The organism is Pseudomonas sp. 05N36 (assembly GCF_056397385.1).
In genome coordinates this window covers 284,439-342,109 of the sequence record NZ_JBFTNH010000001.1, presented here as the reverse complement: position 1 = coordinate 342,109, position 57,671 = coordinate 284,439, and the positions used below count along the sequence as shown (strand labels likewise).

Here is a 57,671-nt window from a genome sequence, read left to right as displayed (position 1 = left end):
ATTGGCTTCGCGGATGACGCTGAGGGCCAGGGCCGGGCTGCCTTGCATTAATTCGGCAATATCGCGCAACGAGCTGCGATTGTCGGCGATAGCCTTGCAGACGCGGTCATGGCTGGTTCGCGGCACGGGCAAGGTTGCGCCATCGAGCAGCTTGACCCAGCCTTCGAGTGTGGTCGGTCTAGCAGTTGGAACGGTCGTTTCATTAGCCATGGTTGGGCGCGATCATCGTCTGCATTAAACACGCCCGGAGCGGGCCAAATTAGCTTTTCGCCTTAACTGGCTATAGTCTGGCGCAGTTTTGCCGATAAGTAGAAGAAGAGATTTTTTAACTTCCGAATATGACCTTGAACCCGACTTAAGTAAGTACCTTCTACCTATGGCTAAAATTATCGGCATCATCGTCGTATTCGCGAGCGTGCTCGGCGGATACGTGCTCTCCCACGGCAAGATTGCCGCCCTGATCCAGCCTTTCGAGGTGATGATCATCGGCGGTGCGGCGCTGGGTGCGTTCCTGCAGGCCAACCCCGGCCACATGACGAAACATGTGCTCAAGAAATCCTTGGGCATGTTCAGTTCGCGCTTCAATCACACCTTCTACCTGGAGGTGCTGGGCCTGATCTACGAGATCCTCAACAAGAGCCGTCGCGAAGGCATGATGGCCATTGAAGGCGATATCGAAGACGCTGCTGCCAGCCCGATTTTCGCCAAATACCCGGCGGTTCTCAAAGACGACCGCATGACCGCGTTCATCTGCGATTACTTGCGCATCATGTCGTCCGGCAACATGGCGCCGCATGAGCTTGAGGGCCTGTTCGACATGGAGCTGTTCAGCCTCAAGGAAGACCTCGAACACCCGTCGCATGCGGTCAACGGTATCGCGGATGCCATGCCCGGCTTCGGTATCGTCGCGGCGGTACTGGGTATCGTGGTGACCATGGCCTCGCTGGGTGAGGGCGATCAGAAGTCCATCGGTCTGCACGTCGGTGCCGCACTGGTCGGTACCTTCTTCGGTATTCTCGCGGCCTACGGTTTCTTCGGTCCGTTGGCGCACTCCCTGGCTCACGATGCCAAGGAAGAGCTGAACATCTACGAAGCCATCAAGGCCTCGTTGGTGGCTTCGGCTTCCGGCATGCCGCCATCGCTGGCGGTGGAGTTCGGGCGCAAGGTTCTGTACCCGGCACACCGTCCGAGCTTCGCTGACCTGGAACAAGCGGTGCGCGGTCGTTAAGTCATGGAGAATAATCAGCCGATAATCATCAAGCGCGTCAAGCGCTACGCTGGCGGGCATCACGGGGGCGCGTGGAAAATCGCCTTCGCTGACTTCGCGACAGCGATGATGGCGTTCTTCCTGGTGCTGTGGCTGTTATCTACCGCCACACCGGAACAGAAGATCGCCATTGCCGGTTACTTCAAGGACCCGATCGGCTTCTCTGAAAGCGGTACGCCGTTCATTATCGACCTGGGCGGCACGCCGGTGCTGGCGCCGGACAAGACCCTCAATCCCGAGGTCAAGTCCCAGCCGCAACCGGACAAGGTCACCGTCGATACCGAACAGGTCGAAAAAATGGCCGAGGAAGTCGAGAAGGAACGCCTTGAACTGTTGCTCCAAGAATTGCAGAACAAGGTCGAAGAGAACCCGCAGTTGCAGAAGTTCAAGGACCAGATTCTTTTCGACATCACTCCAGATGGCTTGCGCATCCAGATCATCGATTCCGAAAATCGGCCGATGTTCGACTCGGGCAGCGCTCGCTTGAAGCCGTACTTCGAAGACATTTTGCTGGCCATGGCCGACACCATCAAAGCGGTGCCGAACAAGATCAGCATCGGCGGTCACACCGACGCCAAGCCTTATGCAGGCACCGGCGATTTCGGCAACTGGGAGCTGTCGGCCAACCGTGCCAACGCGGCTCGCCGTGCGCTGGTCGCGGGTAGCTATCCGGATCAGCAAGTGGCGCGGGTGGTGGGCTACGCTTCGTCGGCATTGTTCGATCGCAAGAACCCTTTCAACCCGGTCAACCGCCGCATCGACATCATCGTGCTGACCAAGAAGGCCCAGCGTGCCATCGAGGGTGAACAAGGCGCGGAACCGGCACCAACACCGACACCGGGGCAGGGCGCTCCGGGTGAAGTGCCTGCCGTCCCTGCCGATCCGAATGCCTTGCCGGCGGACAAGGAACCGCTGCCGGCGCATGAGCTTCGGGAGCGCTTGAACCTGTTCGACGCTCCGGCACCGAAAGCCGGCGACCCGGCCAAACCGGCCGGGCCACCCAAGTAGTGATCCAATAAAAAGCCGCGACGATCGCGGCTTTTTATTGTCTGTCGGTGCGCCAGTGAGCGGTCAGCAGCCTTCAGTGTCGGGGCTGCTGAGCGCTCTGGTTAATAACTGGTTTCAGGCAAGCTGGCGATGATCGAGCGGTAGCTGTTCATGCGCTGCTGTTGCACGCGGCCTTCTTCCAGTGCCTTGAGCAGGGCGCAACCGGGTTCGCGGTCGTGCTTGCAGTCGCGGAAGCGACAGGTGCCGATCAGGTCGTTGAACTCGATGAAACCGGCTTCGACGTCGGCACGGCTGACGTGGCCCAGGCCGAATTCCCGAATACCCGGGGAGTCGATCAGCTCACCGCCGCCGGGGAAGTGGAACAACCGCGCGGTGGTGGTGGTGTGAGTGCCCTGGCCGGACAGCTCGGACAACGGGCCGACACGGGTTTCGACTTCCGGCAGCAGGCTGTTGACCAGCGAGGACTTGCCGACGCCGGACTGACCAACGAACACACTGATGTGCCCGTCCAGTTGCTTCTGCAACTGCTCCATGCCGTTGCCGTGGTGTGCCGAGACTTCCAGCACCGGGTAACCCAGCGTGCGGTAGACCGCCAGCAAGGCATTCAGCGCCGGGGCATTCTGCTCGTCGATCAGGTCGAACTTGTTGAGCAGCAGCAGCGGGCGAATGCCGGCGTGTTCGGCGGCGACCAGGTAACGGTCGATCAGGTTGGCGTGAGGCTCGGGCAGCGGGGCGAAGACAATCACGATCATGTCGACATTGGCCGCTACCGGCTTGAGCTGACCACGGCTGTCGGGACGGCACAGTTCGGTTTTACGCGGCAATTGCGCGACGATCACGCCGATGCCCTGGTTGCCGGCGCGCCAGACCACCTGGTCGCCGGTCACCAGCGCAGGCAGGTTGGCCCGCAAATGGCAGCGGAACACCTGGCCGGCGAGTTCGCCGTCGCGGGCTTCGACCTCGACCTGAACGCCGAAGTGAGCGATCACCAGGCCCGTCTGCTCGGGGCCAAGGTCGCCGCCCTCGAGCGCTTCGACGGCGGAGGATTCGCGTTTGGCGGCGCGGGCAGCGCGCTCGCCTTGAATCTTTTCGATGCGCCAGTTTTGACGACGATTGAGTTGGCGTTTGGCCATGGGTGTTCCGTGTGGATAATGCAGCGATTAGGTAAAACGGCCGCGAGTTTAGCACGCCCCGAGAGTCCTCTAGGCTAAACTGCATGCCTACGCCGAGGAGCTGACACATGCAAAACCCGCAGAACCTGATTTGGATCGATCTGGAAATGACCGGTCTGAACCCTGACACCGACGTCATCATCGAGATGGCCACCATTGTCACCGACAGCAATCTCAACACCCTGGCCGAGGGCCCGGTGATCGCCATTCACCACAGCGACGAGATCCTGGCGGGCATGGACGAGTGGAATACCCGTCAACACGGTGGTTCCGGCCTGACCCAGCGGGTGAGCGACAGCCGCATCAGTATGGCCGAAGCAGAAGCCCAGACCATCGCCTTCCTGGAAAAGTGGGTGCCGAAGGGCACATCGCCGATCTGCGGCAACAGCATCTGCCAGGACCGGCGCTTCCTTTATACGCACATGAAGGCGCTGGAAAGCTACTTCCACTACCGCAACCTCGACGTCTCGACCTTGAAGGAGCTGGCCGCACGCTGGGCTCCGGAAGTGCGCGACAGCTTCAAGAAGGGCAGCACGCACCTGGCGCTGGACGACATCCGCGAATCGATCGCCGAGCTGCAGCACTACCGTCAGCATTTCATCAAGTTCTGATCCTGCGGCGCCAGTTCCGGCTCCATCGCGAGCAGGCTCGCTCCCACACTGGATTGCGTTGTTCCTGTGGGAGCGAGCCTGCTCGCGATGGTGTCCGCCCAGCCGCTGGGGATGGAGCGGAGGTAGATTCTACTGCGCCCTCTTTTGGTGCCCCGGCGATCTGAGTAGACTGCGCGCCTTCCCGTAAGGACCGCCGCCATGTTGTTGATGCTCTACCTGATTGCCATTACCGCTGAAGCCATGACTGGCGCGTTGTCTGCCGGTCGGCGTGGCATGGACTGGTTTGGTGTGGTGCTGATCGCCTGCGTGACGGCGCTGGGCGGTGGTTCGGTGCGTGACGTGCTGCTCGGGCACTACCCGCTGACCTGGGTCAAACACCCGGAATACCTGGTGTTGACCTCGGCTGCGGCAATGCTCACGGTCTTTACCGCACGCTGGATGCGCCATCTGCGTTCGCTGTTCCTGGTGCTCGACGCCGTGGGGTTGGTGGCGTTTACCCTGATCGGCTGCATGACCGCGCTGGAAATGGGTCACGGCATGCTGGTGGCGTCGGTCAGCGGAGTGATCACCGGGGTGTTCGGCGGTATCTTGCGCGACATCTTCTGCAACGACATCCCGCTGATCTTCCGGCGCGAGCTCTATGCCAGCGTCTCGTTCGCTGCCGCGTGGTGCTACATGTTCTGCCTTTACCTGCAATTACCTGGCGAACAGGCGATCTTGATCACCTTGTTTGGCGGCTTCCTGTTGCGCCTGCTGGCGATTCGTTTCCACTGGGACATGCCCAAGTTCGTCTACAACGACGAGCAATAAACCCGGTTGTAGCGATGATCACCCGTAGCGCCTTGGTTCTATTGTTTGGCGCGATGTTCGTGTTGTTTCAACGCCCACGCCACATGCTCGCGCACCAGCTCTGACGGATAGTCCGCCCGCGCTTTCAGGGCTTCCAGCACTGGAATCGTTGAAGGCGCATTGCCAAGTCCGACGGCCAGGTTACGCAGCCAGCGCTCATAACCGGCGCGGCGCAGCGGCGAGCCTTCGGTGCTGCTCAGGAATTTCTCTTCATCCCACATGAACAATTCCGCCAGCTCGGCGTTGTCGAGGTTGTGCCGCGGTTTGAAGTCGCTTTCGCCGGACGGACGGGCGAAGCGGTTCCACGGGCAGACGATCTGGCAGTCATCACAACCGAACACCCGATTGCCGATCAGCGACCGCAAGTCTTCGGGGATCGCCGTTTTCAGTTCGATGGTCAGGTACGAAATGCAGCGGCGGGCGTCCAGCACATAGGGGCCGACAAAGGCCTTGGTCGGGCAGATGTCCAGGCACGCCGTGCAGCGCCCGCAGTGTTCGGTGCTGTGAGGCGGGTCTACCGGCAGCGGCAGGTCGACGAACAGTTCGCTCAAAAAGAAGTAACTGCCGGCCTTGCGGTTCAGCACCAGGGTGTTTTTGCCGATCCAGCCGAGGCCGGCTTGTTCGGCGATGGCTTTTTCCAGCACCGGGGCGCTGTCGACGAAAGCCCTGTAGCCGAAGGGGCCGATGACCTGCTGGATCTTCTCGGCCAATTGCTGCACGCGCTTGCGGATCAGCTTGTGATAGTCGCGGCCCAGGGCATAGCGCGAGACGTAGGCTTTTTCCGGTTGGCCCAGGCGCTTGGCCATTTCCGTGTCGCCCGGCAGGTAGTCCATGCGCAGTGAAACCACCCGCAACGTGCCCGGCACCAGCTCTTCCGGGTGCGAGCGTTTGCTGCCGTGGGCACCCATGTAGTCCATCTCGCCGTGGTAGCCGGCTTCGAGCCAGCGTTCCAGGTGTTGTTCATGCTCAGCCAGGTCCAGACCACTGATGCCGACTTGTTGAAAGCCCAGCTCGCGGCCCCAGTCCTTGATCGATTGGGCGAGAGCAGGAAGATCTGTGGTAATTGCAGGCATGAGACAGGGGAAACCGGAGCTGAGGTGCGTATAATTCTGCCAGACATCGGAGCCTGAAGACGCATGCCGCAGACAAAACACCATTTACCCGACGCGCTGTACAGCGCCGCACAGGTCCGGGCACTCGACGCGCGGCTGATTGCGGCCGGGACAACCGGCTTTGAATTGATGCATCGGGCTGCTCGTGCCACATGGCGGGCGATGGTCCGGCACTGGCCGACGGCCACTGAGCTCAGCGTGTTGGCGGGTCACGGTAATAACGCCGGGGACGGTTATCTGGTGGCGGTGTTGGCGTTGCGAGCCGGTTGGCAGGTGCGAGTGCTGGCGGTGGTTGAACCGTCGCGCTTGCAGGGCGATGCCGCGCTGGCGTATGCCGAAGCGCTGGCCGCCGGGGTTGTCGTCGAGGCCTGGTCACCTGCCATCGAGCTGCGTGGGGTGGTGCTGGATGCGCTGCTGGGCACCGGTCTGAGCGGTGAGGTGCGTGAACCTTATGTCGCCGCGATCGAGGCGATCAATGCCTGTGGCCTGCCCGTTGCGGCGGTGGATATCCCGTCCGGTCTGTGCGCCGATACCGGGCGAGTCCTCGGGGTTGCGGTTCAGGCCGACCTCACCGTGACGTACATCGGCCTCAAGCTTGGGCTGTTCACCGGCGATGCGGCGGATCAGGTGGGGGAGTTGCAGTTCAACGATCTGCAAGCCGACCCGCAGATCGTTGCTGAAAGCACCGTCAGTGCTTATCGCCTGAATCCAGACAACCTGCCGCGCCTGGCAACTCGGGCACCGAGCGCTCACAAAGGCCGATTCGGTCACGTCCTGCTGATCGGTGGCGATCGGGGTTTCGGCGGCGCCATTCTCTTGAGCGCCCAAAGTGCCCTGCGCAGCGGCGCGGGCATGGTGTCTCTGGCGACCCGCAGTGAACATGTACCGGCCGCATTGGCGCGGGTGCCCGAAGTCATGGTGCTGGGCGTTCATTCGGCCAACCAACTGATGGACCCGCTCGGCCAGGCCAGTGTGCTGGTGGTCGGACCGGGTCTCGGCAAGGACGCATGGGGTCGCAGTTTGTTGTCGGCAGCGGCGAATACCCCGTTGCCGCAGGTGTGGGACGCCGATGCGCTGAATCTGCTGAGCCTGGGCGATGTGCGTCTGCCGAACGATTGTGTGATCACTCCGCATCCGGGGGAGGCGGCGCGGTTATTGGGGATTTCCACGGCCGAGGTTCAAGCTGATCGCCCTGCCGCGGCCCATGCATTGAGCAAAAAATACACAACCACCGTCATTCTCAAAGGGGCCGGCAGCCTGATTGCCAGTCCTGATGGTCGTTTGGCGCTGTGTCATCAAGGCCACCCGGCCATGGCTGCCGCGGGTCTGGGGGATGTGCTGGCCGGACTGGTCGGCGCCTTGCTGGCCCAAGGCCTGAGCGCGTTCGATGCGGCGTGCCTGGCGGTCTGGCTGCACGCCAACGCTGGCGAACGTGAAGGTAAATATGGCCGTGGGCTGGCGGCCAGTGATCTGATTCCCGCCATTCGTCAGTTGCTGGAGGAGCAAGCACCGTGTCTGAAGTAACCCTGTATCTGGCCAATGAAGACGCCATGGTCGCGTTGGGCAACCGTATCGCTCAAGTGACCAAAGGGCACGGCATCATCTTTCTGGACGGTGACCTTGGGGCGGGTAAAACCACCCTGTCGCGGGGCATTATTCGCGGTTTGGGGCATGTTGGCGCAGTAAAAAGTCCGACCTTTACCTTGGTTGAGCCCTACGAGATCGGCGACATTCGCGCCTTCCATTTTGACCTGTATCGACTGGTCGATCCGGAGGAGCTGGAGTTTCTTGGCATTCGTGACTACCTCGAAGACGATGCACTGTGTCTGATCKAGTGGCCCCAGAAGGGTGCAGGCTTTTTGCCAAAGCCCGACCTGACCATTACCATTAGCCCGCATGACAGCGGGCGTTCGCTGAATCTGTCGCCCCAGGGTTTGCGTGGCGAGTCTTGGTGTGCCGCTTTGGCATTGGAATTCAAATAAATGATGGGGTTAGGTATGCGCTTTCGCGCGTTGGTTGCTGTCGTAGGAATGCTGCTTACGGCACTGGCCGTCGACGCTGTGGCCGCGACAAAGGTCAACAGTGTTCGCTTGTGGCGGGCACCGGATAACACCCGACTGGTGTTTGACCTGTCCGGCCCGGTCCAGCACAGCGTCTTTACCCTGACGTCCCCGGATCGTCTGGTGATCGACATCAATGGCGCCGTCCTTGGCGCGCCGCTGAAGGTCTCTACCGCCAATACCCCGATTACCGACATGCGTTCGGCTCAGCGCACGCCGACCGACCTGCGGGTGGTCATCGACCTGAAAAAAGCTGTCACCCCGAAGAGCTTCGTGCTGGCGCCGAATGCGCAGTACGGTAATCGCCTGGTGGTCGACCTGTTCGACAACGCCACCGATGCCACGCCACCGCCTGCGCCGACCCCGGCTCCAACCGTTGCCACCGTGCCTGCGGTGCCGGTGGCTCCCGTTGAGCCGGCAATCAAGCTGCCGCCTGCACCGGCCGGCAAGCGCGACATCATCGTGGTCATCGATGCCGGTCACGGCGGCGAAGACCCGGGCGCTTCCGGTTCCCGTGGCCAGCACGAAAAAGACGTGGTGCTGGCCATCGCCCGCGAACTGCAGCGCCAGGTCAACGGCATGAAAGGCTTCCGGGCCGAGCTGACCCGTACCGGCGACTACTTCATTCCATTGCGTGGCCGTACCGAGATCGCCCGCAAGAAGGGCGCCGACCTGTTCGTCTCGATCCACGCCGACGCGGCACCCTCCGCTGCAGCGTTCGGCGCTTCGGTATTTGCCTTGTCCGAGCGCGGCGCAACGTCCGAGACCGCCCGTTGGCTGGCCGACAGCGAAAACCGTTCCGACCTGATCGGCGGTGCCGGCAACGTCAGCCTCGACGACAAGGACAAGATGCTTGCTGGCGTACTGCTCGACCTGTCGATGACCGCCTCGCTGACCTCCAGCCTGAACGTCGGCCAGAAGGTCTTGAGCAACATTGGCCGGGTCACCTCGTTGCACAAGCAGCGCGTCGAGCAGGCCGGATTCATGGTGCTGAAGTCGCCTGACATTCCGTCGATCCTGGTGGAAACCGGGTTTATCTCCAACGCCAACGAAGCCTCGAAACTGGCTGCGTCTGGTCACCAGCAAGCGCTGGCCCGTTCGATCAGCGCGGGTGTGCGCCAGTTCTTCCAGCAGAACCCGCCACCGGGCACCTACATCGCCTGGCTGCGTGATTCCGGCAAAATTGCCCAGGGGCCGCGTGACCACACGGTGCGTCCGGGTGAAACCCTGGCGATGATCGCGGTGCGTTATCAGGTTTCGCCGGCGACTCTGCGCAGCGCCAACGGCCTGCAATCCGACGAACTGAAAATCGGCCAGCACCTGAACATCCCGGGCACCGAATTGGCGGCCAAGGAATGAACGACGCCGTGAACACCGCAGCGCGTATCGAGCTGCTCAGCCCGCGACTGGCGAACCAGATTGCCGCCGGTGAGGTGGTCGAGCGCCCGGCTTCGGTGATCAAGGAGCTGCTGGAAAACAGCCTCGACTCCGGCGCCAAACGGATCGACGTCGATGTCGAGCAGGGCGGCGTCAAGCTGCTGCGGGTTCGCGACGATGGCAGCGGCATCTCCTCCGATGATTTGCCGCTGGCGCTGGCGCGACATGCCACCAGCAAGATTCGCAATCTCGAAGACCTCGAGCAGGTGATGAGCCTCGGGTTTCGGGGGGAGGCGCTCGCGTCGATCAGCTCCGTGGCGCGCCTGACCCTGACGTCCCGCACCCGAGGTGCCGATCAGGCCTGGCAGGTCGAGACCGAAGGCCGGGACATGGCGCCTCGCGTCCAGCCAGCGGCCCACCCGGTGGGGACTTCGGTTGAAGTGCGCGACCTGTTCTTCAACACCCCGGCGCGGCGCAAATTCCTCAAGACCGAAAAAACCGAATTCGATCACCTGCAAGAAGTGATCAAGCGTCTGGCGCTGGCGCGCTTCGACGTGGCGTTCCATCTGCGCCATAACGGCAAGACCATCCTCAGCCTGCACGAAGCCCATGACGACGCGGCTCGCGCCCGGCGTGTGGCGGCGATCTGCGGCGCGGGTTTCCTGGAGCAGGCGCTGCCCATCGAGATCGAGCGCAATGGCCTTCATCTGTGGGGCTGGGTCGGGTTGCCGACCTTTAACCGTAGCCAGGCGGACTTGCAGTATTTCTTTGTGAATGGCCGTGCGGTGCGCGACAAACTGGTGGCCCATGCGGTGCGCCAGGCCTATCGCGACGTGCTGTTCAACGGTCGGCATCCGACGTTCGTGCTGTTTTTCGAAGTCGATCCGGCGGGTGTCGACGTCAACGTGCACCCGACCAAACACGAAGTGCGCTTCCGTGACGGGCGCATGGTCCACGACTTCCTCTATGGCACCTTGCACCGCGCCTTGGGTGACGTGCGTCCGGAAGATCATTTGGCTGCACCTGTCGCGACGGCCGTGGTCAGGCCGACCGGCATCGAAGCCGGCGAGTTCGGCCCTCAGGGTGAAATGCGTCTGGCGGCCAATGCGTTGCTGGAGCAGCCGCAGGCTCAACCGACCTTTAATACGACGGCGGGCTCGGGTGCCGGCGCCGGTTATCAGTATCAATACACGCCGCGTCCGCAGTCGGGCGTGCCGGTGGCCGAAGCGCAGGCTGCCTATCGCGAGTTTTTTGCGCCATTGCCTGAGGCCAATGCCACGGCGCTGCCTGATGGTCAGGGTGACATCCCGCCGTTGGGGTATGCACTGGCACAACTCAAAGGCATCTATATCCTTTCGGAAAACGCCCAAGGGTTGGTGCTGGTGGACATGCACGCTGCGCATGAGCGGATCATGTATGAACGCCTGAAAGTCGCGATGGCCAGCGAAGGCCTGAGTGGCCAACCGCTGCTGGTGCCGGAGTCGATTGCCGTCAGCCAGCGTGAAGCCGATTGCGCCGAAGAGCACGTCAGCTGGTTCCAGCGCCTCGGTTTTGAACTGCAGCGTCTGGGCCCGGAAACCCTGGCGATCCGGCAGATTCCGGCGTTGCTCAAACAGGCCGAGGCCAATCGTCTGGTTCACGACGTGCTGGCGGACCTGATGGAATACGGCACCAGCGACCGGATTCAGGCACACCTGAACGAACTGCTCGGGACCATGGCCTGCCATGGCGCTGTTCGCGCCAACCGGCGCCTGGCCTTGCCGGAAATGAACGGTCTGCTGCGGGACATGGAAAACACCGAGCGCAGCGGTCAATGCAACCATGGCCGACCGACCTGGACCCAATTGGGCCTGGACGATCTGGACAAACTGTTCTTGCGCGGTCGTTGATGAGCCAGCTCCCTCCAGCGATATTCCTGATGGGCCCGACCGCTGCGGGCAAGACCGATCTGGCCATCGAGCTGACCAAGGTCCTGCCGTGCGAGCTGATCAGCGTCGATTCGGCGCTGGTTTACCGCGGCATGGACATCGGCACCGCCAAGCCTTCGAAGGCGTTATTGGCCGAGTTTCCTCATCGGTTGATCGACATTCTTGATCCGGTCGAGGCCTATTCGGCGGCTGATTTTCGCCGGGATGCCCTGCAGGCCATGGCCGAGATCACCGCGCGCGGCAATATTCCGCTGCTGGTCGGCGGCACAATGCTCTATTACAAGGCTTTGCTCGAAGGTCTGGCCGATATGCCGGCGGCCGATCCGCAGATCCGTGCTGAAATCGAGGAAGAGGCTGCACGCCTTGGCTGGCAAGCCCTGCACGATCAGTTGGCGGTGATTGATCCGGTGTCGGCGGCGCGAATTCACCCCAATGACCCGCAGCGACTCAGTCGGGCGCTGGAAGTTTATCGGGTCAGCGGCCAGAGCATGACCGAACACCGCGCGCGACAATCTGCGCAAAGTACTGAAGCAGGCGCTTCGGGTCGCCCACAATTGCCCTATACTGTCGCGAACTTGGCTATCGCTCCGGCGAATCGTCAGGTACTGCATGAGCGTATTAAACAAAGATTCACACAAATGTTGGAACAGGGATTCATTGACGAGGTCGTAGCCCTGCGTAAAAGAAGTGACCTGCATGCCGGGTTGCCGTCTATACGCGCTGTAGGTTACCGACAAGTCTGGGATTACCTGGATGGCAAGCTGACGTCAGCCGAGATGCAGGAACGTGGGATCATTGCCACGCGCCAATTGGCGAAGCGCCAGTTCACCTGGCTACGCAGTTGGGATGATTTACACTGGCTGGACAGCCTCGATTGCGACAATCTGCCACGCGCCTTGAAATACCTTGGAACGGTCTCCATATTGAGCTGAGTCCTTGCAATTGCCGTCTATCCTTGGGGGTGTGACGGCCTAAGCCATTTTTTTACCTATTTTTATTATTGAATCCTTAAAGGAGTGCGGCACATGTCAAAAGGGCATTCGCTACAAGACCCTTACTTGAACACATTGCGTAAAGAGAAAGTGGGGGTTTCCATCTATCTGGTCAACGGAATCAAACTGCAAGGCACGATCGAGTCGTTCGACCAGTTCGTTATCCTGCTGAAAAACACCGTCAGCCAGATGGTTTACAAACACGCTATCTCTACAGTGGTGCCGGTTCGTCCAATTCGTCTGCCTAGCGCAACCGAAACCGAACAAGCAGACGCTGAGCCAGGTAACGCCTGATAGGAGTCTCCTTTGTTCTTTGAGCGCCACGGTGGTGGTGAGCGAACCATTCTCGTTCACTTGGATGGTCAGGACCCTGAGGCGCGCGAAGATCCGCAGGAGTTTCAGGAGTTGGCAATTTCGGCCGGCGCCGAGACCGTCGCGTTTGTTAACGTGCCGCGTCATCGGCCAACCGCCAAATACCTGATTGGCAGTGGCAAGGTCGAGGAACTGCGCGACCAGGTCAAAGCCGAGAAGGTCGATCTGGTCATATTCAATTCCGTCCTCACGCCCAGTCAGGAACGTAACCTCGAACGTGTTTTCGAGTGTCGCGTGATTGACCGTACCGGCCTGATTCTCGATATCTTCGCCCAACGCGCCCGCACCCATGAAGGCAAGCTCCAGGTTGAACTGGCCCAGCTTGAATACATGAGTACGCGACTGGTTCGCGGCTGGACTCACCTTGAGCGGCAGAAAGGCGGTATCGGTCTGCGCGGTCCGGGTGAAACCCAACTGGAAACCGACCGGCGTCTCCTGCGGGTTCGCCTGCGGCAGATCAAGGGGCGTCTGGAAAAGGTCCGCAGTCAGCGTGATCAGGCTCGTCGTGGCCGCAAGCGTGCGGATATCCCGTCGGTTTCACTGGTGGGCTATACCAACGCCGGCAAGTCGACGCTGTTCAACTCGGTCACCGACTCCGATGTATTCGCCGCCAACCAGTTGTTCGCGACCCTCGACCCGACCTTGCGCCGGCTCGAACTCGCCGACCTCGGTCCGATCGTGCTGGCTGATACCGTGGGTTTCATTCGTCATCTGCCGCACAAGCTGGTCGAGGCATTTCGGGCTACGCTCGAAGAGTCGAGCAACTCTGACCTGCTGCTGCATGTGATCGACGCCCATGAGCCGGAGCGGATGGCCCAGATCGAACAGGTCATGGTGGTGCTCGGCGAGATCGGTGCACAAGACTTGCCGATCCTGGAGGTCTATAACAAACTCGATTTGCTCGAGGGCGTAGAGCCGCAGATCCAGCGTGATGCCGACGGCAAGCCGCAGCGGGTCTGGTTATCGGCGCGTGACGGTCAGGGGCTGGACCTGCTCAAGCAGGCGATTGCGGAATTGCTCGGCAACGATTTGTTCGTTGGCACCTTGCGCTTGCCGCAGCGTTTTGCTCGACTGCGTGCACAGTTCTTTGCGCTCGGTGCCGTACAGAAAGAAGAACATGACGAAGAAGGCATCTGTTTGCTGGCCGTTCGTTTGCCGCGAGTCGAGCTCAATCGACTGGTGAGCCGCGAGGGAATGCAGCCGTTGGAATTCATCGAGCAACACACTTTGCAATAAAAGCCTGAAAAAGCGGTTGTGCCGCTGTGGCAGGCATTCTGTAGCATTGGTCGGCGCGCCGTGGGTGCGTCTTTGCTTTATCAGATGGAGAGCGCTATGGCTTGGAATGAGCCGGGTGGCAACTCGAATAATCAGGATCCTTGGGGTGGTAAACGCCGCAATAATGGCGACCGCAAGGGGCCACCAGATCTCGACGAGGCCTTCCGAAAGCTGCAGGAAAGCCTGAATGGGTTGTTCGGTGGTAGCAAGAAACGCGGTGATGATGGCGGTGGTTCGGGCAAGGGCGGCGGTTACGGCCTGCTCGGCATCGGCCTTGTCGTGCTGGCGGCCGTCTGGCTGTACAGCGCAGTTTACGTAGTCGACGAGCAGGAGCAAGCCGTAGTGCTGCGCTTCGGCAAGTACTACGAAACCGTCGGGCCGGGCCTGAACATCTACTTCCCGCCGATCGATCGCAAGTACATGGAAAACGTCACGCGTGAGCGTGCCTACACCAAGCAGGGTCAAATGCTCACTGAAGACGAGAACATCGTCGAAGTGCCACTGACCGTGCAGTACAAGATCACCAATCTGCAGGACTTCGTGCTGAACGTCGATCAGCCGGAAATCAGCCTGCAACACGCGACCGAGAGTGCCTTGCGCCATGTGGTGGGTTCCACCGCCATGGACCAGGTGCTGACTGAAGGTCGTGAATTGATGGCCAGCGAAATCAAGGAGCGTCTGCAACGCTTCCTCGATACCTATCGCACCGGTATCACCGTCACCCAGGTCAACGTTCAGAGCGCAGCGGCACCGCGTGAAGTCCAGGAAGCCTTCGATGACGTGATCCGCGCTCGTGAAGATGAGCAGCGTTCGCGCAACCAGGCTGAAACCTACGCCAACGGCGTCGTGCCGGAAGCCCGTGGTCAGGCCCAGCGCATCATTGAAGATGCCAACGGTTACCGCGACGAAACGGTATCGCGCGCCAAGGGTGAAGCGGATCGCTTTACCAAACTGGTCGCCGAATATCGCAAGGCTCCGGAAGTCACTCGTCAGCGTCTGTACCTGGACACGATGCAGGAAGTCTTCAGCAGTACCAGCAAGGTTCTCGTGACCGGCAACAAGAATGGCCAGAACAATCTGCTGTACTTGCCGCTGGACAAGATGATCGACAGTGGTCGTAGTGGTGCAGCGCCGGTAACCAGCGCGGCCGCGACCAGCAATGAAGGGCATACGCGTTCGGCAGCTGATCTGCAACAGCCGGCACGTACCAGGGAGAGTCGCTGATGAGCAATAAATCGCTGATCGCCCTTATTGTCGGCGTCGTCGTGGCGATCGCAGCCTGGAACTGCTTCTACATCGTGGCTCAGACCGAGCGCGCGGTGCTGCTGCAGTTCGGGCGCGTGGTTCAGACTGACGTTCAGCCGGGCCTGCATGTGAAAGTGCCTTACGTTAACCAGGTGCGTAAATTCGACGCACGCCTGATGACGCTGGATGCACCGACACAGCGTTTCCTGACGCTGGAAAAGAAAGCCGTCATGGTTGATGCCTACGCCAAGTGGCGCGTCAAGGATGCCGAGCGTTTCTACACTGCGACTTCCGGCCTCAAGCAAATTGCAGACGAGCGCCTTTCGCGTCGTCTGGAGTCGGGCCTGCGTGACCAGTTTGGCAAGCGCACCCTGCACGAAGTGGTTTCCGGTGAGCGCGACGCACTGATGGCGGACATCACGGCTTCGCTGAACAAGATGGCGGAAAAAGAGCTGGGCATCGAAGTGGTCGATGTTCGGGTCAAGGCCATCGATCTGCCGAAGGAAGTGAACCGCAGCGTGTTCGAACGCATGAGCACCGAGCGTGAGCGTGAAGCGCGCGAGCACCGTGCCAAGGGTAACGAGCTGGCCGAAGGCATCCGTGCCGACGCCGATCGTCAGCGCCGCGTACTGCTGGCTGAAGCCTATCGTGAGTCTGAAGAGGTTCGCGGTGACGGTGATGCCCAGGCCGCAGCGATCTACTCCAAGGCCTACGGTCAGGATCAGGAGTTCTACGGTTTCTACCGTAGCCTGCGTGCCTACCGTGAAAGCTTCGCGAACAAATCCGACGTCATGGTTCTGGACCCAAGCAGCGACTTCTTCCGTTACCTGGAAAAAGCCAAGCCTTGATCCGACACTGATCTTGGGGACCCCCGCCGGGCGGCTAAAACCTCTCGCGGGGTGATCCTTTGAGAAAACGTGTGTATGATGCGGCAGCCGGGAAATTCCCGGCTTTTTTGCGTCTGCACGTTTGATTGCGGTTTTTTATTGCAAGACTCGGGTTGAACGACTCGACAGGTTTTTCGAGGAAAGTGTTTGGCGAGGCCGATTCCAGGCCGATCGCCGCGTTGTTCATGCGCGCGACTTATGCGTATGGTTCAGACATTTTCTGCTTCACTCAAGGCCAGCCCGAGGGTTGGCGGCCCGGATCATAGGGGAATGGCGTAATGGCAACGGTAGACCGCTGGCTGCTGCCAGATGGCATCGAAGAAGTACTGCCACCAGAGGCGGCGCGCATTGAAGTCGCGCGTCGTCAGGTGTTGGATCTGTTCCAGAGCTGGGGTTACGAGTTCGTCGTGACCCCGCATATCGAGTACCTGGAATCCCTGCTGACTGGCGCAGGCCAGGACCTCGATCTGCGGACCTTCAAGGTCATCGACCCGCAGTCGGGCCGGCAGATGGGTTTCCGTGCCGACATTACGCCGCAAGTGGCGCGCATCGATGCGCACACCTTGCGTCACGAAGGCCCGAGCCGTCTGTGCTACGCCGGTAGCGTGCTGCATGCGCAACCGCGAGCGTTGTCGACCTCGCGTAGCCCGATCCAGCTGGGCGCCGAGTTGTACGGCGATGCCAGCCCGAGCAGCGACGTGGAAGTCATCAGCCTGATGCTGGCCATGCTGCAACTGGCCGACGTGCCGGATGTGCACATGGACCTTGGTCATGTCGGCATCTACCGTGGCCTGGCGCGTGCCGCCGGTTTGTCCGGTGAGGTCGAGCAACAATTGTTCGATGCCCTGCAGCGCAAGGCCATCGATGAGGTCATTACCTTGACCGAAGGTCTGCCTGCCGATGTGTCGGGCATGCTGCGGGCACTGGTTGATCTGTGCGGCGGTCGTGAAGTGCTGGTTGCCGCTCGCGAACGCCTGGCCAACGCGCCGGCGCCTGTTTTGGCGGCGCTGGACGACTTGCTGGCGATTGCCGAGCGTTTGTCCGTGCGTTTCCCGGATCTTCCGCTGTACTTCGATCTGGGCGAGTTGCGCGGTTACCACTACCACACCGGTGTGGTGTTCGCGGTATTCGTACCGGGTGTTGGCCAGTCCATCGCTCAGGGCGGTCGTTACGACGACATCGGCGCCGACTTCGGTCGCGCCCGTCCGGCGACTGGCTTCTCTACCGATTTGAAAACCCTGGTGACCCTGGGGCGTGCTGAAATCGAGCTACCGTCTGGCGGTATCTGGATGCCTGACAGTACGGATGCAGCACTCTGGCAGCAGGTTTGCCAGTTGCGCAGTGAGGGTCAGCGTGTCGTTCAGGCATTGCCTGGGCAACCATTGGCCGCCGCCCGTGATGCGGACTGCGACCGGCAATTGATTCAGCAGAACGGGCTTTGGCAAGTATTGCCGCTGGCTTCTTGAGTTTTCCTGCCGGCGGCTGCCGGCACCAAGTTTGCGCGAATGAGGACAAGTGTTATGGGTAAGAATGTCGTAGTCCTGGGCACCCAATGGGGTGATGAGGGCAAAGGCAAGATCGTTGATCTGCTGACCGAACATGCTGCCGCCGTAGTGCGCTACCAGGGTGGCCACAACGCTGGTCACACGCTGGTGATCGACGGCGAAAAAACCGTCTTGCACCTGATCCCGTCGGGCGTGCTGCGCGATGGCGTGCAGTGCCTGATCGGCAACGGCGTGGTGGTTGCACCTGACGCCCTGCTGCGCGAGATCATCAAGCTGGAAGAGAAGGGTGTACCGGTGCGCGAGCGCCTGCGCATCAGCCCGTCCTGCCCGCTGATCCTGTCTTACCACGTAGCGCTGGACCAGGCTCGTGAAAAGGCCCGTGGCGAGCTGAAGATCGGCACCACCGGTCGTGGCATCGGCCCGGCTTACGAAGACAAGGTTGCACGTCGTGGCCTGCGCATCGGTGACCTGTTCCACCGCGAGCGTTTCGCCGCCAAGCTGGGCGAGTTGCTGGACTACCACAACTTCGTACTGGTCAATTACTACAAAGAGCCGGCCATCGACTTCCAGAAAACCCTGGACGAGTGCATGGAATACGCCGAGCTGCTCAAGCCGATGATGCTCGACGTCACCGCCGAACTGCATAACCTGCGTCGCGACGGCAAAGACATCATGTTCGAAGGCGCCCAGGGCTCCTTGCTGGACATCGACCACGGTACCTATCCGTACGTCACCAGTTCCAACACCACCGCTGGCGGCATCGCGACCGGTTCGGGTTTTGGCCCGATGTACCTGGATTACATCCTCGGCATCACCAAGGCTTACACCACTCGCGTTGGCTCGGGTCCGTTCCCGACCGAGCTGTTCGACGACGTTGGTGCGTTCCTGGCCAAGCGTGGCCACGAGTTCGGTGCGACCACCGGCCGTGCCCGTCGTTGCGGCTGGTTCGATGCCGTCATCCTGCGCCGCGCCATCGACGTCAACAGCATCTCGGGCCTGTGCCTGACCAAGCTGGACGTACTGGACGGTCTTGAGACCATCAACATCTGCGTGGGCTACAAGAACCAGGAAGGCGCCGTGATCGACGCACCGACTGACGCCGACAGCTACATCGGTCTGGAGCCAGTGTACGAACAAATGCCGGGCTGGACCGAGTYGACCCTCGGCGCCAAGACCCTGGAAGAGCTGCCTCAGGCTGCTCGCAACTACATCAAGCGCGTTGAAGAGTTGGTCGGTGCACCGATCGACATTATTTCGACGGGCCCGGACCGCAACGAGACCATCGTTCTGCGTCACCCGTTCGCTTGATAAGTCGTTGATGTAAAACACAAAGGACCCTTAATCGGGTCCTTTGTCGTTTATGCCTGTTGGACGGCATGACCTTTGCTGTGAATCTCTGTTCCAGAGTGCCATCAATTTAATGGCGTGCAAGTAGAGGGATTTCCTGTGTCGGCCGTTCTCTCACTGTTACAAAGCCGTTTGTTGCGGCCCGTGTTCGTTACCCTTGGTATCGCCTTATTGGTGCAAGTGTTGGTGGCTGTCGCACTGACCCGGAGCACTGTGACTGCATTGGAAGCCGATTTGGGCAATCGTCTTGGCGTCGATAGCCAGAAACTCTCTGGCGAACTCGAACAGGCCGGGCGTGAAGTCACTTCCAGTCTTGATAACCTCTCCACCAGTACCCGTCAGCGCCTGACCGCCGGTTTGTCCTCGCGACTCAAGGACGAGCAGGCACAACTGCGTGCGGCGCTGGAAAAGGACCTGAAGGACTCGGCCAATGACATGGCTCAGCTCCTGGCGTCGGTTGCACCCCGCGCGATGTGGGACAGCGACGTTCCAACGCTGTCCGAATTCGCCCGCCGGGCCCAGCGCAATCCGAACGTACTGTTCGTGGTGTATGACGACGCCACCGGCCAGCACCTGACCCGCTACCTGAACCGGGAAAATCCGATCAACGCTGCCCTTTTGGAAAAAGGCCAGGGTGATCGGGCGCTGGATAAAGTGCTGGATGCGGCAAAACACGATCCTTCGGTCTACTACCTCGAAGCCTCGATCAACCCCAATGGCGTGGAAATCGGCAAGGTGCTGATGGGCGTCTCCACGGCGTCGGTGGAAACTGACCTGGTAGCCCTCGACAAGCGCTTCTCGGCGCTGATCGCCAGCAGTGATCAACTGGTTGGCGACAGTCTCAAAGGTGCTGCTGCTGATAGCGCCACGGCCATGCGCGCGCGCTTGCAGTCGGCGCAGTCCACGGCCACTGAAATGAAAGCCAATACCGCCAGCACCGTTCAGGAAGCAGCAGCGACCTTGCGCTGGCGGATCGGCATGGCGCTGGCGCTGGTCGGCTGCGGTGTCTTGCTGCTACTGGCGGTCGTGCTTGGGCGGCGGGTGGTCAATCGCCTGAAGCTGCTGATCGCGGCAATGGAGGATCTGGCTGCAGGTGATGGTGACCTGACCAAGCGCGTGCAAATCAACAGCAAAGATGAAATCGGCGACATGGCATCGGCGGTCAACCGCTTTGTGGATAAGTTGCAGCCGATCGTTCGCGAGGCGGGTGATGTGGCCCAGCGCACCGGCGTGGAAATCGGTGCAATGAGCAAGCGCAATGCCGGCGCCGATGCGGCGGCGAAATCCCAGCGCGATGAGGTGGCGGAGAGCTTGCGTGCCTTGTCGCAAATGGCTGACGAAGCGCAGGCCGAAAGCCATGCGATGCAGGCGGCGTTGCAGCAGGTGGTGGATATTCGTCAGGCGACGGATGAAAACACCCGTACCTCGGCGCAGGTTGGCAGTCTCATCGAGGCGTTGGCCGGGCAGGTTGATACCGGGGCTAAAGTCATCGAGCGTCTGGCGCAGCAGAGCGAGCAGATTGAAGTGGTATTGGAGGTGATTCACGGGATCGCCGAGCAGACCAACTTGCTGGCGCTGAATGCGGCGATCGAAGCGGCGCGGGCCGGTGAGACCGGGCGTGGTTTTGCGGTGGTGGCCGATGAAGTGCGGGCGCTGGCCAGCAAGACTCAAAGCTCGACTGGCGATATTCAGGCGCACATCGGAGCGTTGCAGCAAGGCGCTCGCGAGGCCGTGGCGGCGATTGGACAGGCGGGGCGCCAGGCCAGCGAGGGTTTGCTGGTATTGCGCGACAGTGCGCGTTTGCAGCAGTCGGTGCAGGTTTCTGTCGAGCAGGTGCATGCGGCCATCGGTCTGGCGACTCAGGCGGCGGCCCATCAGGCCAAAGGCGCGCACGCGGTGCGTGGGCGGGTCGAGACCATTCATGCCCAGGCCGAACGTGCGGCGCAGGCGGTGGTGGAAACCACCGCCAGCGGCAAGGTGCTCGACAGCCTGGCGGCACAGCTGAAAGCGAGCCTGGGGCAGTTCAGGGCTTGATTTGTTGCATGGGATACCGCCATCGCGAGCAGGCTCGCTCCCACATTTAATCTCTGTAGCTCACACATTATGTGTTCGCCAAAGATCAGTGTGGGAGTGAGCCTGCTCGCGATGGCGATGTCGGCGGCTCAAATACATCCGCGTCGTGCGTAGATAGACCGGCAACCCCCGACACCAGAATCAGCAGTGCCGAATAAGGCGCCGCCGCCGCAAACTCGACATTCGCGGTGTGCGCCCGCACCTCTGTGGTCTACGAATAGCGTCGCTATCAGCTACAGAGGCTGTGTCGGTACATGCATGAGATTTCCGAACGTCAGAAACGCAAAAACCCGCTTTCGCGGGTTTTTGTGAGGTTCAAGATCGTTGACCTTGAACTTTGAATTGGTGCCCAGAAGAAGACTCGAACTTCCACGACCTTGCGGTCACCAGCACCTGAAGCTGGCGTGTCTACCAATTTCACCATCTGGGCAGTATCAGCAACGTTGCCGCTGTTGATGTGGCGCACTATACGGAGAGCGTTTTGATCTGTAAACCCCTGATTTAATTTTAATAAATCAAATGGCTAGAATGCAAAAACCCGCTTTCGCGGGTTTTTGTGTGAGCCTTGAAATTGAACTAATCTCAAGCTCGGAATTGGTGCCCAGAAGAAGACTCGAACTTCCACGACCTTGCGGTCACCAGCACCTGAAGCTGGCGTGTCTACCAATTTCACCATCTGGGCAGTATCGAGATGCGTCTGCGTCGTCGATGGCGCGCACTATACGGAGCGTCCTTTTAACTGTAAACCCCTGAACTCAAAAAAACCTGGAAAATTTTACGAGCGGTGCTTAATGCTGTCTTTCCAGGCGGAGGAAGGGACATTTAGGGCCTCCAAGAGCCTGAAATTTCCCGTTTCATTACGCCTATGCCAAACTAACCCGCATATAGACAAGGTGAAAACTCTCTAATGGCCGATTGGCAGTCCCTCGATCCCGAGGCCGCTCGTGAAGCGGAAAAATATGAAAACCCTATTCCTAGCCGCGAACTGATCCTTCAGCACCTTGCTGATCGGGGTTCGCCTGCTAACCGCGAGCAACTGGTCGAAGAGTTTGGTCTGACCACAGAAGACCAGATCGAAGCCCTGCGCCGCCGCCTGCGCGCCATGGAGCGCGATGCTCAGCTTATTTACACTCGTCGCGGCACTTACGCGCCGGTAGACAAGCTCGACCTGATCCTGGGCCGCATCAGCGGTCACCGTGACGGCTTCGGCTTCCTGATCCCGGACGACGGCAGTGACGACCTGTTCATGAGCCCGGCGCAAATGCGTCTGGTGTTCGACGGCGACCGTGCGCTGGCTCGGGTTTCCGGTCTCGACCGTCGTGGTCGCCGCGAAGGCGTGATCGTCGAAGTGGTGTCCCGTGCTCACGAAAGCATTGTCGGTCGTTACTTCGAAGAAGGCGGCATCGGCTTTGTGGTGGCCGACAACCCGAAGATCCAGCAGGAAGTGCTGGTGACGCCGGGTCGTAACGCCAACGCCAATATCGGCCAATTCGTTGAAGTGAAGATCACGCACTGGCCAACCCCGCGCTTCCAGCCGCAAGGCGATGTGGTGGAAGTGGTCGGCAACTACATGGCGCCGGGCATGGAAATCGATATTGCCCTGCGGACCTACGACATTCCTCACGTCTGGCCTGAAGCGGTGCTCAAAGAAGCCGCCAAGCTCAAGCCGGAAGTCGAAGAGAAAGACAAAGAGAAGCGCATCGACCTGCGTCATCTGCCGTTCGTTACCATCGACGGCGAAGATGCCCGCGACTTCGATGACGCGGTCTACTGCGAAGCGAAACCGGGCAAGCTGCGGCTGTTCTCCGGCGGCTGGAAGTTGTACGTGGCGATTGCCGACGTTTCCAGCTACGTGAAGATCGGTTCGGCGCTGGATGCCGAGTCCCAAGTGCGCGGCAACTCGGTGTACTTCCCCGAGCGCGTAGTGCCGATGCTGCCTGAGCAACTGTCCAACGGCCTATGCTCGCTGAACCCGCATGTCGATCGCCTGGCCATGGTTTGCGAGATGACCATCTCGAAAACCGGTGAGATGACCGACTACTGCTTCTATGAAGCAGTAATTCACTCCCACGCCCGCCTGACCTACAACAAGGTCAGCGCGATGCTGGAGCAACCGAAAACCACCGAAGCTCGTCAGCTTCGTGGCGAATACACCGACGTGGTGCCGCATCTCAAGCAGCTCTACTCGCTGTACAAGGTGTTGCTGGCGGCCCGTCACGTGCGTGGTGCGATCGATTTCGAAACGCAGGAAACCCGAATCATCTTCGGTTCCGAGCGCAAGATCGCCGAAATCCGTCCGACCGTGCGCAACGACGCGCACAAGTTGATCGAGGAATGCATGCTGGCGGCCAACGTGGCCACCGCCGAGTTCCTGAAAAAACACGAAATCCCTGCGCTGTACCGGGTTCACGATGGTCCGCCACCAGAGCGCCTGGAAAAACTCCGCGCCTTCCTCGGTGAACTCGGCCTGTCCCTGCACAAAGGCAAGGAAGGTCCGTCGCCGAAGGATTACCAGGCGTTGCTGGCCGGGATCAAGGATCGTCCGGATTTCCACCTGATCCAGACCGTCATGCTGCGCTCGTTGAGCCAAGCGGTGTACAGCGCCGATAACCAGGGCCACTTCGGCCTGAATTACGAAGCCTATACCCACTTCACCTCGCCGATTCGCCGTTACCCGGACTTGCTCACGCACCGGGCGATTCGCAGTGTCATCCACTCCAAGCAAGACACGCCACACGTGCGTCGTGCCGGGGCGATGACCATTCCGAAAGCGCGCATTTATCCGTACGACGAAGCGGCGCTGGAGCAGCTCGGCGAGCAGTGCTCGATGAGCGAGCGCCGTGCCGACGAAGCAACCCGCGACGTGGTGAACTGGCTCAAGTGCGAGTTCATGAAAGATCGCGTGGGCGAGTCGTTCCCGGGTGTGATCACCGCGGTGACCGGTTTTGGCCTGTTCGTCGAGCTGACCGATATCTACGTCGAAGGTCTGGTCCACGTGACCGCTTTGCCGGGCGATTACTACCACTTCGACCCTGTGCATCACCGCCTGGCCGGTGAGCGTACCGGTCGCAGCTTCCGCCTCGGCGATACCGTTGAAGTGCGCGTGATACGGGTTGACCTCGACGAGCGCAAGATCGACTTCGAGATGGCTGAAAAAACCATCAGCGCGCCGATTGGCCGCAAGAAGCGTGGTGCAGAAACCTCGGCGCCTGCCGCCAAGACTGCTGCTGAGCCGGCGCCGGCAAAAGCCGGTCGTCGTGGTCCGGCGAAGGAAAAGGCGGTCGAAGCCTATCGCCCGAGCGATGCCGCGGCGAAAAATGCTGAAGTGCGCAAAAGTCGTGAAATGAAGCAGGCGTTGCTGGCCGAAGCGAAGAACGGCGGTAAAGCGGCGTCTGGGGGAAAGACCGGGCGGTCGGCGCCTGAAAAGGCCTCCGGCGGCAAGCCAGCCAAACCGAGTAAACACCGTAAAGGTCCGCCAAAAGCGGGCTCGGCTCCAGCCAAAAGCGGCGGGGCACGTAAACCTAAGGCCAAGTCATGAGTCAGTTGGAAAAAATCTATGGCGTGCATGCCGTAGAAGCGTTGCTGCGTCATCACCCGAAACGCGTCAAGCAGATCTGGCTGGCCGAAGGCCGCAGTGATCCGCGCGTTCAGACGCTGATCGAGCTGGCCAGCGAAAACCGCGTTGCAGTCGGTCAGGCCGAGCGTCGTGAGCTGGATGCCTGGGTTGAAGGCGTGCACCAGGGCGTGGTGGCGGAAGTGAGTCCGAGCCAGGTCTGGGGTGAGGCAATGCTCGACGAGTTGCTCGACCGTACCGAAGGCGCGCCGCTGCTGCTGGTGCTCGACGGCGTAACCGATCCGCACAACCTCGGTGCTTGCCTGCGTTCTGCCGATGCGGCGGGCGCTTTGGCGGTGATCGTTCCGAAGGACAAGTCAGCCACCCTGACCCCGACTGTGCGTAAAGTCGCCTGTGGTGCCGCGGAAGTGATTCCGTTGGTGGCCGTGACCAACCTGGCGCGCACCCTGGAAAAGCTCAAGCAGCGTGGTTTGTGGGTTGTCGGTACGGCGGGGGAGGCTGAGCAGGATCTGTATCAGCAGGACCTGACCGGCCCGACCATCCTGATCATGGGCGCGGAAGGCAGCGGGATGCGTCGCCTGACGCGTGATCTTTGCGATTACCTGGTGCGTTTGCCGATGGCGGGCAGTGTCAGCAGTCTCAACGTTTCCGTGGCTACTGGCGTGTGTCTGTTCGAAGCCTTGCGCCAGCGCGGCGTCAAAGCCGCCGCTAAAAAGCCCTGATCCTGCTGCAAATCTAAAATGTGGGAGCGGGCTTGCTCGCGAAGGCGGGGTGTCATTCAGCGCAAATGCTGGATGTGATACCGCATTCGCGAGCAAGCCCGCTCCCACAGTGGTTCTGCGCCAAGGCAAAGATTGATGATGTGAACGAACTGTTCAAATAATCACCAATTGCCTTGCGCCGCTTCTGTCCCTTCTCTACAATTGCGCCCCTTGCTGTGACGGCAGGCACGCATGTGTCCATCGCCGGCAAGTCCATAAGTGTCATTCACTCCTTGTCTGACCGCTTTTGAGCGGCAGGCTACAACCCGTAAGGAGCATTCATGCGTCATTACGAAATCATCTTTTTGGTCCACCCGGATCAAAGCGAGCAAGTCGGCGGCATGGTTGAGCGTTACACCAAGCTGATCGAAGAAGACGGCGGCAAAATCCACCGTCTGGAAGATTGGGGCCGTCGTCAACTGGCCTACGCAATCAACAATGTTCACAAGGCTCACTACGTGATGCTGAACGTTGAGTGCACTGGCAAGGCCCTGGCCGAGCTGGAAGACAACTTCCGCTACAACGATGCAGTGATCCGTAACCTGGTCATCCGTCGCGAAGAAGCCGTTACCGGCCAATCCGAGATGCTCAAGGCTGAAGAAAACCGCAGTGAGCGCCGTGAGCGTCGCGACCGTCCTGAGCACGAAGGCGCTGAAAGCGTTGACAGTGATGACAGCGACAACAGCGATAACGCTGACGAGTAATCCACGGACCTTTTGAGGAGCCTATTACATGGCACGTTTCTTCCGTCGTCGTAAATTCTGCCGCTTCACCGCTGAAGACGTGAAAGAGATCGATTACAAAGATCTCAACACTCTGAAAGCTTACGTATCCGAGACCGGCAAAATCGTTCCAAGCCGCATCACCGGTACCAAAGCTCGTTATCAGCGTCAGCTGGCCACCGCTATCAAGCGCGCCCGCTTCCTGGCCCTGCTGGCCTACACCGACAGCCACGGCCGCTGAGACCGGGCAGTCGACACGTAGCAAAGGATTGAATGCATGCGCGCCATAGCTGAGTTCATCATGCGCGGTCGTATGCAGGCCACTCTCGTAGTGGCTGGATGCGCGGCATTGCCGTTGTTGTACTGGTTGGGTGCTGCCGCCGGGAGCCTTGTGCTGCTGCGGCGCGGATTGAAGGACGCCATGGGCGTTCTTGCTCTGGGAATACTGCCGGCATTGATCTGGTGGCTGTATTCCGATGACCCACGCGCACTCATGGTGCTGCTGGGGTCTTCGGGCCTTGCGTTGGTTTTGCGCGCAAGTGAATCCTGGAACCGCGTGCTGCTGGTCAGCATAGCGATGGGATTGGTGTTTTCAGTGGTGCTGGGTGCGGCTTACCGCCCTCAGATCGAGATGCTGTCGCAGGAGCTGGTAAAGATCCTGCCGCTGGCCCTCGGTGACCTCTACCAGCAATTGTCGGTAGAGGAGCGAGCGCGTCTCGCCGCCCTGATTGCCCCGGTCCTGACCGGCCTGATAGCGGCCTTGTTGCAAATCGTCAGTGTGCTGAGCCTGATTGTCGGGCGCTACTGGCAGGCGTTGTTGTACAACCCCGGTGGTTTTGGTCGCGAGTTTCGCGCCATCCGAATCCCGCTGGGGCCGGCGATGTTGCTGCTGGCGTGCATGCTTCTGGGGCCGAACTTCGGTTCCCAGCTGGCCATGTTGACGCCGTTGTGCAGCGTACCGCTGGTGTTCGCCGGGCTGGCCCTGATTCATGGGCTGGTGGCTGAAAAGCGACTGGCCAAGTTTTGGCTGGTGGGGTTGTACGTAACGCTGTTGCTGTTTATGCAGCTGATCTATCCGTTGCTGGTGGTCCTGGCCATTGTCGACAGCCTGATTGATTTTCGCGGTCGTTTGACGCCGAAAGACGTCGATAGCGCGAACGGTGAAGGTTAAAAGTTAAGAGGATTTTCACATGCAACTGATCCTTCTGGAAAAAGTCACCAACCTGGGCAACCTGGGTGACAAAGTGAACGTTAAGGCTGGTTACGGTCGTAACTACCTGCTGCCTTACGGCAAAGCTACCGCTGCGACCGCTGCCAACCTGGCTGCGTTCGAAGAGCGTCGCGCTGAGCTGGAAAAAGCCGCAGCAGACCGTAAAACTTCGGCTGAAAACCGTGCTGCCCAACTGGCTGAGCTGGAAGTGACCATCACTGCCACCGCCGGTGACGAAGGCAAGCTGTTCGGTTCGATCGGCACCCACGACATCGCTGATGCACTGACCGCCTCTGGCGTTGAAGTTGCAAAAAGCGAAGTTCGTCTGCCGAACGGCACCATCCGCAACGTAGGCGAATTCGACGTAGCCGTGCACCTGCACGCTGAAGTTGAAGCCACCGTACGCGTTGTCGTGGTAGCAGCTTAAGCAACACTTGTCGGCTGGCACCCTCGGGTGCTTGCCGGTAACATCGGGCACGATCCTGTTTACAGGTCGTGCCCTTTGTCTTTCTGCGGTTCCTGATTTTCTACAACCCCCTGCTTTTCCTAAAGAACCCAAGTGGCCATGAACGATATCTCCGCTCCTGAGCAATACGATCTGCAAACCGCCGCGCTGAAAGTGCCGCCGCATTCCATCGAGGCCGAACAGGCTGTGCTCGGTGGTCTGATGCTGGACAACAACGCCTGGGAGCGCGTGCTCGATCAGGTCTCGGACGGTGATTTCTATCGACATGACCACCGCCTGATCTTCCGTGCGATCGCCAAGCTGGCCGATCAGAACATGCCGATCGACGTCGTGACCCTGGCCGAGCAATTGGACAAGGAAGGTCAGACCTCGCAAGTCGGCGGTCTTGGATACCTGGGTGAGCTGGCGAAAAACACGCCGTCGGTCGCCAACATCAAGGCCTATGCCGCGATCGTTCGTGAGCGGGCGACCCTGCGCCAGTTGATCGGTATCAGCACCGAAATCGCCGACAGTGCCTTCAACCCGGAAGGCCGCACCGCCGCCGAAATTCTCGATGAAGCCGAACGGCAGATCTTCCAGATCGCCGAGGCCCGCCCGAAAACCGGCGGTCCGGTGAGCGTCAATGACCTGTTGACCAAGGCCATCGACCGCATCGATACCTTGTTCAACACCGACAACGCCATCACCGGCCTGTCGACCGGTTACACCGACCTCGACGAGAAGACCAGCGGCCTGCAACCGTCTGACCTGATCATCGTCGCCGGCCGTCCATCGATGGGTAAAACCACCTTTGCGATGAACCTGGTGGAGAACGCCGTGTTGCGCAGCGAGAAGGCGGTACTGGTTTACTCGCTCGAGATGCCAGGCGAATCGCTGATCATGCGTATGTTGTCGTCGCTGGGCCGGATCGACCAGACCAAGGTCCGGGCTGGTCGCCTGGAAGACGACGATTGGCCGCGCCTGACCTCGGCGGTCAACCTGCTCAATGATCGCAAGCTGTTCATCGACGATACCGCCGGCATCAGCCCGTCGGAAATGCGTGCGCGGACCCGTCGCCTGGTGCGCGAACACGGTGAGATCGGTCTGATCATGATCGACTACCTGCAATTGATGCAGATCCCGGGTTCCAGCGGTGACAACCGGACCAACGAGATTTCCGAAATCTCCCGTTCCTTGAAGGCCCTGGCCAAGGAATTCAACTGCCCGGTGGTGGCGCTGTCCCAGCTCAATCGTTCCCTCGAACAGCGGCCGAACAAGCGGCCAGTGAACTCCGACTTGCGGGAATCCGGAGCGATCGAGCAGGACGCCGACGTCATCATGTTCGTGTACCGGGACGAGGTGTATCACCCGGAGACCGAGCACAAGGGCATCGCCGAGATCATCATCGGCAAGCAGCGTAACGGCCCGATCGGCTTTATCCGCCTGGCCTTCATCGGCAAATACACCCGATTCGAAAACCTCGCGCCGGGCAGCTATAACTTCGACGATGACGAGTAACCTGAGCGGCGACTTTGTGGCGAGGGAGCTTGCTCCCGCTGGGCAGCGAAGCGGCCCCCATAGTTTATCTGTGATACCGCAAGTTCAGGATTTACGACTGCTTCGCAGCCGAACGGGAGCAAGCTCCCTCGCCACAAGAGCTGCGTCATGCCTCGGGAGCTTGTTGCGAATCTGACTCTGCAATTTCCGACCATAGCCGTCGGAATTGGTTAATTTTTGTGCTATATTCCGCGCCCGCGATTTTTCATCTCAACACCGGTCATCGTCATGCAAACAGCCAAGCCGTTATTTGACTATCCCAAGTACTGGGCCGAATGTTTCGGTCCAGCGCCATTCCTGCCAATGAGCAGGGAGGAGATGGATCAGCTTGGCTGGGATTCCTGCGACATCATCATCGTCACCGGTGATGCGTACGTTGACCACCCGTCGTTTGGCATGGCAATCATCGGCCGGCTGCTGGAGTCCCAGGGCTTTCGCGTCGGGATCATTGCCCAGCCAAACTGGCAGTCCAAAGACGACTTCATGAAGCTCGGCGAGCCGAACCTGTTTTTCGGTGTCGCGGCCGGCAACATGGACTCGATGATCAACCGCTACACCGCCGACAAGAAAATCCGTTCCGATGACGCCTACACCCCTGGTGGCCTGGCGGGCAAACGTCCGGATCGCGCCAGCCTGGTTTACAGCCAGCGCTGCAAGGAAGCCTACAAGAACGTGCCGATCGTTCTCGGTGGCATCGAGGCTTCCCTGCGCCGCATCGCGCACTACGATTACTGGCAGGACCGGGTGCGCAACTCGATCCTGATCGACGCCTGCGCCGACATCCTCCTGTACGGTAACGCCGAGCGAGCAATCGTCGAGGTTGCCCAGCGTCTGTCCTACGGTCACAAAATCGAAGACATCACCGACGTGCGCGGCACCGCGTTCATCCGTCGTGATACGCCGCAAGGCTGGTACGAAGTCGATTCCACGCGCATCGACCGTCCGGGCAAGATCGACAAGATCATCAACCCGTACGTCAACACCCAGGACACCCAGGCCTGCGCCATTGAGCAGGAAAAAGGCCCGGTCGAAGATCCGCAGGAAGCCAAGGTCGTGCAGATTCTGGCGAGCCCGCGGATGACCCGCGACAAGACCGTGATCCGTCTGCCGTCGGTAGAAAAGGTTCGTGGTGACGCCGTTCTGTACGCCCACGCCAACCGCGTGTTGCACCTGGAAACCAACCCGGGCAACGCCCGCGCGCTGGTTCAGAAGCACGGCGAAGTCGATGTCTGGTTCAACCCGCCACCGATTCCGATGACCACCGAAGAAATGGACTACGTGTTTGGCATGCCTTACGCACGTGTTCCGCACCCGGCGTATGGCAAGGAGAAGATCCCTGCCTACGACATGATCCGTTTCTCGGTGAACATCATGCGCGGCTGCTTCGGCGGCTGTACTTTCTGCTCGATTACCGAGCACGAAGGCCGGATCATCCAGAACCGCTCCGAAGAGTCGATCATTCGCGAGATCGAAGAGATCCGCGACAAGGTTCCAGGCTTTACCGGTGTGATCTCCGACCTCGGTGGCCCGACCGCGAACATGTACCGCATTGCCTGCAAGAGCCCGGAAATCGAATCCGCGTGCCGCAAGCCGTCGTGCGTGTTCCCCGGCATTTGCCCGAACCTCAACACCGACCACTCGTCGCTGATCCAGCTGTATCGCAGCGCCCGTGCCTTGCCGGGTGTGAAGAAGATCCTGATCGCCTCCGGCCTGCGTTACGACCTTGCGGTCGAGTCGCCGGAATACGTCAAGGAGCTGGTGACCCACCACGTCGGCGGCTACCTGAAGATCGCCCCGGAACATACCGAGGAAGGTCCGCTCAACCAGATGATGAAGCCGGGCATCGGCAGCTATGACAAGTTCAAGCGGATGTTCGAGAAGTACTCCAAGGAGGCCGGGAAAGAGCAGTACCTGATTCCGTACTTCATCGCGGCCCACCCGGGCACCACCGACGAAGACATGATGAACCTGGCCCTGTGGCTCAAGGGCAACGGTTTCCGTGCGGATCAGGTGCAGGCGTTCTACCCGTCGCCGATGGCCACCGCCACCGCCATGTATCACTCGGGCAAGAACCCGCTGCGCAAGGTCACCTACAAGAGCGACGCCGTGACCATCGTCAAGAGCGAAGAGCAGCGTCGCCTGCACAAGGCGTTCTTGCGTTATCACGATCCGAAAGGCTGGCCAATGCTGCGTGAAGCGCTGACCCGCATGGGCCGCGCCGACCTGATCGGGCCAGGCAAGAACCAGCTGATCCCGCTGCACCAGCCGGCCACCGACAGTTACCAGAGCGCCCGTCGCAAGAACTCGACGCCAGCCGGTAGCCATAAAGTGGCTGGAGAAAAGACCACCAAGATCCTCACGCAGCACACCGGCTTGCCGCCGCGTGCCAGCGATGGCGGTAACCCGTGGGACAAGCGTGAACAGGCCAAGGCCGCGGCGTTCGCCCGCAACCAGCAGGCAGCGAAGGAACGCAAGGACGCCGCCAAAGGCAAAGGGCCAAAACCTGCGCGCAAGCCAGTCGTGCCGCGTTGATCGCAGCCTAGCAAGCAAAACGCCAGCCTCGTGCTGGCGTTTTGCTTTCTAGGCGCTGGAGAACCTGTTTGTTAAGGTGGCACCCATTAATTGCCATCGCAGGCAAGCCAGCTCTCACAGGGGAATGCATTCCAGATGTGGGAGCCGGGCTTGCCCGCGATGAGGCCGGCATGGCCACTCTCCACTTCAAGGAAGAACACCCATGAGCAACCCCCTGCTCGACATCGGCATGGACTCCAACCGCTCCCAGTTCATGGCGCGCCAGCGCATCGAAAGTGAAATCAACCTGCCGCGCCTGTTCGCGGCCATCGATGCCGACCCCGGCATTGTCGGCGCGGGTGTCGTGTATATCGACGCCGACTTTAACGTGATCACCCTGCGTGAATTCAAGCCCATCTGCAGCATCAAGCCCAAGCGCATCATCTTGCGGGAGGCACAGAAGTACATTGCGCCAGCGCAATTTGCCCAACAGGTGCAGGACAACCCTCGTGAGTCGCGCCTGGTCGGTGAAGCGATCAACACCACATTTTCGTGTGCGGGGGCCGTGATCGGCTGGGTTGTCGTGTTCAGTGGTTCCGTCGCTATTCCGTTTTCGGCGGGGGCGAGTACTGTGGTCGCGGCACTCGGTTACTCCGCTGCAGCTGCCAGTACTGTGCAGTGTTTTGCAAGCGGATATCGCACCCGAAATGAAATCGTCAACCCAGCCCGAAATGATGAGCTCGACAGTGAGGAATGGTACCAATACACCATGATTGCGCTGGATGCTGCGTCTTTGGTCGGGGTAGGCGCATCGACGCTGACAACGCTCAAGTTGGTCAGGCTGAATAAGGCGACGACCGGAAAAAGTGTGAGGGAGGTTCTCAGAGGCCTGAACCGACAGGAGCGCGCCAAACTGACCAAAGAGCTTTTAAGTATCCAAGACCCACGCTTGACGTCGAAGATGATCAAACTGAAGCAATTGTCGGGTGAGTTGCCCAAGCGTTTCACGCCCACCGAGGTCAAGCATGCAACGGTCACTCAGATAAGAGATGCCTGCGGCGCCGCTATCGGTTTCACCGGAAGTGCAATTTCGGGGAACGTTCGCACCATTGCCGTAGGCCTGTATGAGGAGATCGAGCAATGAATGAGCTGCCCAGCATTCGCAGTTTTCTGTCGAGGTATTTCCCGGTCTTCATGGGCGCGATATTTGCCTCCGTCTTCACCCTGGTCTTTGCGGTCCCGTTGTTTTTCGAAAGCTATTTTCAGAACCTTTCCATGGCCGACAGTGCCAAGTACTCCTTCCTGGGTGGCATCGCGCTCACCCTGGTCATCGTGCACTGTAATTTCATGATCGCGCGGGGGCGTCCGAATTGGGTAAGGCCGCTGGTGGCGCTATTGGTCATTTGTTTTCTCGGAGTATTGCCCGCCATCGCATATGGGCCGCACCCTCTGATTTATGCCGTGACTTTGCTGTTTCCGCTGCTGGCGCTACTGCTGCTCAACAGCAAACGCCACCGTGAAATGCGCCAAAAGCTGCTCGAAGTGCGCCATCTGCGCGAAGCCTTGATTGGCAAGCACAACGCCCGTTGACTGGATAGATTGCCGCCGCGTGCCAGCGATGGAGGCAACCCGTGGGACAAGCGTGTACAGGCCAAGGCCGCGAAGGAACGCAAGGACGCCGCCAAAGGCAAAGGGCCAAAACCTGCGCGCAAGCCAGTCGTGCCGCGTTGATCGCAGCCTAGCGAGCAAAACGCCAGCCTCGTGCTGGCGTTTTGCTTTATAGGCGCTGGAGAACTTGTTTGTTAAGGTGACGCCCATTAATTGCCATCGCAGGCAAGCCAGCTCCCACAGGGGAATGCATTCCAGATGTGGGAGCCGGGCTTACCCGCCATGAGGCCGGCATGGCCACTATCGACTTCAAGGAAGAACACCCATGAGCAGCCCCCTGCTCGGCATCGGCATGGACTCCAACCGCTCCCAGTTCATGGCGCGCCAGCGCATCGAAAGTGAAATCAACAAAGAACTGTTGACCATCAATGACCCCCGCCTGACATCGAAGATGCTCAAGCTCAAGCAATTGTCGGGCGAGCTGCCCAAGCGTTTTACCCCGACTCAACTTAAGCACAGCACCAAGACCCAAATTAAAGATGCCTTAGGCGCAACGGCGGGCTTTGGTGGGAGTGCTTATACGGGCAACGTAAAAACCATCGCATTGGGGTTGTATGAGGAAGTCGGCGAATGAGCGAGCTGATGACGCTTCGTGATTTTTTCAGGCACTACTTCCTTACTTTTATCGGTGGTGTATTTGCGGCCTATTTTTCCTTGGGCTTCGCTACCGCGCTTTCCTTTGCGACCTATTTTCGTGATGCTCCTCTCGCTGGAGGTTTGGGCTTTTCAATCATGCTTGCCGGAGCGTTTCTGACCCTGTTAACGGTCCACAGCAATTTCATGGTTTTGCGGGGGCGACCGTCTTGGGTGTGGGTAACCGTGGGTATTTACTTCGCGTGCTTTTTGTTTGTGCTTCCAATGATTCAATACAAACTCCACGCCGTTCTTTATGGCCTTGCTTTGGTTTTTCCGCTGTTTGGCCTATTGATACTCAACAGTGCCGTTCAGCGAGATATGCGTATTAAGCTCGTGGAAATCCGCCATCTTCGGCAGGCATTAAAAGCCCAGCATAAAAACCGATAGGTACCACGGCTCGTCATCTGGGTGCTTTCACCACCCACCCCTTCAAGTCTAAACATACAAGCCGGGCTTGCCCGCAATGAGGCCGGTATGACCACCCTCCATTTCAAGGAAGAACACCTATGAGCAGCCCCCTGCTCGTCATCGGCATGGACTCCAACCGCTCCCAGTTCATGGCGCGCCAGCGCATCGAGAGTGAAATCAACCACGCCACTGTGACACAAGTCCGGGATTCGCTCGGTGCGGCCATTGGCTTTTTCGGGAGCGCTTTGTCGGGGAGCATTCGTACCATCGCGGTAGGTTTGTATGAGGCGCTTGAATGATGGAGCGCCAAGGTTCGTTGAGCGCYTTTTTGGCTCAGTATTTCCCTACGTTCATCTGTGCATTCTTTCTCGCCTGCTTTTCCCTTTCCGCGGGCATCTCATTGGCCTCGAGTACCTATTTTCGCGGTGATCCAGAGCGTGCGCGTTATTCTTTTCTGGCGGCGGTTGGGCTGGGGCTGCCCTTGCCGACCGCAAGCCCCGGACAATGAAATGAACGATTTTCCTCCATTGACGCGCTATCTCACCCGCTATTTCCCGGTATTCATGGGGACAATTTTCATGGCGATTTTTTCCGGGTCGTCTGCTGTTTCCCTGGCGGGCGTGACATATTTGCGCGGCGTTGATCCAGAGCTCAAATCCAGCTACTCCGGGCTTGCCATACTGGTGCTGGTTGCAGTGATAGTGTTTGGCAACGTGATGATTGCGCGCGGACGCCCGTGGGCCACTGCCCTGGTGGCGGGTTACCTGGGATGTTGCCTGCTGTTCGTATTGCCGATGATTCAGTACCACCTCCACGTGCTGGTCTATGGCTCGGCAGTGTTCTTCCCGTTATTGGGATTGTTGTTGCTCAACAGCAAACGCCACCGCGAAATGCGCCAGAAGCTGCTCGAAGTGCGCCATCTGCGCGAAGCCGTGATTGCCAAGCGCAACGCCCGTTGACTGGATAGATTCACGACCCACCCTCACACACTCGCCACAAATATGTGCAACCCTCGCACCACGGCACCCACCTTGGCGCCGCTTTGGTGCTGCACTGCACCGGGTCTTACGATAAAGCGCAATGACCGCCGCTCTGGCATAAGTCTTGCGCGCTTTGTTTCCATGCCCTGGCTCGCAGGAGGCCGCCATGTCGATTCATGTCGCGTTGCACCACGTTACGCATTACCGCTACGACCGCGCTGTCGAGCTCGGTCCGCAGATCGTTCGCTTGCGCCCGGCGGCCCATAGCCGTACGCGGATTCTTTCCTATGCGTTGAAAGTGTCGCCAGAGCAACACTTCATCAATTGGCAGCAAGACCCCCAGGGCAATTATCTGGCGCGGTTGGTGTTCCCGGAGAAAACCACGGAGCTGCGGATCGAAGTCGATCTGCTGGCCGAGATGGCGGTGTTCAATCCGTTCGACTTCTTCCTTGAGCCCTACGCGGAAAAAATTCCTTTCGCCTATGCCGCAGACGAACAGCGTGAGCTGGCGCCGTACCTGGAAACCCTGCCGCTGACGCCGACGTTCAAGGCCTACCTTGACGGCATCGACCGCACGCCGCTGCCCGCCGTGGATTTTCTGGTGGCGCTCAACCAGCGCCTGAGCGAAGACATCGGCTACCTGATCCGCATGGAACCGGGCGTGCAAACCCCGGAATACACCCTGGAACACGCATCGGGTTCTTGTCGCGACTCGGCCTGGTTGCTGGTGCAACTGCTGCGCAATCTCGGATTGGCGGCGCGATTCGTTTCCGGTTACCTGATCCAGCTCACCGCTGACGTCAAAAGCCTCGACGGTCCTTCCGGCACCGAGGTCGACTTCACCGACCTGCACGCCTGGTGTGAGGTTTATCTGCCCGGCGCCGGATGGATTGGCCTGGACGCTACTTCTGGACTGTTTGCCGGCGAAGGGCATATTCCGTTGGCGTGTAGTCCTGATCCGTCCTCGGCGGCGCCGATCAGTGGCCTGGTCGAACCGTGCGCGTGTGAATTCAGCCACGAAATGTCGGTCGAGCGGATTTGGGAGGCCCCACGCGTTACCAAACCCTACACCGAAGACCAGTGGCTGGCGATCCAGGCGCTGGGCCGGCAGATCGATGCCGACCTGCAAGAGGGCGACGTGCGCCTGACCATGGGCGGCGAGCCGACGTTTGTCTCCATCGACGACCCGGACGGTGCCGAGTGGAACACCGCTGCGCTCGGGCCAGACAAACGGCGGCTGTCCGCCGAATTGTTCCAGCGCATGCGCAAGCATTACGGCCCCAAGGGCCTGGTGCATTTTGGCCAGGGCAAGTGGTACCCCGGCGAGCAGCTGCCGCGTTGGTCGCTGAACTGCTACTGGCGGCAAGATGGCGTGCCGATCTGGAACAACAGCGCGCTGATTGCCGATGAGCAGCAAGACTACGGCGCCGATGGCAAGTTGGCCGGGCGTTTCCTGGCGAGTGTCGCCGAGCGATTGAAACTGCCCACGCGCTTCGTGTTTCCGGCCTACGAAGACAACCTCTACTACCTTTGGCGCGAAGGGGCGTTGCCGGTCAATGTCAGCGCTGAAGACTCACGACTGAGCGACGAACTCGAGCGCGCGCGCCTGCACAAGGTCTTCAGCCAAGGTCTGGACAAGGTGATTGGCCAGGTCCTGCCGCTGGCGCGCACGGCCAAGGGGGATCAATGGCAGAGCGGCCGCTGGTACCTGCGTGACAGCCATTGCCGGTTGGTGCCAGGAGATTCACCGTTGGGTTATCGCTTGCCGTTGGCTTCGCAACCGTGGGTGACGGCGGCAGAGTATCCGTTCGTGCACCCGGTCGATCCGAATCAGGATTTGCCGGAACTGCCCGACGCCGCCAGTTTGCAGGCCCATGGCGAGCCGGCCACCGTCGATGAGCGCACACCGAAAGTCGACCAGTCCGCCGATTGGCTGACCCGCACCGCGCTCTGCGCCGAGGCCCGGGAAGGGCGGTTGTACCTGTTCATGCCGCCGCTGGAACGCGTCGAGGATTACCTCGAGCTGGTCAGCGCCATCGAGGCCACCGCCGAGGAACTGCATTGCCCGGTGTTGCTGGAAGGTTATGAACCGCCGAGCGATCCACGCCTGAGCAACTTCCGTATTACTCCGGACCCCGGCGTCATCGAAGTCAACGTGCAGCCGTCCGCCAGTTGGGACGAGCTGGTGGAACGCACCGAATTCCTCTACGAAGAGGCGCGCCAGACCCGGCTGACCACCGAGAAATTCATGATCGACGGTCGGCATACCGGCACGGGCGGCGGTAACCATTTTGTCCTCGGTGGTGCGACGCCGGCCGACTCGCCGTTTCTGCGGCGGCCGGACCTGCTGCGCAGTCTGATCAGCTACTGGCATAACCACCCGTCGCTGTCCTACCTGTTTTCCGGTCTTTTCATCGGCCCGACTTCCCAGGCTCCGCGGGTGGACGAAGCGCGCAACGATGCCTTGTACGAGCTGGAGATCGCCTTCGCGCAGATGCCGAAACCCGGCGAAGAGTGCGCGCCATGGTTGGTGGACCGCTTGCTGCGCAACCTGCTGATCGACGTCACGGGCAACACCCACCGCGCCGAGTTCTGCATCGACAAACTCTATTCGCCGGATGGCGCCACCGGGCGCCTCGGTCTGCTGGAGCTGCGTGCCTTCGAAATGCCGCCCCACGCACGCATGAGCCTGGCTCAGCAACTGTTGCTGCGGGCGCTGGTGGCGCGGTTCTGGCGCGAGCCGTATGCACCGGCCAAGTTGGCGCGGTGGGGCACCGAGTTGCACGACCGTTTCCTGTTGCCTCATTTTATCGAGCAGGACTTCGCCGATGTGATCGTCGACCTCAACGCCGCCGGCTATGCGCTGCGCGCCGAGTGGTTTGCCGCGCATCTGGAATTCCGCTTTCCCAAGGTCGGCGATTACGCAGTCAGCGGCATCGAGCTGGAACTGCGGCAAGCACTGGAGCCGTGGCATGTGCTGGGGGAGGAGGGCTCGGTCGGCGGCACGGTGCGTTATGTCGACTCGTCGCTGGAGCGTTTGCAGGTCAAGCTCACAGGCCTGGCGCCGCAGCGTTATGTGCTGACCTGCAACGGCATTCCGGTACCGCTGCAACCGGCGGGGCGGGTCGGTGAGTTTGTCGCGGGCGTGCGGTTTCGCGCCTGGCAACCGGCCAACTGCCTGCAACCGACCATCCCGGTGCATGCGCCGCTGGTGTTCGACCTGCTCGACACCTGGATGCAACGCTCGCTGGGCGGTTGTCAGTACCATGTCGCCCATCCAGGCGGGCGCAATTATGACAGCCTGCCGGTAAACGCCAACGAGGCCGAGAGCCGGCGGATGGCGCGCTTCTTCCGTCTCGGCCACAGCCCGGGAACCTTGCCGGTGCCAACGCTGACCCTTAACGACGAGCTGCCGATGACGCTCGATTTGCGACGCTTCTGAATCAGACACGACGTCCGGATTTTTCGTCTATCCGGGCGTCAAAGGTCTGCGTTAATCTGACTTTTCATTGCTGGCTGCCGAGCTTTCCATGCCTGACCTGCTTGACCGTTACCCGCTTACGCCGGGCACCTATCACGAGTTGCTCGACGATAGCGGCGCCGTGCGCCCGCACTGGCGACGGCTGTTCGATCAGTTGCAACGCAGCACGCCCGCGCAACTGCTGCAGCGGCAAGCCTTGCTGGCACGACAGATTCAGGAAAACGGCGTCACCTACAATGTTTACGCCGACCCCAAAGGCGCTGATCGTCCATGGGAACTGGACCTGCTGCCCCATGTGATGGCGGCTGATGAGTGGCAGCAGTTGTCCGCCGGGATCGCCCAGCGTGCGCGTTTGCTCAACGCGGTACTGGCGGATTTGTATGGCCCGCAGCGCTTGATTGCCGAAGGCCTGCTGCCGGCAGAACTGGTGTTCGGTCATAACAACTTCCTCTGGCCCTGTCAGGGCATTCAGCCGCCGGACGGGGCTTTTCTGCATCTGTACGCAGTGGATTTGGCGCGCACGCCCGACGGGCGCTGGTGGGTGACGGCGGACCGGACTCAAGCGCCGTCCGGTGCCGGTTACGCGCTGGAAAACCGCACCATCGTGTCGCGGGCCTTTCCGGAGTTGTACCGCGATTTGCAGGTGCAGCATTTGGCCGGGTTCTTTCGCACCTTGAAGGAAACCCTCACGCGTCAGGCACCGAGTGCCGATGAAGTGCCGCTGGTGGTGTTGCTGACGCCGGGACGATTCAACGAGAGCTATTTCGAACACCTGTACCTGGCTCGCCAACTGGGCTATCCACTGGTCGAAGGCGGTGACCTGACCGTGCGCGATGCCACGGTCTACCTGAAAACCCTCAGCGGCTTGCGTCGGGTTCACGCGATCATGCGTCGGCTCGACGATGATTTCTGCGATCCGCTGGAGTTGCGCACCGACTCGGCGCTCGGCGTACCGGGCCTGCTTGACGCGGTGCGACAGGGGCGGGTGCTGGTGGCCAATGCCTTGGGCAGTGGCGTACTGGAGTCGCCGGGGCTGTTGGGCTTTTTGCCGAAGATCAATCAATACCTGTTCGGCGAAGAACTGATCCTGCCGTCCATTGCCACCTGGTGGTGCGGCGAGCCTCCGGTGTTGGCACAGGCCCTGGAAAAAATGCCTGAACTGCTGATCAAACCGGCGTTCCCCTCGCAGAGTTTTGCCTCGGTATTGGGCCGTGACTTGAGTGAAAAACAGCGCCAGGACCTCGCCGAGCGCATGCAGGCACGGCCTTATGCCTATGTGGCGCAAGAACTGGCGCAACTGTCGCAGGCGCCGATCTGGCAAGCCGAAGACGGCCAGTTGCAGCCCCGCGCCATTGGCATGCGCGTTTACGCAGTGGCCAGTCAAGACGGCTATCGGGTATTGCCCGGCGGCTTGACCCGGGTTGCAGCCGAGGCCGATGCCGAAGTGGTGTCGATGCAGCGCGGCGGTGCGAGCAAGGACACCTGGGTGTTGGGCGAGCGAGCGCCGATCGGCGAGCAATGGAAAGCCCAGCGAACCCTCGGTGTGCATGATCTGGTGCGACGCGATCCCTACCTGCCATCGCGGGTGGTCGAAAACCTGTTCTGGTTCGGTCGTTATTGCGAGCGCTGCGATGACAGTGCGCGGCTGCTGCGGATCATGCTCACGCGTTACGTCGATGGCGACGATCCGCAAGCCTTGCAGGCCGCGGTCGATCTCGGTGAAAGCCTGTTGTTATTGCCCGACGAAGGTGAATTGCCCGAGCGTTTGCTGACGGCATTGTGCGGTGACGACTGGGCCTTCAGCCTGCGCTCCAACCTGCAACGCTTGCAGTGGGCGGCCTCCCAGGTGCGCGGCAAACTCTCGCGAGAGAACTGGCAGGCGTTGGTGGAGTTGCAGCGCGATGCCATGGAGCTGGAAACCGAAGAGCCGGATTTTGGCGAGCGGCTGGATTTTCTCAATCGCCTGGTGATGTCGCTCGCGGCGCTGTCAGGTTTTGCGCTGGACGACATGACCCGCGACGAAGGCTGGCGCTTTTTGATGATCGGGCGGCGAATCGAGCGACTGCAGTTTCTCGGCAGCAGCCTGGCCGCGTTCCTGCGCGGCGCCGGGGCTTTCGATCAAGCCGGGCTGGAGTGGCTGCTGGAGCTGGGCAACAGCAGCATCACCTACCGTTCCCGCTACCTGGCGGTGGCGCAATTGATTCCGGTGCTCGATGTGTTGCTGCTCGATGAGCAGAACCCTCACGGCGTATTGTTCCAGCTGAAACTGGTGACCCGGACCCTCAAGCGCCTGAACGATGATTTTGGTGTGCCACGCGATCCGGTGTTGCCTTCGTTGGTCGAGCGTCTGGCGCGGTTCGATCTCGGTTGCCTGGAGAACGGGTTGTTCGGCGAAACCAGCGTTCGCGCAGCCCTCATTGGATTGGCGGACCTGCTGCAAGAAATCGCCGATGTCAGCAATCAGGTGTCTGACCGCCTCGCGTTGCGGCACTTCGCCCATGTCGATGATGTCAGCCAGCGCACGGTGTCCGTCTGATGAGTGCCCGTTACCAGATTCTCCACGACACCCATTATCACTACGACAGCCCGGTGTCGCTGGCCCAGCAACTCGCCCATCTGTGGCCACGGCACTGCGCCTGGCAGCGTTGCACCGATCAGCAATTGCAGATCAGCCCGGAGCCGACTTCGCGCCGCGATGAGCTGGACGTGTTTGGCAATCCGCTGACCCGGCTGGCGTTTGAAAGGCCTCACGACGAACTGCTGGTCAATGCCCGGCTGACCGTCGAAGTGCTAAGCCGGCCAGTGCGCGATTTCAATCAATCGCCGGCCTGGGACATGACCCGCAGCGCGTTGACCTACAGCGGTCAGCCGATTGCTGCGCAGCTACTGGATGCCTGTCGCTATCGGTTTGAGTCGCCGTATGTGCACTTGAAGAGCAGCTTCGTCGAGTTCTCCGAAAGCTGTTTCCCGCTGGGCCGTCCATTGATGTTCGGCGTTCAGGCATTGATGGAGAAGATCTTCAGCGAATTCACCTTCGATGCCGAGGCGACCCAGGTCGCGACGCCACTGGTGGAGGTGCTGGAGCGTCGGCGCGGGGTCTGTCAGGACTTTGCGCACCTGATGCTCGCCTGCTTGCGTTCCCGCGGATTGGCGGCGCGTTACGTCAGCGGTTACCTGCTGACCCAGCCACCGCCGGGCCAGCCACGATTGATCGGCGCCGATGCGTCCCACGCCTGGGTTTCGGTGTTCTGCCCGGTGCTGGGCTGGGTCGATTTCGACCCGACCAACAACGTGCAACCGGCGCTGGAGCACATCACCCTGGCATGGGGCCGGGATTTCTCCGATGTCTCGCCATTGCGTGGGGTGATTCTGGGTGGCGGCAGCCATGACCCGGAAGTGCGGGTGACCGTGATGCCGCTGGAATAATGGAGATCGAGTGTGGGAGCGAGCCTGCTCGCGATAGCGATTTTTCAGTCACTTCGGTGCTGAATGTGCCTCCCTCATCGCGAGCAGGCTCGCTCCCACAGGGATTGGGATATTGCAGACTGGCCTGTGAGGGCCGGCAGCATGACTGCCGACCCTGGACACAGATCCGGTGGGTTTGATCAGAACATCAAACCCTGTGGGTCTCAGGCGTCKGGCGCCTGATCTTTCGGTGCTTCAACAGCGTCATCAGCAACCACTTCACCTTCTGCATCGGGGTTCAGTGCGCCGGCTTCTTCATCGGCGGCAGCTTTCTTGCGTTGCAACTTTTCCTCTTTCTTCTGCTCTTTGGCCAGGTCTCTTTGACGTTTGGCGAAGGAGTAATTAGGTTTAGCCATGGGCGATCCTCTGGGGTCGAAGGTGAGGTTGAGCGGCGCCTATTCTGCCTTTAAACCGGGGGCAAGGGTTAGGCTCTGTACGAAAACTGCCTGCACGTCGACCAGGCTGCGTTAAAAACAGGCTCGGAATGCTCATTTAGGGGCCTAAAGTCGCGTGCGACCCCAGCCGTTCCTCGCCTGTTTTTGCCTTGCCTGATCGCCGTTCGGCGAGTTTTCGTACAGACCCTAGCTGGGTTTTTGCCCGGCCCATTTTGGTGCTACCACCGGTTGCCAGGCATCCAGCGCATCCAGCAGATCCTGCGGCGATTCGCTCATTTGCAGCATGTCACGGTGATGCTCGCGAACGAAGCCTTCGCCGACGACATGATCAAGAAATGCAGTGAGTTTGCTGTAGAACCCGTTCACTTCCAGCAAGCCCAGCGGTTTGCCGTGGTAGCCGAGCTGGCCCCAGGTCCAGACTTCGAACAGCTCTTCAAAGGTGCCGAGGCCGCCCGGCAGAGCGATAAACGCGTCGCTCAGCTCGGCCATGCGCGCCTTGCGGGCGTGCATGCCGTCGACCACTTCCAGGCGCGTCAGGCCGGTGTGGCCGATTTCCGAATTCTTCAGGCTTTCGGGGATGATCCCGATCACTTCGCCACCCGCGGCCAGCGTCGCATCGGCCACGATACCCATCAAGCCGACAGCACCGCCGCCATACACCAGCGTCAGCTTGCGCCGGGCCAGCTCCTGGCCGAGGGCGATCGCTGCCTCCCTATACGCAGGGTCAGTGCCGGTGCTGGCGCCGCAAAATACACAAACAGACGCTAAAGACATGCCTTACTCCATGGTCGGTGATGGCCCCAGAGTAATGGCTGACCTTGGGCGTTCCAAGGACTAATCCTCGCCGCGAGGCCTTTCATAGGTGCCGCTGGCGCCACAGGCGTAGGCGGCGAGCAAACTGCACAACAGGCTATTGAAGGACATGACAAACGCTCCAGAATGAGGTGACACGCCGATCATAGGTGCGTGCCAGACGTCTGGCTGGTTAATTGTTTCGATCAGTGTCATAGCCTGAAAGTTGTATACAATTCTTGATGCAGGTCATAGGCACTTCCAAAAAAATCAGGCAGTCTTTATGCCCTACGGATTTTGTTAACCCTGCCTTGGAGATTCACCATGTTTGCCAAACTCGTTGCGGTATCCCTGCTGACACTGGCCAGCAGCCAATTGATGGCTGCAGAGTGCAAGGTCGATGTCGACTCCACCGATCAGATGTCCTTCACTACCAAGGAGATCACCATCGACAAGAGCTGCAAAACCTTCACCGTCAACCTGACCCACTCCGGCAGCTTGCCGAAGAACGTCATGGGCCATAACTGGGTGCTGAGCAAAACCGCAGACATGGCCGGCATCACTACCGATGGCATGGCCGCCGGCATCGACAAGAACTACCTGAAAGAAGGTGACACTCGCGTCATCGCCCACACCAAAATCATCGGTGCCGGCGAGAAAGACTCGGTGACCTTCGATGTATCGAAGCTGACCGCTGGCGAAAGCTACCAGTTCTTCTGCTCGTTCCCGGGCCACAACTCGATGATGAAAGGTGCTGTGGTGCTGAAGTAAGCCGGACTATCGCGTTATCGTTCTTCGCGAGCAGGCTCGCTCCCACAAGGTCTGCTGTGTGGCATAGAGATAGACTCCACACCAAAGATCCCTGTGGGAGCGAGCCTGCTCGTGATGGCGCCTTCAGTATCGACACATGGCTGACGGCCAAAGAAAAGCCCGCTGAGGATCGACTCTTCAGCGGGCTTTTTCGTTCACTCACTTTTTATGGCGCGAACGGCATCACTCGCTTGTGATGAGTCTTTTTGTACGTATCGCAGATGATCTTGAACGCCTCTTCACGCACCGGCTCCCCATGCAGGAACGCATCGATCTCGGCGTAGGTCACGCCGTGGGACGCTTCATCCGGTTTGCCGGGCGACAGGTCTTCAAGGTCGGCAGTCGGGATTTTTTCTACCAGCGACTCCGGTGCACCGAAGCTGCGAGCGATAGCCCGGACCTGGTTTTTCACCAGGCCACTCAGCGGTGCGAGGTCGCAGGCGCCGTCACCGAACTTGGTGAAAAAACCCATCACCGCTTCTGCTGCGTGGTCAGTGCCGATCACCAGGCCGTGGGCGGCGCCGGCGATGGTGTATTGCGCAACCATGCGCATCCGCGCCTTGGTGTTGCCCAATACAAAGTCCACCGAGACCGCGTGCTTGCCTTCGAACGCCGCGACTTCACTGGCCAGCGACTTGACCGCCGGGCCGATGTTCACGGTGTGGCGCTCATCCGGGGCTATGAAATCCACCGAGGCTTGCGCATCGTGTTCATCGAACTGGGTTTGGTACGGCAGGCGTACGGCAATGAACTTGTAGCCCGCATCACCGCTGCGCTCACGTAACTCGCGCACGGCGCGCTGGGCCAGAAGGCCGGCGGTCAACGAGTCGACACCACCGCTGATGCCGAGCACCAGCGTCTTCAGTCCGGAATTGACCAGGCAATCCTGGATAAAGGTAATCCGCCGTGCGACCTCAGCCTCCAGGGCTGCATGATCGGCGAAAGGTGGTTGGACCTTGAGCTGTTCAGCAATCTCACGCTGTACGGCTTGCATGAATTCACTCCTTGCTTGATGTACCAGAGAGGGCGGCAGGTACTTGAAACACATGTCGCAAATAGGCGACGAAATTCGGGTCTTTGCAGTGCGTCTTGCCGGCCTCATCGGAAATCTTGGCGACGGGCTGACCATTGCAGGCTGCCATTTTAAGCACGATGCTCATCGGCTCGACACCTGGAATATCGCACGTCAGGTTGGTGCCAATGCCGAAACTGACATTGATCCGACCGTGCAACGCGCGGAATATCTCCAGCGATTTGGGCAGGGTCAGGCTGTCGGAGAACACCAGCGTCTTGCTCATCGGCTCGATACCCAGCTTATGGTAGTGGGCGATGGCTTTTTCGGCCCAGGCAATCGGGTCCCCGGAATCATGCCGTAAACCGTCGAAGAGCTTGGCGAAATACAGGTCGAAATCGCTCAGGAAGGCATCGGTGGTGATGCAATCGGTCAGGGCGATGCCCAGCAGGCCGCGGTATTCGCGAACCCAGCAATCGAGGGCGGCGCTCTGGCTGTCGATCAGTCGCGGGCCGAGTTGCTGGTGCGCCATGATCCATTCGTGAGCCATGGTGCCGAGCGGCTTCATGTCCAGCTCGCGGGACAGGTGCACGTTGCTGGTGCCGACAAAGCGTCCGGGGAAGTCGTGCTTGAGCACGTTCACCACTTCTTCTTGCACGCGGTAGGAGAAACGCCGGCGAGTGCCGAAATCCGCCACCTGCAAGTGCGAGAGCTCATCGGCGCTGGCATTGGCGCTCAACCAGTCAAACTTGCGATAGAGCTGCTCGCGGGCCTGTTCCATGACCACTTCACGGTAGCGATAGCGGTTGCGCACTTCGCTGACGACCGCCAGCAGCGGCACTTCGAACAGAATCACATGCAACCATGGCCCACGCAGACGGATGAACAGTTCGCCGTTCTCGATGCCGGTGTGGATGTAGCGCAGGTTGAAGCGGAACAGCCCGAGAAAGCGCAGGAAGTCCGGCTTCAGGAAGCTGATGCGCTCCAGAAAACTCAACTGATCGGCGCTCAGGCTCAGCTCGGCCAGACGCTCGATCTGAAAGCGAATCTCCGCCAGATACGGGCGCAGGTCCTCGCTGTTGCGGCAGCGGAACTCCCATTCGACTTCAACGTTGGGGTAGTTGTGCAGCACCGCCTGCATCATGGTCAGTTTGTAGAAGTCGGTGTCGAGCAAGTTCTGCACGATGCGATCGGCAAACACACTCTCGCTCATAACGGGAATCTCCAGGCTGGCCGCCGCTGAGGGCAGCGACGTTTCAGCTGTTTCAATGAATAGGGCTAGTGGCGCATATCGGCGGGCGGTATTGCCAGCGTTTTTTTGATCAGGGTTAAGCCGTTACACCGTCTGTAGCAGCTGGCGCAGCCTGCGTTCGAGTGCGTAGCGCTCGCAAAATGGTCGACACAGTCATTTCAGTAAGACCGCGTTGTTCCTCTTTACGACCGCTTCGCGGCCGAACGCAGGCTGCGCCAGCTGCTACGGGATCTTTGTTGCTCTCACGACAACGGGCTATCGATCTGCTCCAGCATCCAGGTGACAAAATCGCGCACCTTGGGCACTTCCGCCGAATGTTCGGGGTAGGCCAGGTAATAGGCATCGCTGCTGGGCATTGCGTGCGGCCAGGGGATGACCAGTTTACCGTCGGCCAATTCCTCTTCCACCAGAAACCGTGGCAACAGGGCGACGCCGCAGCCGACCTGTGCGGCGCGGATGCACATATAAAAGGTTTCGAAACGCGGGCCGTGATAGCTGTGCTCGGTCTGGTAACCCTGACTGTCGAACCAGTCGTGCCAGGCCTGGGGCCGCGAGGCATTTTGCAGCAATACCAGATCGCTGAGTTGCGTCGGGTCAGTCAATGGCTGATCCGGCAGGCTACCCGGTGCACAAACCGGCACCAGCTCTTCGCCGAACAGCTTCAGGCATTCGGTGCCGGGCCGCGAGCCCTGGCCGAAATAGAACGCCAGATCACTGCGCCCTTGCAGCAAGTCGTCGGCTTCGTGTTCGTTGCACAGGTCCAGGTGAATATGTGGATGGCGCAGGCGCCAGCCTTTCAGGCGCGGCACCAGCCAGCGAGCGCCAAAGGTTGAAGGTGTGGACACGCGCAGTACTTCGGTCTCGCCGCCGTAGGAACGCAGGTAGTGGGTCGACATCTCGACTTGCGTGAGGATTTTTCGCACTTCAACCAGATACAAATCCCCGGCCGGAGTCATTTGCAGGCGTCGACGTACCCGGCGAAACAGCAGGTGCTGCAACAGCTCTTCGAGTTGTGCGACCTGTTTGCTCACGGCGCTCTGGGTCAGGTTCAGCTCTTCAGCGGCGCGGGTGAAGCTCAGGTGACGGGTGACCGCCTCGAAACACTGCAACGCGGTGATCGACGGCAAGTGGCGTTTATTCAGCATGGGAGGGCCCTTGTTCTTGTTGCAACGCTTTGCATGAATAAACGGAATGATATCTCGCTTAATCGTCGTTTGTTGGCAAGTCTCGGGGCGGCTACAACTATAAGCCTGAAGCCCCTCGTCAGCGGGCTGTGAATTTTCTGCTTTTCACGTTGAAGGAGTGACCCATGGTTGCCGCATTGCTTGATCGCTTGGGGGTGAACCCGGCCCTGTACCAGAATGGCAAACAGCCCGTGTATTCACCGATCGACGGCAGCCATATTGCCTCGGTGAACTGGGAAGGCGCCGCAGAAGTCGAGCAGCAGGTCAGTCGCGCAGAGCATGCGTTCGACCTCTGGCGCAAGGTTCCGGCACCGCGTCGTGGCGAACTGGTGCGCCAGTTCGGCGAAGTGCTGCGCGAGTACAAGGCTGATCTGGGCGAGCTGGTGTCCTGGGAAGCCGGCAAGATCACTCAGGAAGGCCTGGGTGAAGTTCAGGAAATGATCGACATCTGCGACTTCGCCGTCGGCCTGTCGCGCCAGCTCTACGGTTTGACCATCGCCTCCGAGCGTCCGGGCCACCACATGCGTGAGTCCTGGCATCCACTGGGCGTGGTCGGGGTGATCAGCGCGTTCAACTTCCCGGTCGCGGTCTGGGCCTGGAACACCACGCTGGCGCTGGTCTGCGGCAACTCGGTGATCTGGAAACCGTCGGAGAAAACCCCGCTCACCGCACTGGCCTGCCAGGCGCTGTTCGAGCGCGTATTGAAGAATTTCAGCGATGCGCCGGAGTACCTGAGCCAGGTGATCATCGGTGGCCGCGATGCCGGTGAAGCGCTGGTGGACGACCCGCGAGTGGCCTTGATCAGCGCCACCGGCAGCACCCGCATGGGCCGCGAAGTGGCACCGAAAATCGCCGCACGCTTTGCTCGCAGCATTCTGGAACTGGGCGGCAACAACGCGATGATCCTCGGCCCAAGCGCCGACCTCGACATGGCGGTGCGGGCGATTCTGTTCAGCGCAGTCGGCACCGCCGGTCAGCGTTGCACCACCCTGCGTCGTTTGATCGCCCACGAGTCGGTCAAGGAAGAGATCGTCACCCGCCTCAAGGCGGCGTATTCCAAAGTGCGCATCGGTCATCCACTGGAAGGCAACCTGGTTGGCCCGCTGATCGACAAGCACAGCTTTGACAACATGCAGGACGCGCTGGAACAAGCCTTGAGTGAAGGTGGCCGGGTATTTGGTGGCCAGCGTCAGCTCGAAGACAAGTTCCCGAATGCCTACTACGTTTCGCCGGCCATCGTTGAAATGCCGGAGCAGAGCGACGTGGTGCGCAGCGAAACCTTCGCGCCGATCCTGTACGTGGTTGGCTACAAGGACTTCGCCGAAGCGCTACGCCTGAACAACGCGGTGCCACAAGGCCTGTCGTCGTGCATCTTCACCACTGACGTGCGTGAGGCCGAGCAGTTCATGTCGGCGGTGGGCAGCGACTGCGGCATCGCCAACGTCAACATCGGCCCGAGCGGCGCGGAAATCGGCGGCGCCTTTGGCGGCGAGAAAGAAACCGGCGGTGGTCGCGAATCCGGCTCCGATGCATGGCGCGGCTACATGCGTCGCCAGACCAACACCGTCAACTACTCACTGGAGTTGCCGCTGGCCCAGGGGATTACCTTCGACTGATTTTTGAGTCAAACAAAGATCCCCTGTGGGAGCGAGCCTGCTCGCGATGACGGCAGCACATCCGACATGGAGGTGACTGGAAAACTGCTATCGCGAGCAGGCTCGCTCCCACACTGAATTGTGTGGTGGTTAGGTTTCTGATCGGAGTCTGGCGATGCCGTTACGCGAAGAGTGCTTATGGGAAAAACTGACGCCGCAACGGCCTGACCGGGCGGCGCTCAAGGGCGATGTGACGGCGGACGTCTGCGTGATCGGCGCCGGTTTTACGGGTTTATCGGCGGCGGTGCATTTGCTGGAACAGGGCAAAAGCGTCTGCGTGCTCGAGGCCAAGCGCTGCGGGCAGGGCGGTTCGGGGCGTAACGTCGGGTTGGTGAATGCCGGGATGTGGATTCCCCCGGACGAGATCGAAGCCGGATTCGGCGAAGCGATCGGCAGCCAGCTCAATCGCATGCTTGGCGCGGCACCTGCTCTGGTGTTCAGCCTGATCGACAAATACAACATCGATTGCCAGTTGCGTCGCGAAGGCACGCTGCACATGGCGCACAACGCCCGTGGCGAAGCCGATCTGCGCAGTCGTGAAGAACAATGGAAACGCCGCGGCGCACCCGTGGAGTTGTTGACCGGTGCGGCGTGCGAGCAGGCCACCGGCACCAAAAAGATCGCCGCCGCGTTACTCGACCGTCGCGCCGGCACGCTCAATCCGATGGCCTACACCAGCGGTCTGGCCAAGGCTGCCGCGGATCTGGGTGGTCAGCTGTTCGATCATTCAGCAGTGACCCGACTCGAACGCCAGGGCCAGCGCTGGTCGGTGCAAACCGACGCCGGTTCGGTCATGGCCGAGCAGGTGGTGATCGCCTCCAACGCCTACACCGAAGGCGACTGGACGGAACTGCGGCGTAATTTCTTCCCCGGTTATTACTATCAGGTGGCTTCCGCGCCGCTGACTGAAGAAGCCGCGCAACTGATCCTGCCCGGTGGCCAGGGTTCCTGGGACACCCGTCAGGTGCTCAGCAGCATCCGTCGAGACAAAGACGGCCGGTTGTTGCTCGGCAGCCTGGGCAACGGCAATCAGAAACCAACGTGGTTTCTCAAGGCCTGGGCCGACCGGGTTCAGCAGCACTATTTCCCGTACCTCAAACCGGTGGACTGGGAATGCACCTGGACCGGTTGCATCGCTTTTACCCCCGATCACTTGATGCGCTTGTTCGAGCCAGCACCAGGTTTAGTGGCCGTGACCGGTTACAACGGCCGTGGCGTGACCACGGGCACGGTAGTCGGTAAAGCCTTTGCCGATTATTTGTGTAACGGAAATCCTCAGGCGCTACCAATTCCCTTCGCACCCATGCAACCACTGGCCGGGGTGGGCCTGCGCAGTTGTCTGTACGAGGCCGGTTTTTCGCTCTATCACGCGGGCCAGTGCCTGCGGATTGTTATTTAAGAGAGCGAATTTGTTGCCGGGAGCGGCGCTTTTTGGCGCAGCGACTAGCCTGTAATGGTGCGGGTTTGTAGCAGTTGCGCACCAGCAGTGTGCAGTTCGGTGACGCACGCTGTTACAGGCCGGTTGCACGTCGTTTGATGCCGCGGTTGCAATGATGGCGCGTGCGGGTTGCGCCTCAAAAAGAAAATGGTTTCACCTTCCGCGGTTTAGACGGTTGCACGCCCAATGAAAAAGGGCCCGAAACAGTCGAAATAACAATAAAGCAGCGACTTTTTGAAGAATAAAAAACCGATGGCACGGCCCTTGCTCTGAGCATTCAGTGAAGTCGCAGTGCCAACTAAAAAAAACCTTGGAGCACCACCTCATGTCCCAGACGTTTTACAAGAAAGGCTTTGTAGCTCTCGCAGTGGCGGCTGCGTTGGGTGTTTCTTCGTTTGTTCAGGCGGATGTCAAACTTGGTGTAGCAGGTCCGATGACCGGTCCTAGCGCTTCCTTTGGCTTGCAATACATGAAAGGCGCGCAAGCGGCGGCGGATGCAATCAACGCCAAGGGCGGCATCAACGGCGAAAAAATCGTACTGGTCCAGGGCGATGACGCCTGCGAACCGAAACAGGCTGTGGCTGTTGCGAACAAAATGGTCCAGGACAAGGTGATCGGCGTGGTCGGGCACTTCTGCTCGTCGTCGACCATCCCGGCTTCCGAGGTCTACTCCGACGCCGGCATCATTGCAATCACCCCGGGTTCTACCAACCCGACGGTCACCGAGCGTGGCCTGCCGGCCATGATGCGTATGTGCGGGCGTGATGACCAGCAAGGTATCGTCGCGGGCAACTACATCGTCGACGTGCTGAAAGGCAAGAAAGTTGCCGTCATCAACGACAAAGACACCTACGGTAAAGGCCTGGCGGATGCGACGGCCAAGCAGTTGACCGCGCGTGGCGTGAAGCCGGTTCTTGAGGAAGGCCTGACCCGCGGCGAGAAGGATTTCAGTGCCCTGATCACCAAGGTCCGTTCGGTAGGGGCTGATGTCCTTTACTTCGGCGGCCTGCACCCGGAAGCGGGTCCACTGGTCCACCAACTGCGTGAGCAAGGTCTGAAAGACGTCAAGTTCATGTCCGATGACGGCATCGTCACCGACGAAATGGTCACGACTGCCGGTGGTGCTCCTTACGTCGACGGCGTGTACATGACCTTCGGCGCTGACCCGCGCCTGATTCCAGACAGCAAGGCTGTGGTGGATACCTTCCGTAAATCCGGTTACGAGCCTGAAGGCTACACCCTGTACGCCTACGCCTCGGTGCAAGCCCTGGCTGCCGGCTTCAACGGTGCCAAGTCGAACAAAGGTGAAGAAGCCGCCAAATGGCTCAAGGCGCACCCGGTGGAAACCGTGATGGGCAAGAAGGAATGGGATAGCAAGGGCGACCTGAAAATCTCCGACTACGTGGTTTACCAGTGGGATGCCGCAGGCAAATACCACCAGCTGGACAAACAGAAGTGAGATAAGCGCACCGCCAGGTCTGGGCCTCTCGATATCCTTCGTGGGGCCCGGCTTGAGTCATGGGTTCTGCAGTCATGCCGACCCGGTATTTTTCTTCTGAGCCACATGAACCTGGCCAGGTGCGCCTCACAAGGGCTCATCGACACCGGGTTCGCGGTGGCCTCTCGAGTTAGTGAGAGTGCATGATGGACGGTATTTTCCTGCAACAAGTTATCAACGGTTTGACCCTCGGATCGGTCTACGGCCTGATCGCCATCGGCTACACAATGGTCTACGGCATCATCGGCATGATCAACTTCGCCCACGGCGAGGTGTACATGATTTCCGCGTACCTGGCGGCAATCAGCCTGGCTCTGCTGTCCTACTTCGGTGTCGAATCCTTTCCGCTGTTGATCCTCGGTACCCTGCTGTTCACGGTCTTCGTGACCGGTGTGTATGGCTGGGTCATCGAACGCATCGCCTACAAACCGCTACGCAACTCCACCCGGCTGGCACCGCTGATCAGTGCTATCGGCGTTTCCCTGATCCTGCAGAACTACGCACAGATCGCTCAGGGCTCGCGGCAACAGGGTATTCCTACGCTGCTGAGCGGTGGGCTGAGATTCGATATCGGTACTGGTTTCGTGCAGATCACCTACACCAAGATCTTCATTCTGGTCGCCGCGTTTATCGGGATGGCCCTGCTGACTTACATCATCAAGTACACCAAGTTGGGGCGCATGTGCCGTGCCACCCAACAAGACCGCAAGATGGCCTCGATCCTGGGGATAAACACCGACCGGGTGATCTCCTACGTGTTCATTATCGGTGCGGCCATGGCTGCGCTGGCGGGTGTCTTGATCACGRTGAACTACGGCACCTTCGATTTCTACGCAGGCTTCGTGATCGGCATCAAGGCGTTCACCGCTGCGGTACTCGGCGGGATCGGCTCGCTGCCTGGCGCCATGCTCGGCGGGATCATCCTCGGCGTTTCCGAGTCGCTGTTTTCCGGCGTGATCAACTCTGACTACAAGGACGTCTTCAGCTTCTCGCTGCTGGTACTGATCCTGATTTTCCGTCCTCAAGGCCTGTTGGGTCGCCCACTTGTGGCGAAGGTGTAAGCATGTCCGACACTAATAACAAACCTATCGATGTGAAAAAAAGCCTGATCGACACGGTTCTGGCCGGGTTGATTGCCCTGATTGTCTTCGGCCCGATCGTGGGCGTAGTGCTTGAAGGCTATAGCTACAACCTGCAGCCGACGCGTGTGGCCTGGATGGTCGGGGCGGTGATGATCGGGCGTCTTGCCTTGAGCCTGTTCATGCAGACGGCCAAGGGTGAGAAGGTTCAGCAACGCTTCGAAATCGTCGGCTCCGGCGTGCATGTGCTGGCCCCTGATTTCAAGTCGCGGCTGCGCTTCATCATCCCGGCGTTGATCGTGATCGCTATCGTGTTCCCGGTCTTCGCCGACAAGTACCTGCTGACGGTGGTGATCCTGGGCTTGATCTACGTGTTGCTGGGCCTTGGCCTGAATATCGTGGTCGGCCTGGCAGGTCTGCTCGACCTGGGTTACGTGGCGTTCTACGCCATCGGCGCTTATGGCCTGGCACTGGGTTATCACTACCTTGGCCTGGGCTTCTGGACCGTGTTGCCGCTGTCGGCACTCATGGCGGCGCTGGCCGGATGCATCCTCGGCTTTCCGGTGTTGCGCATGCACGGTGACTATCTGGCCATCGTGACCCTGGGCTTCGGTGAAATCATTCGCCTGATACTGACCAACTGGCTGTCCTTCACGGGCGGGCCTAACGGCATGCCGGTGCCATCACCGTCGTTTTTCGGTATCGAGTTCACGCGTGTGGCGAAGGATGGCGGGATTCCCTTTCATGAGTTCTTCGGGACCGAATACAACCCGAACATCAAGTTCATGTTCATCTATGCCGTGTTGTTCCTGGTCGTGATGCTGGTGCTGTACATCAAGCATCGCCTGACCCGAATGCCGGTCGGGCGTGCCTGGGAGGCGTTGCGCGAAGATGAGATCGCCTGCCGCGCCATGGGCCTCAACCACGTACTGGTCAAGCTGTCGGCCTTTACCCTGGGGGCTTCCACCGCCGGTCTGGCGGGTGTGTTTTTTGCCAGCTACCAAGGCTTCGTCAACCCGACCTCGTTCACCTTCTTCGAGTCGGCGTTGATCCTCGCCATCGTCGTTCTCGGCGGCATGGGCTCGACTGTCGGCGTGGTGATCGCCGCGTTCGTGCTGACCGTCGCCCCGGAATTGCTGCGCGGCTTCGCCGAATACCGCGTGTTGCTGTTCGGCATTCTCATGGTGTTGATGATGATCTGGAAACCGCGCGGCCTGATTCGTATCAGCCGTACCGGCGTGACCCCGCGTAAGGGTGCCTTGACTGAGAGGAGCGCGTCATGAGCGATGAAGTCATTCTCTCGGTAGAGAACCTGATGATGCACTTCGGCGGCATCAAGGCCCTGAGCGACGTCAGCCTGAAGGTCAAGCGTAACTCGATCTTCGCGTTGATCGGCCCCAACGGTGCGGGCAAGACCACGGTGTTCAACTGCCTGACCGGTTTCTACAAGGCCTCTGGCGGGCATATCGAACTGAACACCCGTGGTGTGAAAACCAACGTCATCAAGATGCTCGGGGAACCGTTCAAGGCAACCGATTTCGTGTCGCCCAAACGCTTCGTCAACCGGCTGCATTACAAGATGTTCGGCGGCACGCACCTGATCAACCGCGCCGGCCTGGCGCGGACTTTCCAGAACATTCGCCTGTTCAGGGAAATGTCGGTGATCGAGAACCTGCTGGTGGCTCAGCACATGTGGGTCAACCGTAATCTGGTGTCCGGCATTCTCAACACCAAAGGCTACCGCAAGGCCGAAAGCGATGCCCTGGACCATGCCTTCTACTGGCTGGAGGTGGTCGATCTGGTGGACTGCGCCAACCGCCTGGCCGGTGAGCTTTCCTACGGCCAGCAACGGCGTCTGGAAATAGCCCGGGCCATGTGCACCCGGCCCAAGATCATTTGCCTGGACGAACCGGCGGCGGGCCTCAACCCGCAGGAAACCGAAGCGCTCAGCGCAATGATCCGGCATCTGCGCGACGACCACGACATTACCGTGGTGCTGATTGAACACGACATGGGCATGGTAATGAGCATTTCCGACCACATCGTGGTGCTGGACCACGGCAACGTGATCGCCGAGGGTAACCCGCAAGCGATCCGCAACGATCCGAAAGTGATTGCCGCCTACCTGGGTGCTGATGAAGAGGAGCTGGTATGACTCAACCGATCCTCGAACTGAAAGCGATCGACGTGTTCTACGGGCCGATCCAGGCCCTGAAAAAGGTCTCGCTGCACATCAACGAAGGCGAGACTGTCAGCCTGATCGGCTCCAACGGTGCCGGTAAATCGACGTTGCTGATGTCGATCTTCGGCCAGCCACGGGCGGCCGGCGGGCAGATCGTCTATCGCGGCGTGGACATCACCCACAAGTCGTCCCACTACATCGCCTCCAACGGCATTGCGCAGTCGCCGGAAGGGCGGCGGGTATTCCCTGACATGACCGTCGAGGAAAACCTGCTGATGGGCACGATCCCGATTGGCGACCAGTACGCTGCCGAGGACATGCAGCGCATGTTCGAGCTGTTTCCACGGCTCAAGGAACGGCGCAATCAGCGGGCGATGACCATGTCCGGTGGCGAGCAGCAAATGCTCGCCATTGCCCGGGCCTTGATGAGCCGACCCAAATTGCTGTTGCTCGATGAGCCGAGCCTGGGGTTGGCGCCGATTGTGGTGAAACAGATCTTCGCTACCCTGCGCGAACTGGCGGGCACCGGCATGACCATCTTCCTGGTCGAGCAGAACGCCAACCACGCGCTCAAGCTGTCCGACCGGGCCTACGTGATGGTCAACGGTGAAATCCGCCTGAGCGGCACTGGCAAGGAGCTGCTGGTGAACGAAGAGGTGCGTAACGCCTACCTCGGCGGTCACTGAGTTTTCGCTGTTAAACACAAACCCCGGCGCGCAATCGCCGGGGTTTTTTATATCCCCTAAACACCACTTATCCCCTGTGGGAGCGAGCCTGCTCGCGATAGCGGTGGCACAGCCGGCATCAAGGTGACTGACCTACCGCTATCGCGAGCAGGCTCGCTCCCACAAGTGTCGGTGGTGTTCTATCGGGAATTGTGGAAAACAATATTCGCAACCTGTTAAAGCGCGACATAAAGCCGCTGCAAATAGCTGTTTTTCCACAGTTTTGACTTGTCCCCGTTTGCTGTGGAGCTGGCTGTGGGTAACATGGGAGCAACTGCCTGAAGGCCTTTAACGGCGTGGCTTGCAGGGTTGTGGTTGTTTTTTGATCAGGCGTTTTTCAGCGGCCTTGAGTACGCCTTGTCAACCTTTTTGTTGCCTGTGCCCGGCGCCTGAACAGTCGTTGCACAGCCTGTGGATAAGTCTGTGGTTAAACTCTGGAAAGACTCGGCAAAGGGCCGTAATGACTGGCGTGTAGCCATCGTCTCGGTGACTGCTCGGTCGCACTGACCGATGCTGGCTACACTTGTCAGTGCCCAGGTCAAGCAAAAAACTTTCAAATCTGCCCGCAAAGCCTTGTAGATAGCGCGTCTCAAGGTTTGCACTTGCCCCCAAAGACTGTGGACGGGGCTGTGGATAAGGTGCGTGCAGTTGGCTGCGAGCCAGAGCGGCCAAGGCTTGGAAGCAGTTGAGCGTTTTTTGTACAGCGAACATGACAGAATTTTCATTTTCGCGGTTTTGGGTTCAGGTACTCTGCGCGCCTTGGCGCCCCCGTATGGGCGCTCGTCATTTGACGACATGGAGCCATTGCATGACCGATAGTCCCGCCTCTGCTCCTGTCGAGCCCGTCAGCCCGATGCGTCGGCTGCTCAAGCGAATGGGCTACGACCTGGCCGTGATGGATCTCGGCGGACGGGGACTGGCACTGATCGGTGGGCTGCTTTTGCTGGCCTGGATCAGCTCCGGCATCTACAAGGTCCAGCCGGATGAACAGGGCATTGTGCTGCGCTTCGGGCGCTGGCAGCAGACCGCCGAATCCGGGCTGCACTATCACTTGCCCTATCCTGTCGAAACCGTCCTGCTACCCAAGATCACTCAGGTCAATCAGTTGCAACTGGGCACCAGTACCAGTGTGCAAAGCGCTGCGACCAATG

General features: G+C 60.0%; 48 protein-coding genes, 2 tRNA genes and 3 pseudogenes (2 of these 53 cut by a window edge). 42 read left to right on the top strand and 11 right to left on the bottom strand.

Translation table 11 applies throughout. The features are described 5' to 3' along the window. Nucleotides 1-210, bottom strand: the beginning of a protein-coding gene (locus AC1DIH_RS01620) for an HDOD domain-containing protein (RefSeq protein ID WP_477770340.1). The gene continues 1,329 nt to the left of window position 1, outside the view; 210 of the gene's 1,539 nt are visible here — the first part of the coding sequence; the start codon lies at nt 208-210; its stop codon lies off the left edge, out of view. Between the two features lie 166 nt (nt 211-376). Between AC1DIH_RS01620 and motA the strand changes: the two genes are divergently transcribed. Beyond that, nucleotides 377-1,228: a flagellar motor stator protein MotA gene (motA, locus tag AC1DIH_RS01615; protein ID WP_477770339.1), complete on the top strand. Its 852-nt coding sequence runs from the start codon at nt 377-379 to the stop codon at nt 1,226-1,228. A gap of 3 nt (nt 1,229-1,231) precedes the next feature. Beyond that, complete coding sequence (motB, locus tag AC1DIH_RS01610) at nt 1,232-2,275, top strand: flagellar motor protein MotB (protein ID WP_477770338.1); 1,044 nt, start codon at nt 1,232-1,234, stop codon at nt 2,273-2,275. A gap of 101 nt (nt 2,276-2,376) precedes the next feature. Here the strand turns inward: motB and rsgA are convergent, their stop codons facing one another. After that, nucleotides 2,377-3,408, bottom strand: a complete 1,032-nt coding sequence (gene rsgA / locus AC1DIH_RS01605; protein ID WP_427534275.1) for a small ribosomal subunit biogenesis GTPase RsgA — start codon at nt 3,406-3,408, stop codon at nt 2,377-2,379. A gap of 107 nt (nt 3,409-3,515) precedes the next feature. Between rsgA and orn the strand changes: the two genes are divergently transcribed. Continuing rightward, a complete protein-coding gene (orn, locus tag AC1DIH_RS01600) occupies nt 3,516-4,058 on the top strand; it encodes an oligoribonuclease (RefSeq protein ID WP_477770337.1) in 543 nt (180 codons plus the stop codon). A gap of 198 nt (nt 4,059-4,256) precedes the next feature. Then, complete coding sequence (locus tag AC1DIH_RS01595; protein ID WP_477770336.1) at nt 4,257-4,868, top strand: trimeric intracellular cation channel family protein; 612 nt, start codon at nt 4,257-4,259, stop codon at nt 4,866-4,868. A gap of 38 nt (nt 4,869-4,906) precedes the next feature. Here AC1DIH_RS01595 and queG read toward each other — a convergent pair whose 3' ends face one another. Then, a complete protein-coding gene (queG, locus tag AC1DIH_RS01590) occupies nt 4,907-5,980 on the bottom strand; it encodes a tRNA epoxyqueuosine(34) reductase QueG (RefSeq protein ID WP_477770335.1) in 1,074 nt (357 codons plus the stop codon). A 63-nt stretch (nt 5,981-6,043) separates the two neighbouring features. On the opposite strand from queG, the gene AC1DIH_RS01585 reads away from it, so the two are divergent. The 12 genes from AC1DIH_RS01585 (at nt 6,044) to AC1DIH_RS01530 (ending at nt 21,041) form a co-directional block, all read left to right on the top strand. Continuing rightward, complete coding sequence (locus AC1DIH_RS01585) at nt 6,044-7,543, top strand: NAD(P)H-hydrate dehydratase (protein WP_477770334.1); 1,500 nt, start codon at nt 6,044-6,046, stop codon at nt 7,541-7,543. Further along, on the top strand, nt 7,531-8,001 hold the full coding sequence (gene tsaE / locus AC1DIH_RS01580; RefSeq protein ID WP_477770333.1) for a tRNA (adenosine(37)-N6)-threonylcarbamoyltransferase complex ATPase subunit type 1 TsaE: 471 nt from the start codon (nt 7,531-7,533) through the stop codon (nt 7,999-8,001). Before AC1DIH_RS01585 ends, tsaE begins: the two co-directional genes overlap by 13 nt. Beyond that, complete coding sequence (locus AC1DIH_RS01575) at nt 8,002-9,438, top strand: N-acetylmuramoyl-L-alanine amidase (RefSeq protein WP_477770332.1); 1,437 nt, start codon at nt 8,002-8,004, stop codon at nt 9,436-9,438. Between the two features lie 8 nt (nt 9,439-9,446). After that, the gene (mutL, locus tag AC1DIH_RS01570; protein WP_477770520.1) at nt 9,447-11,345 is read left to right on the top strand and encodes a DNA mismatch repair endonuclease MutL; all 1,899 of its coding nucleotides are present in this window, start codon (nt 9,447-9,449) and stop codon (nt 11,343-11,345) included. Continuing rightward, the gene (gene miaA, locus AC1DIH_RS01565; protein WP_477770331.1) at nt 11,345-12,316 is read left to right on the top strand and encodes a tRNA (adenosine(37)-N6)-dimethylallyltransferase MiaA; all 972 of its coding nucleotides are present in this window, start codon (nt 11,345-11,347) and stop codon (nt 12,314-12,316) included. Before mutL ends, miaA begins: the two co-directional genes overlap by 1 nt. 93 nt (nt 12,317-12,409) lie before the next feature. Further along, nucleotides 12,410-12,670 carry an RNA chaperone Hfq gene (gene hfq, locus AC1DIH_RS01560; RefSeq protein WP_123423785.1) on the top strand — a complete coding sequence of 87 codons (261 nt, stop codon included), beginning with the start codon at nt 12,410-12,412 and terminating at the stop codon, nt 12,668-12,670. Between the two features lie 12 nt (nt 12,671-12,682). Beyond that, on the top strand, nt 12,683-13,984 hold the full coding sequence (gene hflX, locus AC1DIH_RS01555; protein ID WP_019691506.1) for a ribosome rescue GTPase HflX: 1,302 nt from the start codon (nt 12,683-12,685) through the stop codon (nt 13,982-13,984). A gap of 96 nt (nt 13,985-14,080) precedes the next feature. Continuing rightward, a complete protein-coding gene (hflK, locus tag AC1DIH_RS01550) occupies nt 14,081-15,247 on the top strand; it encodes an FtsH protease activity modulator HflK (protein ID WP_429539047.1) in 1,167 nt (388 codons plus the stop codon). Continuing rightward, nucleotides 15,247-16,116 carry a protease modulator HflC gene (hflC, locus tag AC1DIH_RS01545; RefSeq protein ID WP_427547397.1) on the top strand — a complete coding sequence of 290 codons (870 nt, stop codon included), beginning with the start codon at nt 15,247-15,249 and terminating at the stop codon, nt 16,114-16,116. Before hflK (AC1DIH_RS01550) ends, hflC begins: the two co-directional genes overlap by 1 nt. A 317-nt stretch (nt 16,117-16,433) precedes the next feature. Then, nucleotides 16,434-17,621 (top strand): ATP phosphoribosyltransferase regulatory subunit, encoded by a 1,188-nt coding sequence (locus tag AC1DIH_RS01540; protein WP_477770330.1) that lies wholly within the window; start codon nt 16,434-16,436, stop codon nt 17,619-17,621. 54 nt (nt 17,622-17,675) lie between these two features. Continuing rightward, on the top strand, nt 17,676-18,968 hold the full coding sequence (locus AC1DIH_RS01535) for an adenylosuccinate synthase (RefSeq protein ID WP_477770329.1): 1,293 nt from the start codon (nt 17,676-17,678) through the stop codon (nt 18,966-18,968). Between the two features lie 138 nt (nt 18,969-19,106). Continuing rightward, entirely contained in the window at nt 19,107-21,041 is a 1,935-nt protein-coding gene (locus AC1DIH_RS01530) for a methyl-accepting chemotaxis protein (protein ID WP_477770328.1), read from the top strand. Between the two features lie 123 nt (nt 21,042-21,164). On the opposite strand, the pseudogene AC1DIH_RS01525 reads toward AC1DIH_RS01530, so the two are convergent. The 3 genes and pseudogenes from AC1DIH_RS01525 to AC1DIH_RS01515 all read right to left on the bottom strand — a co-directional run. Next, nucleotides 21,165-21,288, bottom strand: a pseudogene (locus AC1DIH_RS01525) (hypothetical protein); the annotation flags it as partial. Between the two features lie 135 nt (nt 21,289-21,423). Then, nucleotides 21,424-21,510, bottom strand: a tRNA-Leu gene (locus AC1DIH_RS01520). 165 nt (nt 21,511-21,675) lie between these two features. Then, nucleotides 21,676-21,762 (bottom strand) — tRNA-Leu (locus tag AC1DIH_RS01515). A 225-nt stretch (nt 21,763-21,987) separates the two neighbouring features. Between AC1DIH_RS01515 and rnr the strand changes: the two genes are divergently transcribed. The 17 genes and pseudogenes from rnr to AC1DIH_RS01430 all read left to right on the top strand — a co-directional run bounded on the left by rnr (nt 21,988) and on the right by AC1DIH_RS01430 (nt 42,459). Continuing rightward, nucleotides 21,988-24,618, top strand: a complete 2,631-nt coding sequence (gene rnr / locus AC1DIH_RS01510; RefSeq protein ID WP_477770327.1) for a ribonuclease R — start codon at nt 21,988-21,990, stop codon at nt 24,616-24,618. Then, a complete protein-coding gene (rlmB, locus tag AC1DIH_RS01505; RefSeq protein ID WP_477770326.1) occupies nt 24,615-25,376 on the top strand; it encodes a 23S rRNA (guanosine(2251)-2'-O)-methyltransferase RlmB in 762 nt (253 codons plus the stop codon). The genes rnr and rlmB overlap by 4 nt, the downstream gene beginning before the upstream one ends. 320 nt (nt 25,377-25,696) lie before the next feature. After that, a complete protein-coding gene (rpsF, locus tag AC1DIH_RS01500; RefSeq protein WP_054595362.1) occupies nt 25,697-26,119 on the top strand; it encodes a 30S ribosomal protein S6 in 423 nt (140 codons plus the stop codon). Nucleotides 26,120-26,147: 28 nt separating this feature from the next. After that, nucleotides 26,148-26,378 carry a 30S ribosomal protein S18 gene (gene rpsR / locus AC1DIH_RS01495; protein WP_002551829.1) on the top strand — a complete coding sequence of 77 codons (231 nt, stop codon included), beginning with the start codon at nt 26,148-26,150 and terminating at the stop codon, nt 26,376-26,378. A gap of 36 nt (nt 26,379-26,414) precedes the next feature. Next, complete coding sequence (locus AC1DIH_RS01490) at nt 26,415-27,308, top strand: hypothetical protein (RefSeq protein ID WP_477770325.1); 894 nt, start codon at nt 26,415-26,417, stop codon at nt 27,306-27,308. Between the two features lie 19 nt (nt 27,309-27,327). Beyond that, nucleotides 27,328-27,774, top strand: coding sequence for a 50S ribosomal protein L9 (gene rplI, locus AC1DIH_RS01485; RefSeq protein WP_008157007.1), 447 nt, complete (start codon nt 27,328-27,330; stop codon nt 27,772-27,774). 138 nt (nt 27,775-27,912) lie between these two features. Then, on the top strand, nt 27,913-29,310 hold the full coding sequence (gene dnaB, locus AC1DIH_RS01480) for a replicative DNA helicase (protein ID WP_427534445.1): 1,398 nt from the start codon (nt 27,913-27,915) through the stop codon (nt 29,308-29,310). 267 nt (nt 29,311-29,577) lie between these two features. After that, nucleotides 29,578-31,881 (top strand): YgiQ family radical SAM protein, encoded by a 2,304-nt coding sequence (locus AC1DIH_RS01475; RefSeq protein WP_477770324.1) that lies wholly within the window; start codon nt 29,578-29,580, stop codon nt 31,879-31,881. A 202-nt stretch (nt 31,882-32,083) separates the two neighbouring features. Then, entirely contained in the window at nt 32,084-33,004 is a 921-nt protein-coding gene (locus AC1DIH_RS01470) for an NAD synthetase (protein ID WP_477770323.1), read from the top strand. Beyond that, nucleotides 33,001-33,450, top strand: coding sequence for a hypothetical protein (locus AC1DIH_RS01465; protein WP_477770322.1), 450 nt, complete (start codon nt 33,001-33,003; stop codon nt 33,448-33,450). Before AC1DIH_RS01470 ends, AC1DIH_RS01465 begins: the two co-directional genes overlap by 4 nt. Nucleotides 33,451-33,865: 415 nt before the next feature. After that, a pseudogene (locus tag AC1DIH_RS01460) lies at nt 33,866-34,102 on the top strand (NAD synthetase); the annotation flags it as partial. After that, on the top strand, nt 34,099-34,551 hold the full coding sequence (locus AC1DIH_RS01455; protein WP_054595366.1) for a hypothetical protein: 453 nt from the start codon (nt 34,099-34,101) through the stop codon (nt 34,549-34,551). The pseudogene AC1DIH_RS01460 and the gene AC1DIH_RS01455, both read left to right, overlap by 4 nt. 191 nt (nt 34,552-34,742) lie before the next feature. Then, nucleotides 34,743-34,871 (top strand): annotated as a pseudogene (locus AC1DIH_RS01450) (NAD synthetase); the annotation flags it as partial. Nucleotides 34,872-35,081: 210 nt separating this feature from the next. Further along, entirely contained in the window at nt 35,082-35,531 is a 450-nt protein-coding gene (locus tag AC1DIH_RS01445; protein ID WP_477770321.1) for a hypothetical protein, read from the top strand. A 187-nt stretch (nt 35,532-35,718) separates the two neighbouring features. Continuing rightward, on the top strand, nt 35,719-38,994 hold the full coding sequence (locus AC1DIH_RS01440) for a transglutaminase family protein (RefSeq protein ID WP_477770320.1): 3,276 nt from the start codon (nt 35,719-35,721) through the stop codon (nt 38,992-38,994). An 88-nt stretch (nt 38,995-39,082) separates the two neighbouring features. After that, the gene (locus AC1DIH_RS01435) at nt 39,083-41,569 is read left to right on the top strand and encodes a circularly permuted type 2 ATP-grasp protein (protein ID WP_477770319.1); all 2,487 of its coding nucleotides are present in this window, start codon (nt 39,083-39,085) and stop codon (nt 41,567-41,569) included. Continuing rightward, on the top strand, nt 41,569-42,459 hold the full coding sequence (locus tag AC1DIH_RS01430; RefSeq protein WP_477770318.1) for a transglutaminase family protein: 891 nt from the start codon (nt 41,569-41,571) through the stop codon (nt 42,457-42,459). Before AC1DIH_RS01435 ends, AC1DIH_RS01430 begins: the two co-directional genes overlap by 1 nt. Before the next feature lie 203 nt (nt 42,460-42,662). Here AC1DIH_RS01430 and AC1DIH_RS01425 read toward each other — a convergent pair whose 3' ends face one another. Further along, nucleotides 42,663-42,854 carry a hypothetical protein gene (locus AC1DIH_RS01425; protein ID WP_019691520.1) on the bottom strand — a complete coding sequence of 64 codons (192 nt, stop codon included), beginning with the start codon at nt 42,852-42,854 and terminating at the stop codon, nt 42,663-42,665. 225 nt (nt 42,855-43,079) lie between these two features. Further along, on the bottom strand, nt 43,080-43,667 hold the full coding sequence (locus tag AC1DIH_RS01420) for an LOG family protein (protein WP_477770317.1): 588 nt from the start codon (nt 43,665-43,667) through the stop codon (nt 43,080-43,082). A gap of 342 nt (nt 43,668-44,009) precedes the next feature. On the opposite strand from AC1DIH_RS01420, the gene azu reads away from it, so the two are divergent. Beyond that, nucleotides 44,010-44,456 carry an azurin gene (gene azu, locus AC1DIH_RS01415; protein ID WP_216744678.1) on the top strand — a complete coding sequence of 149 codons (447 nt, stop codon included), beginning with the start codon at nt 44,010-44,012 and terminating at the stop codon, nt 44,454-44,456. A 205-nt stretch (nt 44,457-44,661) separates the two neighbouring features. Here azu and nadE read toward each other — a convergent pair whose 3' ends face one another. The 3 genes from nadE to AC1DIH_RS01400 form a co-directional block, all read right to left on the bottom strand. Continuing rightward, complete coding sequence (gene nadE / locus AC1DIH_RS01410) at nt 44,662-45,489, bottom strand: ammonia-dependent NAD(+) synthetase (protein ID WP_477770316.1); 828 nt, start codon at nt 45,487-45,489, stop codon at nt 44,662-44,664. 4 nt (nt 45,490-45,493) lie between these two features. Beyond that, nucleotides 45,494-46,720 carry a nicotinate phosphoribosyltransferase gene (pncB, locus tag AC1DIH_RS01405; RefSeq protein WP_477770315.1) on the bottom strand — a complete coding sequence of 409 codons (1,227 nt, stop codon included), beginning with the start codon at nt 46,718-46,720 and terminating at the stop codon, nt 45,494-45,496. Between the two features lie 281 nt (nt 46,721-47,001). Beyond that, a complete protein-coding gene (locus AC1DIH_RS01400; RefSeq protein WP_477770314.1) occupies nt 47,002-47,904 on the bottom strand; it encodes a LysR family transcriptional regulator in 903 nt (300 codons plus the stop codon). Between the two features lie 164 nt (nt 47,905-48,068). On the opposite strand from AC1DIH_RS01400, the gene amaB reads away from it, so the two are divergent. From amaB to hflK (AC1DIH_RS01360), 8 genes are all read left to right on the top strand, one after another. After that, the gene (gene amaB / locus AC1DIH_RS01395; RefSeq protein WP_477770313.1) at nt 48,069-49,559 is read left to right on the top strand and encodes an L-piperidine-6-carboxylate dehydrogenase; all 1,491 of its coding nucleotides are present in this window, start codon (nt 48,069-48,071) and stop codon (nt 49,557-49,559) included. Nucleotides 49,560-49,713: 154 nt separating this feature from the next. Continuing rightward, nucleotides 49,714-50,997, top strand: coding sequence for an L-pipecolate oxidase (gene amaA / locus AC1DIH_RS01390; protein WP_477770312.1), 1,284 nt, complete (start codon nt 49,714-49,716; stop codon nt 50,995-50,997). 364 nt (nt 50,998-51,361) lie between these two features. Further along, the gene (locus tag AC1DIH_RS01385) at nt 51,362-52,495 is read left to right on the top strand and encodes a branched-chain amino acid ABC transporter substrate-binding protein (RefSeq protein WP_103316283.1); all 1,134 of its coding nucleotides are present in this window, start codon (nt 51,362-51,364) and stop codon (nt 52,493-52,495) included. Between the two features lie 185 nt (nt 52,496-52,680). Next, nucleotides 52,681-53,595: an ABC transporter permease subunit gene (locus tag AC1DIH_RS01380; protein ID WP_477770519.1), complete on the top strand. Its 915-nt coding sequence runs from the start codon at nt 52,681-52,683 to the stop codon at nt 53,593-53,595. 2 nt (nt 53,596-53,597) lie between these two features. Then, complete coding sequence (gene livM / locus AC1DIH_RS01375; RefSeq protein ID WP_054595385.1) at nt 53,598-54,896, top strand: high-affinity branched-chain amino acid ABC transporter permease LivM; 1,299 nt, start codon at nt 53,598-53,600, stop codon at nt 54,894-54,896. Beyond that, complete coding sequence (locus AC1DIH_RS01370) at nt 54,893-55,768, top strand: ABC transporter ATP-binding protein (RefSeq protein WP_019691548.1); 876 nt, start codon at nt 54,893-54,895, stop codon at nt 55,766-55,768. Before livM ends, AC1DIH_RS01370 begins: the two co-directional genes overlap by 4 nt. Then, the gene (locus AC1DIH_RS01365; protein WP_145016421.1) at nt 55,765-56,481 is read left to right on the top strand and encodes an ABC transporter ATP-binding protein; all 717 of its coding nucleotides are present in this window, start codon (nt 55,765-55,767) and stop codon (nt 56,479-56,481) included. Before AC1DIH_RS01370 ends, AC1DIH_RS01365 begins: the two co-directional genes overlap by 4 nt. Before the next feature lie 847 nt (nt 56,482-57,328). Next, nucleotides 57,329-57,671: the 5' portion of an FtsH protease activity modulator HflK gene (hflK, locus tag AC1DIH_RS01360; protein WP_477770311.1), read on the top strand. It continues 692 nt past the right edge of the window; only the first 343 of its 1,035 coding nucleotides appear in the window; the start codon lies at nt 57,329-57,331; its stop codon lies beyond the right edge, outside the window.

Coding starts and splice junctions, on each gene's coding strand:
- motA (WP_477770339.1), top strand. CDS start 377: ATGGCTAAAATTATCGGCATCATCGTCGTATTCGCGAGCGTGCTCGGC.
- motB (WP_477770338.1), top strand. CDS start 1,232: ATGGAGAATAATCAGCCGATAATCATCAAGCGCGTCAAGCGCTACGCT.
- rsgA (WP_427534275.1), bottom strand. CDS start 3,408: ATGGCCAAACGCCAACTCAATCGTCGTCAAAACTGGCGCATCGAAAAG.
- orn (WP_477770337.1), top strand. CDS start 3,516: ATGCAAAACCCGCAGAACCTGATTTGGATCGATCTGGAAATGACCGGT.
- AC1DIH_RS01595 (WP_477770336.1), top strand. CDS start 4,257: ATGTTGTTGATGCTCTACCTGATTGCCATTACCGCTGAAGCCATGACT.
- queG (WP_477770335.1), bottom strand. CDS start 5,980: ATGCCTGCAATTACCACAGATCTTCCTGCTCTCGCCCAATCGATCAAG.
- AC1DIH_RS01585 (WP_477770334.1), top strand. CDS start 6,044: ATGCCGCAGACAAAACACCATTTACCCGACGCGCTGTACAGCGCCGCA.
- AC1DIH_RS01575 (WP_477770332.1), top strand. CDS start 8,002: ATGATGGGGTTAGGTATGCGCTTTCGCGCGTTGGTTGCTGTCGTAGGA.
- miaA (WP_477770331.1), top strand. CDS start 11,345: ATGAGCCAGCTCCCTCCAGCGATATTCCTGATGGGCCCGACCGCTGCG.
- hfq (WP_123423785.1), top strand. CDS start 12,410: ATGTCAAAAGGGCATTCGCTACAAGACCCTTACTTGAACACATTGCGT.
- hflK (WP_429539047.1), top strand. CDS start 14,081: ATGGCTTGGAATGAGCCGGGTGGCAACTCGAATAATCAGGATCCTTGG.
- hflC (WP_427547397.1), top strand. CDS start 15,247: ATGAGCAATAAATCGCTGATCGCCCTTATTGTCGGCGTCGTCGTGGCG.
- AC1DIH_RS01540 (WP_477770330.1), top strand. CDS start 16,434: ATGGCAACGGTAGACCGCTGGCTGCTGCCAGATGGCATCGAAGAAGTA.
- rnr (WP_477770327.1), top strand. CDS start 21,988: ATGGCCGATTGGCAGTCCCTCGATCCCGAGGCCGCTCGTGAAGCGGAA.
- rlmB (WP_477770326.1), top strand. CDS start 24,615: ATGAGTCAGTTGGAAAAAATCTATGGCGTGCATGCCGTAGAAGCGTTG.
- rpsF (WP_054595362.1), top strand. CDS start 25,697: ATGCGTCATTACGAAATCATCTTTTTGGTCCACCCGGATCAAAGCGAG.
- rpsR (WP_002551829.1), top strand. CDS start 26,148: ATGGCACGTTTCTTCCGTCGTCGTAAATTCTGCCGCTTCACCGCTGAA.
- AC1DIH_RS01490 (WP_477770325.1), top strand. CDS start 26,415: ATGCGCGCCATAGCTGAGTTCATCATGCGCGGTCGTATGCAGGCCACT.
- rplI (WP_008157007.1), top strand. CDS start 27,328: ATGCAACTGATCCTTCTGGAAAAAGTCACCAACCTGGGCAACCTGGGT.
- dnaB (WP_427534445.1), top strand. CDS start 27,913: ATGAACGATATCTCCGCTCCTGAGCAATACGATCTGCAAACCGCCGCG.
- AC1DIH_RS01475 (WP_477770324.1), top strand. CDS start 29,578: ATGCAAACAGCCAAGCCGTTATTTGACTATCCCAAGTACTGGGCCGAA.
- AC1DIH_RS01470 (WP_477770323.1), top strand. CDS start 32,084: ATGAGCAACCCCCTGCTCGACATCGGCATGGACTCCAACCGCTCCCAG.
- AC1DIH_RS01465 (WP_477770322.1), top strand. CDS start 33,001: ATGAATGAGCTGCCCAGCATTCGCAGTTTTCTGTCGAGGTATTTCCCG.
- AC1DIH_RS01455 (WP_054595366.1), top strand. CDS start 34,099: ATGAGCGAGCTGATGACGCTTCGTGATTTTTTCAGGCACTACTTCCTT.
- AC1DIH_RS01445 (WP_477770321.1), top strand. CDS start 35,082: ATGAACGATTTTCCTCCATTGACGCGCTATCTCACCCGCTATTTCCCG.
- AC1DIH_RS01440 (WP_477770320.1), top strand. CDS start 35,719: ATGTCGATTCATGTCGCGTTGCACCACGTTACGCATTACCGCTACGAC.
- AC1DIH_RS01435 (WP_477770319.1), top strand. CDS start 39,083: ATGCCTGACCTGCTTGACCGTTACCCGCTTACGCCGGGCACCTATCAC.
- AC1DIH_RS01430 (WP_477770318.1), top strand. CDS start 41,569: ATGAGTGCCCGTTACCAGATTCTCCACGACACCCATTATCACTACGAC.
- AC1DIH_RS01420 (WP_477770317.1), bottom strand. CDS start 43,667: ATGTCTTTAGCGTCTGTTTGTGTATTTTGCGGCGCCAGCACCGGCACT.
- azu (WP_216744678.1), top strand. CDS start 44,010: ATGTTTGCCAAACTCGTTGCGGTATCCCTGCTGACACTGGCCAGCAGC.
- nadE (WP_477770316.1), bottom strand. CDS start 45,489: ATGCAAGCCGTACAGCGTGAGATTGCTGAACAGCTCAAGGTCCAACCA.
- pncB (WP_477770315.1), bottom strand. CDS start 46,720: ATGAGCGAGAGTGTGTTTGCCGATCGCATCGTGCAGAACTTGCTCGAC.
- AC1DIH_RS01400 (WP_477770314.1), bottom strand. CDS start 47,904: ATGCTGAATAAACGCCACTTGCCGTCGATCACCGCGTTGCAGTGTTTC.
- amaB (WP_477770313.1), top strand. CDS start 48,069: ATGGTTGCCGCATTGCTTGATCGCTTGGGGGTGAACCCGGCCCTGTAC.
- amaA (WP_477770312.1), top strand. CDS start 49,714: ATGCCGTTACGCGAAGAGTGCTTATGGGAAAAACTGACGCCGCAACGG.
- AC1DIH_RS01385 (WP_103316283.1), top strand. CDS start 51,362: ATGTCCCAGACGTTTTACAAGAAAGGCTTTGTAGCTCTCGCAGTGGCG.
- livM (WP_054595385.1), top strand. CDS start 53,598: ATGTCCGACACTAATAACAAACCTATCGATGTGAAAAAAAGCCTGATC.
- AC1DIH_RS01370 (WP_019691548.1), top strand. CDS start 54,893: ATGAGCGATGAAGTCATTCTCTCGGTAGAGAACCTGATGATGCACTTC.
- AC1DIH_RS01365 (WP_145016421.1), top strand. CDS start 55,765: ATGACTCAACCGATCCTCGAACTGAAAGCGATCGACGTGTTCTACGGG.